54 protein-coding genes (2 of these 54 cut by a window edge) are annotated in these 56,759 nt (G+C 72.3%); 31 read left to right on the forward strand and 23 right to left on the reverse strand.

From position 1 onward, the window contains the following. On the reverse strand, positions 1-1,766 hold the 5' portion of the coding sequence (locus GA0070621_RS27175) for a serine/threonine-protein kinase (protein WP_091201074.1). 334 nt of this gene lie to the left of the window's left edge; only the first 1,766 of its 2,100 coding nucleotides appear in the window; its start codon is at positions 1,764-1,766; the stop codon falls past the left edge of the window. 209 nt (positions 1,767-1,975) lie between these two features. Between GA0070621_RS27175 and GA0070621_RS27180 the strand changes: the two genes are divergently transcribed. Together GA0070621_RS27180 and GA0070621_RS27185 are read left to right on the forward strand one after the other, a co-directional pair. Then, positions 1,976-3,559, forward strand: coding sequence for an acyl-CoA mutase large subunit family protein (locus GA0070621_RS27180; protein ID WP_091201077.1), 1,584 nt, complete (start codon positions 1,976-1,978; stop codon positions 3,557-3,559). Between the two features lie 682 nt (positions 3,560-4,241). Further along, on the forward strand, positions 4,242-5,501 hold the full coding sequence (locus GA0070621_RS27185; protein WP_091201079.1) for an amidohydrolase: 1,260 nt from the start codon (positions 4,242-4,244) through the stop codon (positions 5,499-5,501). Here the strand turns inward: GA0070621_RS27185 and GA0070621_RS27190 are convergent. Further along, positions 5,458-6,459, reverse strand: coding sequence for a DUF4349 domain-containing protein (locus GA0070621_RS27190; protein ID WP_167667482.1), 1,002 nt, complete (start codon positions 6,457-6,459; stop codon positions 5,458-5,460). The two genes, GA0070621_RS27185 and GA0070621_RS27190, sit on opposite strands and share 44 nt — an antisense overlap. A gap of 200 nt (positions 6,460-6,659) precedes the next feature. On the opposite strand from GA0070621_RS27190, the gene GA0070621_RS27195 reads away from it, so the two are divergent. Genes GA0070621_RS27195 through GA0070621_RS27210 form a run of 4 tightly spaced genes read left to right on the forward strand, consistent with a single transcriptional unit; the run spans position 6,660 to position 10,011 of the window. After that, positions 6,660-7,289, forward strand: coding sequence for an MBL fold metallo-hydrolase (locus GA0070621_RS27195; RefSeq protein ID WP_091201081.1), 630 nt, complete (start codon positions 6,660-6,662; stop codon positions 7,287-7,289). 6 nt (positions 7,290-7,295) lie between these two features. Continuing rightward, positions 7,296-8,222: a coiled-coil domain-containing protein gene (locus tag GA0070621_RS27200; RefSeq protein WP_091201083.1), complete on the forward strand. Its 927-nt coding sequence runs from the start codon at positions 7,296-7,298 to the stop codon at positions 8,220-8,222. A gap of 43 nt (positions 8,223-8,265) precedes the next feature. Further along, positions 8,266-9,006, forward strand: a complete 741-nt coding sequence (locus GA0070621_RS27205) for an SCO6745 family protein (protein ID WP_091202901.1) — start codon at positions 8,266-8,268, stop codon at positions 9,004-9,006. A gap of 42 nt (positions 9,007-9,048) precedes the next feature. Continuing rightward, on the forward strand, positions 9,049-10,011 hold the full coding sequence (locus GA0070621_RS27210; RefSeq protein ID WP_091202903.1) for a GNAT family N-acetyltransferase: 963 nt from the start codon (positions 9,049-9,051) through the stop codon (positions 10,009-10,011). Between the two features lie 72 nt (positions 10,012-10,083). Here GA0070621_RS27210 and GA0070621_RS27215 read toward each other — a convergent pair whose 3' ends face one another. Continuing rightward, entirely contained in the window at positions 10,084-10,539 is a 456-nt protein-coding gene (locus tag GA0070621_RS27215; RefSeq protein ID WP_091201085.1) for a gamma-glutamylcyclotransferase, read from the reverse strand. A 106-nt stretch (positions 10,540-10,645) separates the two neighbouring features. Between GA0070621_RS27215 and GA0070621_RS27220 the strand changes: the two genes are divergently transcribed. Next, complete coding sequence (locus tag GA0070621_RS27220; protein ID WP_091201087.1) at positions 10,646-12,049, forward strand: NAD(P)H-quinone dehydrogenase; 1,404 nt, start codon at positions 10,646-10,648, stop codon at positions 12,047-12,049. A 48-nt stretch (positions 12,050-12,097) separates the two neighbouring features. Here the strand turns inward: GA0070621_RS27220 and GA0070621_RS27225 are convergent, their stop codons facing one another. The 3 genes from GA0070621_RS27225 to GA0070621_RS27235 all read right to left on the reverse strand — a co-directional run bounded on the left by GA0070621_RS27225 (position 12,098) and on the right by GA0070621_RS27235 (position 14,420). Further along, positions 12,098-12,931: an SDR family oxidoreductase gene (locus tag GA0070621_RS27225; protein WP_091202904.1), complete on the reverse strand. Its 834-nt coding sequence runs from the start codon at positions 12,929-12,931 to the stop codon at positions 12,098-12,100. Between the two features lie 67 nt (positions 12,932-12,998). Beyond that, complete coding sequence (locus GA0070621_RS27230; RefSeq protein WP_091201090.1) at positions 12,999-13,679, reverse strand: DUF998 domain-containing protein; 681 nt, start codon at positions 13,677-13,679, stop codon at positions 12,999-13,001. Positions 13,680-13,793: 114 nt separating this feature from the next. After that, complete coding sequence (locus GA0070621_RS27235) at positions 13,794-14,420, reverse strand: DedA family protein (protein WP_091202905.1); 627 nt, start codon at positions 14,418-14,420, stop codon at positions 13,794-13,796. A 400-nt stretch (positions 14,421-14,820) separates the two neighbouring features. On the opposite strand from GA0070621_RS27235, the gene GA0070621_RS27240 reads away from it, so the two are divergent. Both GA0070621_RS27240 and thrS read left to right on the forward strand, forming a co-directional pair. Next, on the forward strand, positions 14,821-15,099 hold the full coding sequence (locus GA0070621_RS27240; RefSeq protein ID WP_091201093.1) for an excalibur calcium-binding domain-containing protein: 279 nt from the start codon (positions 14,821-14,823) through the stop codon (positions 15,097-15,099). A 219-nt stretch (positions 15,100-15,318) separates the two neighbouring features. Further along, a complete protein-coding gene (gene thrS / locus GA0070621_RS27245) occupies positions 15,319-16,536 on the forward strand; it encodes a threonine--tRNA ligase (protein ID WP_091201095.1) in 1,218 nt (405 codons plus the stop codon). Positions 16,537-16,651: 115 nt separating this feature from the next. Here thrS and GA0070621_RS27250 read toward each other — a convergent pair whose 3' ends face one another. From GA0070621_RS27250 to GA0070621_RS27270, 5 genes are all read right to left on the reverse strand, one after another. Next, positions 16,652-18,694 (reverse strand): ABC transporter ATP-binding protein, encoded by a 2,043-nt coding sequence (locus tag GA0070621_RS27250; protein ID WP_091201097.1) that lies wholly within the window; start codon positions 18,692-18,694, stop codon positions 16,652-16,654. Further along, positions 18,691-20,424: an ABC transporter ATP-binding protein gene (locus tag GA0070621_RS27255; RefSeq protein WP_091201099.1), complete on the reverse strand. Its 1,734-nt coding sequence runs from the start codon at positions 20,422-20,424 to the stop codon at positions 18,691-18,693. The genes GA0070621_RS27250 and GA0070621_RS27255 overlap by 4 nt, the downstream gene beginning before the upstream one ends. Next, entirely contained in the window at positions 20,418-20,939 is a 522-nt protein-coding gene (locus GA0070621_RS27260; protein WP_091202907.1) for a MarR family winged helix-turn-helix transcriptional regulator, read from the reverse strand. Before GA0070621_RS27260 ends, GA0070621_RS27255 begins: the two co-directional genes overlap by 7 nt. 139 nt (positions 20,940-21,078) lie before the next feature. Then, entirely contained in the window at positions 21,079-22,518 is a 1,440-nt protein-coding gene (locus tag GA0070621_RS27265) for a GuaB1 family IMP dehydrogenase-related protein (RefSeq protein WP_091201101.1), read from the reverse strand. A gap of 73 nt (positions 22,519-22,591) precedes the next feature. Next, the gene (locus GA0070621_RS27270) at positions 22,592-23,197 is read right to left on the reverse strand and encodes a LysE/ArgO family amino acid transporter (RefSeq protein WP_091201103.1); all 606 of its coding nucleotides are present in this window, start codon (positions 23,195-23,197) and stop codon (positions 22,592-22,594) included. Between the two features lie 70 nt (positions 23,198-23,267). Between GA0070621_RS27270 and GA0070621_RS27275 the strand changes: the two genes are divergently transcribed. After that, entirely contained in the window at positions 23,268-24,164 is an 897-nt protein-coding gene (locus GA0070621_RS27275; RefSeq protein WP_091201105.1) for a LysR family transcriptional regulator ArgP, read from the forward strand. A 37-nt stretch (positions 24,165-24,201) separates the two neighbouring features. Here GA0070621_RS27275 and GA0070621_RS27280 read toward each other — a convergent pair whose 3' ends face one another. Next, positions 24,202-25,953, reverse strand: coding sequence for an acetyl/propionyl/methylcrotonyl-CoA carboxylase subunit alpha (locus tag GA0070621_RS27280; RefSeq protein WP_091201106.1), 1,752 nt, complete (start codon positions 25,951-25,953; stop codon positions 24,202-24,204). Between the two features lie 145 nt (positions 25,954-26,098). On the opposite strand from GA0070621_RS27280, the gene GA0070621_RS27285 reads away from it, so the two are divergent. The 4 genes from GA0070621_RS27285 to GA0070621_RS27300 all read left to right on the forward strand — a co-directional run bounded on the left by GA0070621_RS27285 (position 26,099) and on the right by GA0070621_RS27300 (position 29,988). Next, entirely contained in the window at positions 26,099-26,707 is a 609-nt protein-coding gene (locus GA0070621_RS27285; RefSeq protein ID WP_091201107.1) for a PadR family transcriptional regulator, read from the forward strand. 121 nt (positions 26,708-26,828) lie between these two features. Then, a complete protein-coding gene (locus tag GA0070621_RS27290) occupies positions 26,829-27,788 on the forward strand; it encodes an ATP-binding cassette domain-containing protein (protein WP_091201108.1) in 960 nt (319 codons plus the stop codon). Between the two features lie 17 nt (positions 27,789-27,805). Beyond that, positions 27,806-28,561 carry an ABC transporter permease gene (locus GA0070621_RS27295; protein WP_091201110.1) on the forward strand — a complete coding sequence of 252 codons (756 nt, stop codon included), beginning with the start codon at positions 27,806-27,808 and terminating at the stop codon, positions 28,559-28,561. A gap of 62 nt (positions 28,562-28,623) precedes the next feature. Further along, entirely contained in the window at positions 28,624-29,988 is a 1,365-nt protein-coding gene (locus tag GA0070621_RS27300) for an MFS transporter (RefSeq protein WP_091201112.1), read from the forward strand. 94 nt (positions 29,989-30,082) lie between these two features. On the opposite strand, the gene GA0070621_RS27305 is transcribed toward GA0070621_RS27300, so the two are convergent. The 5 genes from GA0070621_RS27305 to GA0070621_RS27330 form a co-directional block, all read right to left on the reverse strand. Continuing rightward, a complete protein-coding gene (locus GA0070621_RS27305; protein ID WP_091201114.1) occupies positions 30,083-30,736 on the reverse strand; it encodes an O-methyltransferase in 654 nt (217 codons plus the stop codon). 9 nt (positions 30,737-30,745) lie between these two features. Then, on the reverse strand, positions 30,746-31,402 hold the full coding sequence (locus tag GA0070621_RS27310; RefSeq protein ID WP_091201116.1) for a Maf family protein: 657 nt from the start codon (positions 31,400-31,402) through the stop codon (positions 30,746-30,748). Between the two features lie 10 nt (positions 31,403-31,412). Further along, positions 31,413-32,510, reverse strand: coding sequence for a S8 family serine peptidase (locus GA0070621_RS27315; protein ID WP_091202908.1), 1,098 nt, complete (start codon positions 32,508-32,510; stop codon positions 31,413-31,415). A 1,465-nt stretch (positions 32,511-33,975) separates the two neighbouring features. Next, positions 33,976-34,428 carry a hypothetical protein gene (locus GA0070621_RS27325; protein WP_091201120.1) on the reverse strand — a complete coding sequence of 151 codons (453 nt, stop codon included), beginning with the start codon at positions 34,426-34,428 and terminating at the stop codon, positions 33,976-33,978. 114 nt (positions 34,429-34,542) lie between these two features. After that, positions 34,543-34,755: an acyl-CoA carboxylase subunit epsilon gene (locus GA0070621_RS27330; RefSeq protein WP_091201122.1), complete on the reverse strand. Its 213-nt coding sequence runs from the start codon at positions 34,753-34,755 to the stop codon at positions 34,543-34,545. Between the two features lie 91 nt (positions 34,756-34,846). Between GA0070621_RS27330 and GA0070621_RS27335 the strand changes: the two genes are divergently transcribed. The 6 genes from GA0070621_RS27335 to GA0070621_RS27360 all read left to right on the forward strand — a co-directional run bounded on the left by GA0070621_RS27335 (position 34,847) and on the right by GA0070621_RS27360 (position 40,657). Then, positions 34,847-36,880, forward strand: a complete 2,034-nt coding sequence (locus GA0070621_RS27335) for a serine/threonine-protein kinase (RefSeq protein WP_091201124.1) — start codon at positions 34,847-34,849, stop codon at positions 36,878-36,880. An 89-nt stretch (positions 36,881-36,969) separates the two neighbouring features. Continuing rightward, entirely contained in the window at positions 36,970-37,200 is a 231-nt protein-coding gene (locus tag GA0070621_RS27340; protein WP_091201126.1) for a hypothetical protein, read from the forward strand. 229 nt (positions 37,201-37,429) lie between these two features. Next, positions 37,430-38,173, forward strand: coding sequence for a M50 family metallopeptidase (locus GA0070621_RS27345; protein ID WP_091201128.1), 744 nt, complete (start codon positions 37,430-37,432; stop codon positions 38,171-38,173). Positions 38,174-38,241: 68 nt separating this feature from the next. Next, on the forward strand, positions 38,242-39,225 hold the full coding sequence (locus GA0070621_RS27350) for a ketopantoate reductase family protein (RefSeq protein ID WP_091201130.1): 984 nt from the start codon (positions 38,242-38,244) through the stop codon (positions 39,223-39,225). Between the two features lie 63 nt (positions 39,226-39,288). Then, the gene (locus tag GA0070621_RS27355; RefSeq protein WP_091201132.1) at positions 39,289-39,789 is read left to right on the forward strand and encodes a SigE family RNA polymerase sigma factor; all 501 of its coding nucleotides are present in this window, start codon (positions 39,289-39,291) and stop codon (positions 39,787-39,789) included. Beyond that, the gene (locus GA0070621_RS27360) at positions 39,782-40,657 is read left to right on the forward strand and encodes a hypothetical protein (protein ID WP_091201134.1); all 876 of its coding nucleotides are present in this window, start codon (positions 39,782-39,784) and stop codon (positions 40,655-40,657) included. Before GA0070621_RS27355 ends, GA0070621_RS27360 begins: the two co-directional genes overlap by 8 nt. Before the next feature lie 97 nt (positions 40,658-40,754). On the opposite strand, the gene GA0070621_RS27365 is transcribed toward GA0070621_RS27360, so the two are convergent. Next, positions 40,755-42,338: an acyl-CoA carboxylase subunit beta gene (locus GA0070621_RS27365; protein ID WP_091201136.1), complete on the reverse strand. Its 1,584-nt coding sequence runs from the start codon at positions 42,336-42,338 to the stop codon at positions 40,755-40,757. A gap of 96 nt (positions 42,339-42,434) precedes the next feature. Here GA0070621_RS27365 and GA0070621_RS27370 point away from each other — a divergent pair, with 96 nt between their 5' ends. Together GA0070621_RS27370 and GA0070621_RS27375 are read left to right on the forward strand one after the other, a co-directional pair. Next, the gene (locus GA0070621_RS27370) at positions 42,435-43,310 is read left to right on the forward strand and encodes a biotin--[acetyl-CoA-carboxylase] ligase (RefSeq protein WP_091201138.1); all 876 of its coding nucleotides are present in this window, start codon (positions 42,435-42,437) and stop codon (positions 43,308-43,310) included. A 115-nt stretch (positions 43,311-43,425) separates the two neighbouring features. Further along, on the forward strand, positions 43,426-43,998 hold the full coding sequence (locus GA0070621_RS27375) for a PH domain-containing protein (protein WP_091201139.1): 573 nt from the start codon (positions 43,426-43,428) through the stop codon (positions 43,996-43,998). 112 nt (positions 43,999-44,110) lie between these two features. On the opposite strand, the gene GA0070621_RS27380 is transcribed toward GA0070621_RS27375, so the two are convergent. Both GA0070621_RS27380 and GA0070621_RS27385 read right to left on the reverse strand, forming a co-directional pair. Further along, positions 44,111-44,812, reverse strand: a complete 702-nt coding sequence (locus GA0070621_RS27380; protein ID WP_091201141.1) for a GtrA family protein — start codon at positions 44,810-44,812, stop codon at positions 44,111-44,113. Between the two features lie 63 nt (positions 44,813-44,875). Further along, positions 44,876-45,412 carry a GtrA family protein gene (locus GA0070621_RS27385; protein ID WP_091202910.1) on the reverse strand — a complete coding sequence of 179 codons (537 nt, stop codon included), beginning with the start codon at positions 45,410-45,412 and terminating at the stop codon, positions 44,876-44,878. A gap of 536 nt (positions 45,413-45,948) precedes the next feature. On the opposite strand from GA0070621_RS27385, the gene GA0070621_RS27390 reads away from it, so the two are divergent. The 3 genes from GA0070621_RS27390 (at position 45,949) to GA0070621_RS27400 (ending at position 49,946) form a co-directional block, all read left to right on the forward strand. Continuing rightward, positions 45,949-47,790, forward strand: coding sequence for a phosphoenolpyruvate carboxykinase (GTP) (locus tag GA0070621_RS27390; RefSeq protein ID WP_091201142.1), 1,842 nt, complete (start codon positions 45,949-45,951; stop codon positions 47,788-47,790). A 156-nt stretch (positions 47,791-47,946) separates the two neighbouring features. Then, positions 47,947-49,113 carry a geranylgeranyl reductase family protein gene (locus GA0070621_RS27395; protein WP_091201143.1) on the forward strand — a complete coding sequence of 389 codons (1,167 nt, stop codon included), beginning with the start codon at positions 47,947-47,949 and terminating at the stop codon, positions 49,111-49,113. Between the two features lie 62 nt (positions 49,114-49,175). After that, the gene (locus tag GA0070621_RS27400) at positions 49,176-49,946 is read left to right on the forward strand and encodes an isoprenyl transferase (RefSeq protein ID WP_091201144.1); all 771 of its coding nucleotides are present in this window, start codon (positions 49,176-49,178) and stop codon (positions 49,944-49,946) included. Between the two features lie 107 nt (positions 49,947-50,053). On the opposite strand, the gene otsB is transcribed toward GA0070621_RS27400, so the two are convergent. From otsB to GA0070621_RS27415, 3 genes are all read right to left on the reverse strand, one after another. After that, complete coding sequence (gene otsB, locus GA0070621_RS27405) at positions 50,054-50,878, reverse strand: trehalose-phosphatase (RefSeq protein ID WP_091201145.1); 825 nt, start codon at positions 50,876-50,878, stop codon at positions 50,054-50,056. A 71-nt stretch (positions 50,879-50,949) separates the two neighbouring features. Continuing rightward, positions 50,950-51,303: a hypothetical protein gene (locus GA0070621_RS27410; protein ID WP_091201147.1), complete on the reverse strand. Its 354-nt coding sequence runs from the start codon at positions 51,301-51,303 to the stop codon at positions 50,950-50,952. Between the two features lie 162 nt (positions 51,304-51,465). Further along, positions 51,466-51,906, reverse strand: a complete 441-nt coding sequence (locus GA0070621_RS27415; protein ID WP_091202912.1) for a helix-turn-helix domain-containing protein — start codon at positions 51,904-51,906, stop codon at positions 51,466-51,468. 264 nt (positions 51,907-52,170) lie between these two features. Between GA0070621_RS27415 and GA0070621_RS27420 the strand changes: the two genes are divergently transcribed. The 6 genes from GA0070621_RS27420 to GA0070621_RS27445 all read left to right on the forward strand — a co-directional run. Further along, positions 52,171-52,512 carry a hypothetical protein gene (locus GA0070621_RS27420; RefSeq protein ID WP_091201149.1) on the forward strand — a complete coding sequence of 114 codons (342 nt, stop codon included), beginning with the start codon at positions 52,171-52,173 and terminating at the stop codon, positions 52,510-52,512. Positions 52,513-52,546: 34 nt separating this feature from the next. After that, complete coding sequence (locus tag GA0070621_RS27425) at positions 52,547-52,981, forward strand: hypothetical protein (RefSeq protein WP_091201151.1); 435 nt, start codon at positions 52,547-52,549, stop codon at positions 52,979-52,981. A gap of 344 nt (positions 52,982-53,325) precedes the next feature. Next, entirely contained in the window at positions 53,326-54,741 is a 1,416-nt protein-coding gene (locus GA0070621_RS27430; RefSeq protein ID WP_091201153.1) for a PhoH family protein, read from the forward strand. 390 nt (positions 54,742-55,131) lie between these two features. After that, positions 55,132-55,818 carry an aggregation-promoting factor C-terminal-like domain-containing protein gene (locus GA0070621_RS27435; protein WP_091201155.1) on the forward strand — a complete coding sequence of 229 codons (687 nt, stop codon included), beginning with the start codon at positions 55,132-55,134 and terminating at the stop codon, positions 55,816-55,818. A gap of 99 nt (positions 55,819-55,917) precedes the next feature. After that, positions 55,918-56,577: a rhomboid family intramembrane serine protease gene (locus tag GA0070621_RS27440; RefSeq protein WP_091201158.1), complete on the forward strand. Its 660-nt coding sequence runs from the start codon at positions 55,918-55,920 to the stop codon at positions 56,575-56,577. 108 nt (positions 56,578-56,685) lie between these two features. Then, on the forward strand, positions 56,686-56,759 hold the 5' end (the start) of the coding sequence (locus tag GA0070621_RS27445; RefSeq protein ID WP_091201160.1) for an NAD(P)/FAD-dependent oxidoreductase. It continues 895 nt past the right edge of the window; the window shows 74 of its 969 coding nt (coding positions 1-74); it begins with the start codon at positions 56,686-56,688; the stop codon falls past the right edge of the window.

A 56,759-nucleotide genomic window follows, 5' to 3' on the forward strand; every position in this document is an offset into this window, starting at 1 on the left:
ACCTTGCGTCCGTTGTCCTCGGGGTCGATGAAGTCGACGTACACGCCGCCGGTCTGCCGCTGCCAGCCCTTGGGCACCTGGACGCTGACGCCCTTGCCCGAGAAAGCCTGCGTCTCCACCGACGGAGCCGCGGCGCTGGCGGTGGGCGCCGGGCCCCCGACCGGCGGTTGGGCCTCGTCGCCGCCGCTGTTGAGAGCGATCACGGTGATCAGCAGCAGCACGGCGACGCCGCCGGCCACCCCGAGCTGCACCTTGCGCGGCCAGCCCTTGACGGTGCCGACGATCTGGTTGCCCACGCCGCGAGCCTTGCCGAGCGCGCCACCGTCGGCCGCCGGGGCCGGGGCGGTGGGCCACGGCTGGCCGCTGCCGGGCACCGACCACTGGGCGCCCGCGTAGACCGGTTGGGTGGCGTCCGCGCCGCGGCCGTAGACCGGCTGCGTCGCGTCGACCCCGTGACCGTAGACGGGCTGCGTCGCGTCGACCCCGCGGCCGTAGACGGGCTGCGTCGCGTCGGCACCGCGGCCGTAGACCGGCTGCGTCGCGTCCGGGTGGCCGCCGAGGCGCTGCGTGGCGTCGGGCGAGATGTGCTGGGTGGCATCCGGGGCGGCGGGCATCGCGCCGGTTGGCGTGTGCAGCGGGCCGGCCAGCGCGTCCGCGCTGGTCTCGTCGAGCGCGGCGGCGGCCGAGCCGGCGCTCGGCTCGGGGCGCTCGCCGCGACGCAGGGACGCGAGCCGGTCGGTCAGCGACTCGCCGGGGGCGATCATCGCCCGGCCGCCGATCTGGCCGGTGGGCTTCGGCTCGGGCGCGATGATCGCGGGCGGCGTGGACGGCCGCTGCACCGGCACCACCGCGTACGGGTCGGTGACCGAGTGGACCGCGGTGGCGTTGCTGGTCAGCGGGCCGGCGAGCAGCTCGCGCAGCATGCCCCGGGCGGTGTGCACGTCCAGCCGTCGGGCCGGGTCCTTCTCCAGCAGGCCCATCAGCACCCGGGTCAGCGGGCCGCTGCGCTGCGGGGGAGCCGGCGGGTCCTCGACCACCGCGTGCATGGTCTCGATCGGGTCGCCCTTGTCGAACGGGGGACGCCCCTCGACGGCGGTGTAGAGCGTCACGCCGAGCGAGAACAGGTCGCTCGGCGGGCCGAAATCCTGGCCCATCGCCCGCTCGGGCGAGATGAAGTGCGGCGACCCGAGGACCATGCCGGGCGTGGTGAGCTGCACGTCGGTGGGCATCCGGGCGACGCCGAAGTCGGTCAGCACGCAGCGACCGTCGGTGCAGATGAGCACGTTGGCCGGCTTGACGTCGCGGTGCAGCACGCCGATCGCGTGCGCCACCTCCAGGGCGCCGAGCAGGGCGATGCCGATCTTGGCGACCGCGCGGGGCGCGACGGGCCCGTCCTCGATCACCATGTCGGCCAGGCTGCGCGCGTCCAGCAGTTCCATCACGATCCACGGGCGGCCACCCTCGGTGACCACGTCGTACACCTGGACCACGGCGGGGTGTTGGATCGCGGCGGCGGCACGGGCCTCGCGGAGGGTCCGCTCGTACATCGCGTCACGGTCGCTGGGCGCCAGTCCCGGGGGGAGGACTACCTCCTTGACCGCCACGTCGCGGCGCAGCAGTGTGTCCGCGGCGCGCCACACCGTCCCCATGCCGCCGTTGCCCACCGGAGAGCGCAGCGAGTAGCGACCGCCAATGGTCGTGCCGGGCGCCGCGCGTCCAGTGGGGGGACTGACTGGTCCGCCGCTCCACGTCGGGATCTGAGTCACAGAAAAGCCACCGGGGGGATATCGAGGGGGCTGGGACACAACCCCCCTATCTTGCTGGTTCCGACGCCCGATGCGAAACCCGACGCGGCGGACGTTTACCTACTCGACGGTACGCGGTCAGCTACTCAGCCCCTGCCGGGGCTCGCCGAACCCCTGGGTGTGCCCTATCCCTCAGCCATCGACGGCCCGTCGCGTCCTACCATCCGGGGATGAGCGAACGGCGGTCGAGCGAGTCCGGTTTCCCGATCAAGGGCGTCTACACGGCGGACGACCTCCCCGGGGAACTGGCCGAGCGGCTGGGCGCCCCGGGCGGGTACCCGTACACCCGCGGGGTCTACCCGACGATGTACACCTCGCGTCCGTGGACCATGCGGCAGTACGCCGGCTTCGGCACCGCCACCGAGTCCAACGCGCGCTACCACCAGCTCCTGCGCGCCGGCACCATGGGCCTCTCGGTCGCCTTCGACCTGCCCACCCAGATGGGGTACGACTCCGACGACCCGATCGCGCACGGCGAGGTGGGCAAGGTCGGCGTCGCCATCGACTCGATCGAGGACATGCGGCTGCTCTTCGACGGCATCCCGCTGGACAAGGTCTCCACCTCGATGACCATCAACGCGCCCGGCTCGGTGCTGCTGCTGCTCTACCAGCTCGTGGCCGAGGAGTCCGGGGTGCCGGGGGCGGCGCTCAACGGCACCATCCAGAACGACATCCTCAAGGAGTACATCGCCCGGGGGACGTACATCTTCCCGCCGAAGCCCTCGCTGCGGCTGGTGGCCGACACCTTCGCGTACTGCCGGGCCGAGGTGCCGAAGTGGAACACCATCTCCATCTCCGGCTACCACATGGCCGAGGCCGGCGCGACGCCCGCGCAGGAGATCGCGTTCACCCTGGCCAACGGCGTGGAGTACGTCCGGGCGGCGCTCGCCGCCGGGCTGGCCGTGGACGACTTCGCGCCCCGGCTGTCGTTCTTCTTCGTCGCCCGGACCACCCTGCTGGAGGAGGTCGCCAAGTTCCGGGCGGCCCGGCGGATCTGGGCCCGGCTGATGCGCGACGAGTTCGGGGCGAAGAACCCGAAGTCGATGATGCTGCGGTTCCACACCCAGACCGCGGGCGTGCAGCTCACCGCCCAGCAACCGGAGGTCAACCTGGTCCGGGTGGCGATCCAGGGGCTCGGCGCGGTGCTCGGCGGCACGCAGTCGCTGCACACCAACAGCTTCGACGAGGCGATCGCGCTGCCCACCGAGAAGGCGGCCCGGCTGGCGCTGCGTACCCAGCAGGTGCTGGCGTACGAGACGGACCTGACCGCGACCGTGGACCCGTTCGCCGGGTCGTACGTGGTGGAGGCGATGACCGCCGAGATCGAGACGGCCGCGGACGAGCTGATGCAGCGGGTCTTCGACCACGGGTCGGCGGTGGACGCGATCGAGGCGGGCTTCCAGAAGCGGGAGATCGAGCAGTCCGCGTACCGGATCGCCCAGGAGATCGACTCGGGTGACCGGGTGGTGGTCGGGCTCAACCGGTTCCAGATCGACGCGGAGGAGCCGTACGAGCCGCTGCGGGTGGACCCGGCGATCGAGGTCGCGCAGGCGGAGCGGCTGGCGAAGCTGCGTGTCGAGCGGGACTCGGGTGCGGTCGAGCGGGCCCTCGCGGAGCTGCGCGCCGCGGCCGAGGGCACCGGGAACGTGCTCTACCCGATGAGGGAGGCGCTGCGTGCCAGGGCCACCGTCGGCGAGGTGTGCGGGACGCTGCGGAAGGTGTGGGGGACGTACCGGCCGAGCGACCGGTTCTGACCCGGTGCGGCCCGCCGGTGCCCGCCCGGGCGCCCGGCCTGGCCGTCGTGCTGTCCGAACCCGGTCTGAGCTGGGCGGACGTACTCGTCGCGGCGTACAGTCGATGTTCTCCCGCACGTCGGCGGAAGCGGTGTCGGCTCTGCGAAGGTGTCGGCGGGCTCGGGCCTGCCGGCCCGCCCGCGGCATCCTCGGTGCGGACCTCCCGGGCGACGTCGCCCGGCCCGTCCGTCGGAGCCGTGGGGCAGTGGGGCCCCGGCCGTGACGCGCGTGTGCGGATCGGGAATGCGGGTAACCCGATCGGGTGAACGGGACGGACAAGCTGTGCGGTCGCACTTCCGGTCGTCATGTCACTGTCGGGAGTCGTCCGGCAGCCGACCGTTGTCGCGCAATTGTCGGAGTGGCAGTTAATTGCCGCGACTAATGCGACAATTCGGAACGGCGGCCCGGGATTTGGTGACCGCTGAATCGGTTACGCGTTGTAGGAGGTGTGGGGCAGATGACGGCGTACGACCGCGATCTACCTGCTGTCCCGCAGATACTCGAGCCTTCCCACCAGGGCATTCGTGACGCTGCGCGGTCCGATCGCTACGCGAAAGATGTTGCCCAGCGTCACCGTCGGAGGTCTAGGCTGTCTGCTGTTCTGCCCGATGATCCATCCACTTCTAGTGATCGAGAATTCGACGTGACGAGTGCGTTGACGCTGCCTTCCGGCAGCCCGCTGGCGTCGTCCTGGCCGGAGGCGCCATCCGGGTCCCAGCCCCTGCCTTTCGAGCTCGACCATCTGTTGGCGCTCCGGGTACCCGGCCTCATCGCCACCCGACGTCATATCCACTCCCATCCGGAGCTTTCCGGTGAGGAGTTCGAGACGGCCGCGCTGATCCACCGGGAGCTCTCCCTCGCCGGGCTGAAACCGCGCCTGCTACCCAAGGGCAACGGCGTCATCTGCGACATCGACGGCCGCCCCGACGGCCCGGTGATCGCCCTCCGCGCCGACATCGACGCCCTCCCGCTGACCGACCCGAAGGACGTGCCGTACCGGTCCACCGTGGACGGCGTCTGCCACGCCTGCGGGCACGACGTGCACACCACCGTGATGCTCGGCGTGGGCATGCTGCTCGCCCAGCTCGCCGACCTCGGCCAGCTCGACGGCCGGGTCCGGCTCATCTTCCAGCCGGCCGAGGAGATCCTGCCCTGCGGCTCGCTGGAGGTCATCGAGGCCGGCGGCCTGGACGACGTGGTGCAGATCTTCGCCGTGCACTGCGACCCGAACCTGCCGGTCGGCCGGGTCGGCCTGCGGGTCGGCCCGATCACCGCCGCCGCCGACAACGTCACCGTCCGGCTCACCGGCCCGGGCGGGCACACCGCCCGCCCGCACCTCACGGTCGACCTGGTCGACGCGCTCGGTCGGCTGGTCACCGAGGTGCCGACGCTCGTCAGCCGCCGGGTGCCGGCCAACAGCGGGCTGCTGCTGGTGTTCGGCCACGCCTCGGCCGGCACCCGCTACAACGTCATCCCCTCCGAGGCCTGCGCCGCCGGCACGCTACGGGTGATGGACCGCGACACCTGGGACCAGGCCCCGAAGATCGTGGCCCAGGTGGTCCGCGACGTGATCGCGCCCACCGGCGCCACCGTCGACCTGGAGTACCTGCGCGGCCGGCCGCCGGTCACCAACGACGCCCGGGCCATCGGCGTGCTCACCGCCGCCACGGCCGCGGCCCTCGGCCCCGAGGGGATCGCGGAGACCCCGCAGAGCATGGGCGGCGAGGACTTCTCCTGGTACCTGGAGCACGTGCCGGGCGCGCTCGCCCGCCTCGGGGTCGGCCGGAACGGGCCCAATGTGGACCTGCACCGGGCCTCGTTCGACGTGGACGAGCGCGCCATCCCGGTCGGCGTACGCCTTATGGTCCAGACCGCGCTGCGGGCACTGGCGGCGGCGCGCTAGGCGCCGGACCACCCACCGGCCCGGCCGGGCCCGGCACCATCGGCGCCGGGCCGGCCGGCGGTGCCCGCCGCGGCCGCCGACGCCGCGCCAACCAGATCACCACCCCCACCGGTACGCCGATCACCAGCGCGAACGGCAGCACCGCGCCCAGCACGGTGAGGGCCACGGTCAGCGAGCTCAGGAACGCCGACCAGCCGCCCCGCAGCCCGACCAGGAAGCCCAGCTCGTCGTCCTTCTCGACGGTCACGGCGTGCGGACCGACGAAGGTCACGGTGATCGTGGAGAGCGCGGTCAGGTCGGCGAGCCGGCGCTTCTTCGCCTCCAGCGACGCGAGGTCGGCCTCCCGCCGGCCCACCTCGTTCTCCAGGGTGACCAGGTCGTTGATCGAGGTGGCCCGGGCCAGCAGCTTCCGGGCGCTGTCCACCCGGGCCCGCTGGGTGGCGATCCGGGCATCCAGGTCGACGGTCTCCTCGGTGACGTCCTCGGTGCGGATCTCGCGGCGTTCCTGCTTGCCGAGCCCCGCGAGTCCGTCGATGACCGCGGTGAACCGGTCGGCCGGCACCCGCAGGGTCAGCTCGGCCCGGGCGTCCGCCGACTCGCTGGACCGCTGGTCGCCACCGACGAATCCACCCGCCGCGCGGACCCGGGCGATCGCCTCCCGAGCCGCCCGTTCCACGTCGTCCACCCGGACCTGCATCGTTCCGGTGTAGATGATCGATCGCTGGTCCACCCGCAGGTCGGCCGCGCCCGATCCGCCCGCCGCGGCCTTGTCCTGGTCGGCGCCGCCTGCCACCTTGGCCGCCCCGGCCTCGTCGGCGGCGCTGCCCATGGCGGGCCCTGCCCCGGAATCACTGGCGCTGTTGCCGCCGTCGGCGGAGCAGGCCCCCACGGCCAGCACCGCCACCAGTCCCACCGCCGCCAGCGCCACGGCCCGGAGACGTCTTCCTCCCACGCTCATGCCGTCACCTCGCTGCGCTCGGCGCCGGCCTGAGACAACACGGCGCCGCACCGATGATTCGTCCGCTGACACTCGCTCATTCCCCGCTCCGATCCTCGACGACCCCGCCCCGGGGTCGATACCTCGGACGCGGCGCGCCAGCGCGCCGGTTCCGGCAGACTGCGCTCAGGACGTCACGATTCGATAATCGAGGAGTCACGATGCAGCTCACCAAGTACGGCCACTCCTGTGTCCGGCTGGAGCACGACGGGGGAGTGCTCGTGGTGGACCCCGGGGTCTACAGCGAACCGGAGGCGCTGGACGGGGCGGACGCGGTGCTGATCACCCACGAGCACCCGGACCACGTGAACATCGAGGCGCTGACCCGGGCGCTGGAGCGCCGCCCGTTCACCGTCAACGGTCCGGCCTCGCTCGCCGGCGTCCTCGGTGACGCCGCCGAGGCGCTGGTCGTGGTCGCGCCCGGTGAGTCGTTCACCGCCGCCGGCGTCCCGGTCCGGGCGTACGGCGGGCAGCACGCCGTCATCCACCCCGACATCCCGGTGATCCAGAACGTGGGCTACGTGTTCAACGACGTCGTCTACCACCCGGGCGACTCGCTGTTCGTACCCGACGACATCCAGGTGGACACCCTCTTCGCCCCGATCCACGCGCCCTGGTCGAAGTTCTCCGAGGTGGTGGAGTTCATGCGGGCGGTGGCCCCGCGCCGCGCGTACGCGCTGCACGACGGGCTGCTCAACGGCAACGGCTTCGGCATCTACGACCGGCAGTACACCGCGCTGTCGAAGACCGACTACCGCCGTCTCGAACCGGGCACCCGGATCGACGCCTGACCGGCGATGGCCGGTCCACCCCCGGAACTGGTCCAGCGGCTCTACGCGACGCCGCCGGACCGGTTCGTCGCGGCCCGGGACGCGGCGGTCGCCGAGGCGCGCCAGGCCGGCGACCCGAAGGCGGCCCGGGAGATCGGCCGGCTGCGCCGGCCCACCGTCGCCGCGTGGCTGGTCAACCTGCTGGCCATCCGGCGGCCGGAGCTGGTCGCCGACCTGGCCCAGCTCGCCGAGTCGCTGCGCGTCGCCCAACGCGAACTGCGCGGTGGCAAGCTGCGCGAACTCTCCGCGCAGCGCCGGGCCGTCGTCGGCGCGCTGGTCGGCGAGGTACGCAAGCTGGCCACCGCCGAACCGGACGCCCCGCCGGCCGGCAAGCTGCCGCTCGCCGAGGTGGAGGCGACGCTCAACGCCGCCCTGTCCGACACCGGGGTGGCCGAGCAGATCCGGGCCGGCCGGCTGCTCCGGGCCACCCACTACGCCGGGTTCGGCGAGGTGCCCCGGCCGCAGTTGCGGCTGGTCACCGGTGGCGCGGAGGAGCCGCCCGTACCCGAGCCGGCCGGGACCCGGCGGGCCCGCGACGAGCAGGCCGCCGAGCGGGCGGCCCGGGCCGAACGGGCGAGACGCCGTCGCGCGCTGGACCGCGAGCTGGCGAAGGCCCGCGGCGACCAGGACCGGGCCGAGCAGGAGCTGGCCGAGGCTGTCCGGTCCGAACGGGACGGCACCGCGACGCTGGACCGGATCGAGACCGAACTGGCCGAGCTGGAACGCCGCCGGGCCGTCGCCGAGCAGGAGCTGAGCCGAGCCAAGCTGGCCCGACGGGGCGCCGAACGTTCGGTCACCGCCGCCCGTCGGCGGACCGGTGAGGTGGAGGCGGCGATGGAGGCGCTGGACGCCGAAGAGGGGGATGCCGACGCGGCCGACGACCGGGCAGACTGATCGGGATGGATGACCACGGTGGATGGACGGCGGTGCCCCGTCGATGACTCCGGTGCAGGTCGCCGCCGCCAGCAAGCCGCTGGTGCTGGCGCTCGGGGAGACCTTCTCCCGCCGTCCGGCGACGCTGCGCCGCGCCCGGCTGCTCGGCATCTCCGGCTGGGCGTTCTACATCACCGGCCGGGCCGGCGCGCTCGGTGACGTCCGGGCCGAGACGGTCGCCGCCGCGCTCGGCTTCATCGCCCCGGAGGCGGTCGCCGACGGCTGGGACGCCGCCGCCCGTACGGTCCGGCCGTTGGAGGTGGCCGGCGCGAACCTGGCCGAGTGCTGCCGGTGGGGCGCCGAGCAACTGGGCGACGCGCCCCAGGCGCCCCGACTGGCCGGCCTGCTGGCGCGGGCGACCGCGGCGGCCGACAGCAGCGGGATGCCGCTCTTCGCCGCCTGGCGGTCCATGCCGGTGCCGGACCGCTCGGCGGGCGCACGGGTGGCCGTCGCGCTGCTGCTGCTCCGCGAGCACTTCGCCGGGGCGTACCTGCTGGCCGTCCGGGCGGCCGGGATGACCCCGCTGGAGGCGGTGCTGGCCGGGCCGGAGGGGGAGGCGGGGGCCGCCGCCTGCGGCTGGTCGCCCCCGTACCCGCCGGTCGGGCCGCTGGTGCGGCGGCGGCTGTGGGCCGAGGCGGTGACCGACCGGCTGGCCTCGACGGCGTTCCGGGCGCTCGCCCCGGGCGAGGGGGCGGAGCTGCTCAACCTGCTCACCGCCGCCAAGCTGCACCTGCGCGGCGGATAAATGGGAGGCGTGGTCGCCGGGCGGGCTGCCAGGATCGGCGGCGTGACGCTCCCCGCCGGCTGGACCGCCCGCCGCCCCACCCTCGACGACGTGCCCGGGATCCTGAAGGTGGTGCACGCCGCCGACACCTTCGCGGTCGGCCACCCCGACTTCGACGAAGAGGACGTCAGATCCGCGCTGACCGCACCCTTCTTCGACCCGGCCCGGGACTCGTGGCTGGTCACCGACCCGGACGGCGTCGCGGTCGCCTGGTCGATCATCGACAACCCGACCGGGGTGGGCCGGGAGTTCGTCGACGTCCTGGTCGACCCCGACCGCGGCGCGGACCTGCGCGCCCCGCTGCTGGCCCGGGTGCTCGACCGGGTCGCCGAGCGGGCCGCCGAGCGCGACCTGCCCGCCCTGACCGTACGCAGCGGTGTCTTCGCCCCGGAGACGCGCTGGGCGGCCGAACTGGTCGAGGCGGGGTTCACCCGGATCAAGCGGTACGTCCGGATGACCCGCTCGCTGGCCGACCTGCCCGCCGAGCCGGTCCCGCCGGCCGGGGTGACCATCCGGCCGCTGCGCCCCGACGACGAGGCCGACCTGCGGGAGTTCCATCGGATCTTCGACACCGCGTTCCGGGACACCCCGGACTACGAGCCGCTCGGCTTCGCGGGGTGGCGGGAGCAGCTCCCGTCGTACGGCAAGGTGTGGCACGAGTGGTTCGTCGCCGAGGTCGACGGGGAGCCGGCCGGTGCCCTCCAGTCCTCCGACCAGGCGGTGGAGCACGACATGGGCTGGGTACGCACGCTGTCGGTGCTGCCCGCGTACCGGCGGCGCGGGGTGGGGGCGGCGCTGTTGCGCCGGGCCTTCGCCACGTACGCGGCGAAGGGCCGGGCCGCCGCCGGGCTGGGCGTCGACTTGGCCAACCCGACCGTCCCGGTGACCCTCTACCGCTCGGTCGGGCTGCGCGAGGCGCGCTGGACCGACATGTACGAGCGGACGGTCACCGCCACGGGTGTGTGATAGGCGACCCGGACCCGGGGTCGCCGCCCGGCCGGGGGACCGGCCGGGGAGACTGGACGCGTGCGATACGCGCTACGCGGAGGCGGTGCCGGTGGGGCGGGAGCGCAGCTCGGTGACGTAGTCGTCCGGCGCGCCCGCCTTCTCCGCCGCGTTCGCGATCTCGGACAGGTACCACGACGTCGGCAGGCCGCCCTCGTACCCGTCGAAGACGTAGACCCACGCGGTCACGTCCCCGTCGAGCGTGGAGATACGGACGGTGAGCTTCCGGTACGTCTCGGCGGTCACGCCCTCGATCTCGTCGAGCTGCGCGGCGTCGTACGGGTGGATGTCGTAGAGCGCCACGAAGACCCGGTCGCCCGGGGACTCGACCACGGTGCTGACGGAGCCCTCCCAGCCGATGACGCCCTCGCCCGCGAAGGTGAGCCGCCACCCTTCCAGCCAGCCGGTGTCCACCATCGGCGAATGCGGGCAGTAGGCGCGCATGCGAGCGGGGTCCAGGTTTGAGCCATAAGCGGCGTACAGACGCACGGCGATGACGATAGCCCGGCTGGCGGGTGGGGGAGAATACGACGGTGCGTGTCGAGCGCGACGGGGAGAAGAAAGTCACTGTGAGCACTGACGAGGGGCGAGCGTGGTGAGCCAGATCGTGATCATCGGCGGGGGGCCGGCCGGGTACGAGGCGGCGCTGGTCGCCGCCCAGCTGGACGCTGATGTCACCGTGGTCGAGGCGGACGGTGCCGGTGGCGCGTGCGTACTCTCCGACTGCGTCCCGTCGAAGACCTTCATCGCCAGCTCGGAGGTGGTGACCGGCTACCGGGACACCGAGGAGTTCGGCGTGCACTCGGACGGGCTGGAGGCGGTGACCGTCGACGCCCGGGCGGTGCACGAGCGGGTCAAGCGGCTCGCCCTGGCCCAGTCCGCCGACATCCACGCCAAGCTGGTCAAGGCCGGGGTGGAGTTCGTCGCCGGCACCGCCCGGCTGGGCGAGGACACGCTCGGTCACACCCACCGGGTGGTGGTCACCCCGGCCGGCGGTGGCGCGGAGTATTCGATCGACGCGTCCACCGTCCTGATCGCCACCGGCGCGACGCCGCGTCAGCTCCCCACCGCACTGCCGGACGGCGACCGCATCCTCACCTGGCGTCAGGTGTACGACCTGCCGGAGCTGCCGGAGCACCTGATCGTGGTCGGGTCCGGCGTGACCGGCGCCGAGTTCGCCAGCGCCTACCTCGCGATGGGTGTCGAGGTCACCCTGGTCTCCAGCCGGGACCGGGTGATGCCGCACGAGGACGCCGACGCGGCGATGGCGATCGAGCGGGTGTTCCGCAACCGGGGCATGAGCATCCTGAACAACTCCCGCGCCGAGGCGGTCCGCCGGATCGGCGACGGTGTCGAGGTCGTGCTCGCCGACGGCCGGGTGGTGGTCGGCTCGCACGCGCTGATCGCGGTCGGCTCGATCCCCAACACCGCCAACCTGGGCCTCGCCGAGTACGGCGTCGAGCTGGCCCGGGGCGGTTACGTCACCGTCGACCGGGTGTCCCGGACCAACGTCCCCGGCGTCTACGCCGCCGGTGACTGCACCGGGGTGCTGCCGCTGGCCAGCGTCGCCGCCATGCAGGGCCGGATCGCGATGTGGCACGCGCTCGGCGAGGCGGTCCGGCCGCTGCGGCTGCGTACCGTCGCGGCGAACGTCTTCACCGACCCGGAGCTGGCCACGGTCGGCGTCTCGCAGAACGAGGTGGACGCCGGCAAGGTGCCGGCCCGCCAGGTGATGCTGCCGCTGTCGGGCAACGCCCGGGCCAAGATGGACGACCTGGCCGACGGCTTCGTCAAGCTGTTCTGCCGCCCGGCCAGCGGTCAGGTGATCGGCGGCGTGGTGGTGGCGCCGAAGGCCAGCGAGCTGATCCTGCCGATCACCATGGCGGTGGAGAACAACCTCACCGTCAACGAGCTGGCTCAGACGATCACCATCTATCCGAGCCTCTCCGGTTCCATCACCGAGGCCGCCCGCCAGCTCATGCTCCACGAACTGGAGTGACCCGCCCGCCCGGCCGGCCCGATCAGGCCGGGCCGGGCCGGGCACCGCTCAGCGGAAGGCGGCGGCGTGGTCGGCGACCCATTCGGCGTACGTCCGGGCGGGGTGCCCGGTCAGCCGCCGTACCGTGTCGGTGACCTGTTCGGGCTGGTCGACGAAGCCGGCCCAGCCGGCCAGGGCGGCGTCGGCGAAGGCCGGGTCGCCGAAGGCGGCGGCCAGCATCGCGCGGGCCTCCCCGACCGGCATCTCCGACCAGCGCAGTTCCCGGCCGATCACCTGGCCGATGGCGCGTACCTGGTCCTGCTGGGTCAGCGTCGCCGGACCGCTGAGCAGATAGCGGGCGCCGGTGTGGCCGTCCGAGGTCAGCGCGGCCACGGCCACCTCGGCGAGGTCCCGCTCGTGGACCAGTGACCGGGCGGCGTCCCCGTACGGCCAGCGCACCACGTCGCCGGCACGGATCTGGCCGGCCCACATCAGGGTGTTGCTGGCGAATCCGACCGGGCGGAGGAAGGTCCACTCTGCGCCGGACTCCTCGACCGCCCGCTCCACGAGCCCCCAGAACGACTCCGGCTGGTCGGCGCCGGGCGCGGAGAGGTACACGATCCGGGGCACCCGGGCGGCGATCACCCGGGCCACGGCCGGCGCTGTCGTCCGCGCCACGGCGGGGTCGGTGAACGGCCAGATCAGGAAGACCGCGTCCACGTCGGCCAAATGCGGCGCGAGCGTCGCCGGGTCGGCGAGGTCGGCGGCCACCACCTCGACCTCCGCCGGCAGCCCGGCGGTCGCCGGGTTCCGACTGACCGCGCGGACCTTGTCGCCGCGTCCCACCAGGATCGACACGACCTCCCGGCCCACCGTGCCGGTCGCCCCCGTCACCAGGATCATCCCCGCCTCCTCGCCGTACCGGGCCGCCACCGACCCCTGGTGCAGACGTTAGGAGTTGAAGCTTCCTTCAAGTCAACGGTCGGGCCGCCGTGGCGGATCGACGAGCCGCCCCGGCGAGGCGGCTGCCGGGCGGGTGGACCAGGGTCGCCGCGACCACGCAGAGCAGGGCCACCTCGGCGACGATGAGCAGGCGTTCGACCAGGCCGAGCAGCATCCGGTCGCCGGGGTAGGCGGACCAGACCATCGCCCCGGCCAGCAGCAGGCTGGCCAGGGTGAGCGCGCGTAGCCAGCCGGCCGCGCGACCGCCCAGCTGCCCGGCGAGCAGCCAACCGGCGACCGGCAGGGCGAGGAAGGCGATCACCGAGGCGTACCGGTGCAGGTAGGCCGCGGTGTCCATGGGCAGGCCGGGCTCGTTGGTCGGGACCACGGCGGCGGTCGCCAGGCCGGCGGTCCAGGCAGCGAGGAAAAACCCGGCCACCCGTAGCCGCCGTCCGTCGCCGCCGGGCCGTGCGGGGTTCGACCCCGATCCGGTACGCCGGAGGGCCGGGATCAGCACCGCCGTAGCGGCGGCGAGCAGCGCCATGGCCACGTCGATGACGCCGCCCCGGTCCGATACTGCGAAGTCGCTGACGGTCAGCGACCAGGGGTCGAGGTCGTCGTTCACGACGAGGTGACCGACCACGGCGAGTACCGCCGCCAGGGCGATCCCGCCGAGGGCCAACAGACCGTTTCTCCGGGTTCCGGGCATGTCTCAGCCTGTCGCCGAGGCCACCCGAAACGGATCCGGGACGGGCACCCACTTCGATCCCGGGAACTTCCCCTACCGGCGTCTCCGGGTCCGGCGATCCGTCCACACCCGCCGTCAGGACGCCGCCGTCGGTTCCTCCACCGGGGCCTCGACACGGGTGTTGCGGGCGCTGAGCAGGCTGACCGCCCAGCCGGCCGCCGCGAATCCGGCCGCCGCCGCCGCGCCGATGAGCGCGAGTCGCCACCCCGACTGGGTCAGCGCCGTGCCGCCCAGGTGGCCGACCAGCGTGCCGTACGCCGCCCAGCCGAGTGCCGCCGCGCCCTCGTACATCAGGAAAAGCCGGTAGGGGTAGCGGCTGCGCCCGGCCGAGAAGCAGGCGGCCATCCGTCCGCCGGGTACGAAGCGGCACAGCAGGATCACCAGCGGCCCCGGCTCGCGCAGCCCGCGGGTGACCCGGGCGGCGGCGCGGCGGGCCCGGCCGGGCATCGTGTGCCGCGCCGCCCGACGGTTCGGGGCGCTCCGGCCCAGCAGGTAGCAGGCGAGATCGCCGACGAAGACGCCGAGCGCGCCGACGACGATCGTGAGCGGCAGGCTCAGCCCGCCGTAGACGGTGAGCGCGCCGCTGGTGATCATGACGACCTGGGTCGGTACGACCGGCACGAAGGCGTCGGCGGCCAGCAACCCCAGCAGCACAAGGTAGGCCCACGTCGGCGACGCGACGCTAGAGATGAGTTCGGGCACGACCGCCACCTCGCCGGAATTCCCCGTTCGACCGCACCGAGCGTGACGGCGTGTCCCACGTCACTGCGGGCAGCCCCGCCCGGTCGTGACCACTGACACCAGCGGGCCACCCGTGGACAACGACCCAACGGTGTCCGGCGTGACGGCGCTTCGGAGTGGCGGCGCCCACCGGAGCGGGCGGCGGAAGAGCGCTCCCCGGCGTACCGTTGTCAGAACGCGGTCCCGCCGCCGTCGGGTCCCCCGTTCCCGACGACCGGGCCGCCGCGGGTCGCCGGCAGGTCCCGTGCCGGCGACCCGCCCGCAGCCCTGTTGTCAAATCGTCGACAGCACGCCCTCCGTCGAGGCGGTGGCCGGATACGATCCCGGGCTCCACCGACAACCCCAATCGGGAGGCACCTCGATGGTTTCCAGGCTGGCTCGGGGCGCGCTCGCCCTGACCCTGGCGTTTGGCGGCAGCACCTTCGTCGCCGTCGGCCCGGCCGAGGCGGCGGCAAAGCAATACAAGAACTGCACCGAACTGAGGAAGGTTTACAAGCACGGCGTGGGCAAGAAGGGCGCGAAGGACAAGGTCCGCGGCACGACCAAGCCGGTCACCAACTTCACGGTGAACAACGCGGTCTACGCCAAGAACACCCGCCTCGACCGGGACAAGGACGGCATCGCCTGCGAGAAGCGTTGATCTCGCGCGGGCGGCGGCGGCCGGAAAACCGCTCGCCCCGGGTGCCGTGCCGGTCGTACCGTCGCCGTATGCGCAGCGCGGTGGTGACCACGACGCCGGGAATCCCCGGCGCGCCGCACTGACGTATCCGTCGACGAGGCCCCGGGGCGAACCGCCCCGGGGCCTCGCGGCGTTCCGGGCCCGCTCGCCTCCGGGTCGTACCCGATCAAGGAGAGCGACATGATCGACCACCGCAGGCTCGGCCGGGAGCTGGAGCTGTTCGTCTCGGACCCGCTCGCGGGCGCCGGCCTGCCCATCTGGCTGCCGGCCGGCGCCGCCGCCCGGCACGCCGTCGAGGAGTACGTGCGGGAACTGGAGCGCCGGGCCGGCTACCGGCACGTCTACTCGCCACCGCTGGGCCGGCGGGAGCTGTTCGAGCTCTCCGGGCACCTGGGCTACTTCGCCGATGACATGTTCCCGCCGATGCGGCTCTCCGCCGACGACGAGTTCGTGCTCCGGCCGGCGCTCTGCCCGCACCACGCGCTCGTCTACCGGGCCCGGGGCCGGTCCTACCGTGAGCTGCCGCTGCGCGTCGGCGAACTGGGCGGGATGTACCGGGCGGAACGCTCCGGGGTGCTCGGCGGTCTCGCCCGGGTACGCGCCATCTCGCTCAACGACGCGCACAACTTCTGCGCGCTGGAGCAGGTCGGCGACGAGGTACGCGACATCCTCCGGCTGATCCGCGAGGCGCACGCCGCGCTCGGCGTACGGCCGGCCGGGTTCCGGCTGTCGCTGCGCGGGCCGGGCGAGAAGTACGTCGGGGACGACGCCCGGTGGGCGCGGGCCGAGGAACTGCTCCGCGCGGCGCTCGACGGCGTCGACTTCACCGAGGGGCCGGGCGAGGCCGCCTTCTACGGCCCGAAGATCGACATCCAGATCGTCGACGCGGCGGGCCGGGAGTCGACCATCTCCACCATCCAGCTCGACTTCGACAAACCGGAGAAGTTCGACCTGTCGTACACCGCTGCGGACGGGAGCCGAAAGCGGCCGGTGATGGTGCACCGGAGCCTCGTCGGCAGCATGGAACGGCTGTTCGCGTACCTGATCGAGGTGCACGCCGGTGCCTTTCCGGCCTGGTACGCCCCGGTGCAGCTGCTGCTCCTCCCGGTCGACGACGGCCAGGCGGACGCTGCCGTCGACCTGTGCCGCCGGGCCGAGGAGGCGGGGCTGCGGGCCGAGGTCGACCTGACCGGCTCGCTGGGCGCCCGGATCCGGGACGCGGCCCGCCGGAAGGTCCCGTACGTCGGGGTGGTCGGCCCCCGGGAGGCGGCCGACGGGTCGGTGTCCCTGCGCCTGCGCGACGGCCGCGGACTCGACCCGATGCCGGTGGCCGACGCGCTGGGGTTGATCGGGCGGGTGGTCGCCGCCCGGTCGGCCGGCCTGCTCCCGGCCGCCTGACGGCCGCCGGCCCGGGAGCGCACCGGCCGCCTGGTCGGCATCCCGGACGCCGGCCGGCACCGGCCTCCCGCCGTCGTGGCGGGGAGCCGGTGCCGGGCCGGTCGGCCGGTCCACGTCAGTTCTTGGCCGGCGCGACCGCCGGGAGTGTCCCGGCCGGCATGCCCCCGGTCGGTGCCGGGACCTCGTCCGTGATCACCGCGCCGGTGAACTGCGACCGGTACAGCCGGGCGTACGCCCCGTCGGCGGCGAGGAGCTGGTCGTGGGTGCCCTGCTCGACGATCCGGCCCTGCTCCATCATCAGGATCAGGTCGGCGTCGCGGATGGTGGAGAGCCGGTGCGCGATGACGAAGCTCGTCCGGTCCGAACGCAGCGCCGCCATCGCCCGCTGGAGCAGCACCTCGGTCCGGGTGTCCACCGAGCTGGTCGCCTCGTCGAGGATCAGCAGCGACGGCTCGGCGAGGAACGCCCGGGCGATGGTGATGAGCTGCTTCTCGCCCGCGCTGACGTTGCTGCCCTCCTCGTCGATCACGGTGTCGTAGCCGTCGGGCAGGCTGCGGACGAACCGGTCCACGAAGGTGGCCCGGGCCGCCGCCAGGATCTCCTCCTCGGTGGCGTCCGGCCGCCCGTACGCGATGTTGTCGCGGATGGTGCCGCCGAAGAGCCAGGTGTCCTGGAGCACCATGCCGATCCGGCCGCGCAGCTCGTCCCGGCGCATCGTGGTGATGTCCACCCCGTCGAGGGTGATCCGGCCGGCGTCCAGCTCGTAGAACCGCATGACCAGGTTGACCAGCGTGGTCTTGCCGGCGCCGGTCGGGCCGACGATCGCCACCGTGTGCCCCGGCTCGGCGACCAGGGACAGGTCGTCGATCAGCGGCTTGTCCGGGGCGTACCGGAAGGAGACGTGCTCGAACTCGACGCGGCCGTGCGGTTCGGCGATCCGGGCCGGTCGCGCCGGCTCCGGGCTCTGCTCCTCGGCGTCCAGGACGGCGAAGACCCGTTCGGCCGAGGCCACCCCGGACTGGAGCAGGTTCGCCATCGAGGCGACCTGGGTGAGCGGCTGGGTGAACTGCCGCGAGTACTGGATGAACGCCTGCACGTCGCCGAGGCTCATCGTGCCCGAGGCCACCCGCAGGCCGCCGACCACGGCGATCGCCACGTAGCTGAGGTTCCCGATGAAGAACATCGCCGGCATGATGATCCCGGAGACGAACTGCGCGCCGAAGCTCGCCTGGAACAGTTGCTCGTTCTTGGCGCGGAAGGCCGCCTCCACCTCCTTCTGCCGGCCGAAGACCTTGACCAGCTCGTGGCCGGTGTACGCCTCCTCGATCTGCCCGTTCAGCTCGCCGGTGTGCGTCCACTGGGCGATGAACTTGCGCTGTGAGCGCTTGGCGATCAGGCCGGTGACCAGCACCGACAGCGGTACCGCCACCAGGGCCACCAGCGCCAGCAGCGGCGAGATCCAGACCATCATGGCCAGTACGCCGACCACGGTGAGCAGCGAGGTGACCAGCTGGCTCAGCGTCTGCTGGAGGGTCTGCGAGATGTTGTCGATGTCGTTGGTGACCCGGCTCAGCAGCTCGCCGCGGGGCTGCCGGTCGAAGTAGGGCAGCGGCAGCCGGTTGAGTTTCTCCTCCACCTCGGCGCGCAGCCGCAGGATGGTCTGCTGCACCACGCCGTTGAGCAGCCAGCCCTGCGCCCACATCAGCACGCTGGCCCCGAGGTAGAGCGCCATCGCCAGGGCCAGCACCTGGCCCAGCCGGGTGAAGTCGATGCCGACGCCGGGCACCACGTCCATCCGGGCCAGCATGTCGGCGAAGTTGCCGTTGCCGGACGCCCGGGCCGCGGCCACCGCCTGCTCGGTGGTGGTGCCGGCGGGCAGCCGCCGGCCGATCACCCCACTGAAGATCAGGTCGGTGGCGTGGCCGAGCACCTTCGGCCCGATGACGCTGAGTCCGACGCTCGCGAGGGCCAGCGCGAGCACGGCGGTCAGTTGCGTCCGGTGCGGCCGGAGTCGCCCGAGCAGGCGCCGGGCGGACGGCCCGAAGTTCATCGCCTTCTCGGCGGGCATGCCCATGCCCATGTGCGGCGGGCCGCCGCCCCCGCGCCGCCCGGCCGGTGGCAGCCGCTTCGGCGTCTCCTTCTCCTGCACGGCGCTCATGCCGTCACCTCCGCGGTCTGCTGGGACGCCACGATCTCGGCGTACGTGGGGCAGGTCTGGAGCAGCTCCTCGTGTCGGCCCACCCCGACGACGCCTCCGTCCTCGACCACGATGATCTGATCGGCGTCGACGATCGTGGAGACCCGCTGGGCCACGATCACCACCGCCGCCTCCGCGGTGACCGGCTTCAGGGCCGCCCGCAGCCGGGCGTCCGTGCCGAGGTCGAGCGCGGAGAACGAGTCGTCGAAGAGGTAGATCTCCGGCTTGCGGACCAGCGCGCGGGCGATCGCCAGCCGCTGGCGCTGGCCGCCGGAGACGTTCGTGCCGCCCTGCGCGATCGGCGCGTCCAGCCCGCCCGGCATCTCGGCGACGAACTCCCGGGCCTGGGCGATCTCCAGCGCCGCCCAGAGGTCGGCGTCGGAGGCGTCCGGGTTGCCGTACCGCAGGTTGCTGGCGACCGTGCCGCTGAACAGGTACGGCCGCTGCGGCACCAGCCCGATCCGCCGCCACAGCTCGTCCGGGGCCAGCTCGCGGACATCCACCCCGTCGACGAGGACCGTCCCGGCGGTCGGGTCGACCAGCCGCGGGATCAGGGTGAGCAGGGTGGTCTTGCCGGCGCCGGTGGAGCCGATGATCGCCGTCGTCCGGCCCGGCTCGGCGCGGAACGAGATGTCGTGCAGCACCGGGGCGCTGGCCCCCGGGTACTGGAAGGCAACCCCGCGCAGTTCCAGCTCGCCCCGGCCGGACACCTCGGTCACCGGCCGGGCCGCCGGCGCCACCGAGGACTCGGTGTCCAGCACCTCCACGATGCGCTCGGCGCAGACCGCCGCGCGGGGCACCATCATCAGCATGAAGGTGGCCATCATGACCGCCATCAGGATCTGCATCAGGTACTGGAGGAACGCGGTCAGCGCGCCGATCTCGATCTGGCCGGAGTCCACCCGACCGGCGCCGAACCAGAGCACCGCGACGCTGGAGACGTTGAGCACCAGCATCACCAGCGGGAAGATCAGCGCCTGGAGCCGGCCGATCCGCAGCGCGGTCGCGGTCAGGTCACCGTTCGCGACCCCGAAGCGCTCCGTCTCGTACGGCTCGCGGACGAAGGCGCGGACCACCCGGATGCCGGTGATCTGCTCACGCAGCACCCGGTTCACCGTGTCGATCCGGGTCTGCATGAGCCGGAAGGTGGGCACCATCTTCCGGATGAGCAGGCCCAGGGCGATCGCCAGGACCGGTACGCAGACCAGCATCAGCCAGGAGAGCCCGACGTCCTCGCGGAGCGCCATCACCACGCCGCCGATGCTCATGATCGGCGCGGCCACCAGCATGGTGCAGGTCAGCAGGACGAGCATCTGCACCTGCTGTACGTCGTTGGTGTTCCGGGTGATCAGCGAGGGCGCCCCGAAGCGGGCCACCTCGCGGGCGGAGAAGCGGTTGACGTGGCCGAAGATGGCTCCCCGGACGTCCCGGCCGAAGCTCATCGCGGTCTTCGCGCCGAGGTAGACGGCGGCGATCGAGCAGGTGATCTGGAGCAGGCTGACGAGCAGCATCCAGCCGCCCGTACGCATGATCTGGCCGGTGTCGCCGACGGCGACACCACGGTCGATGATCTCGGCGTTGAGGCTCGGCAGATAGAGCGAGGCCATCGTGCCGACGAACTGGAGCGCCACCACGGCGGCCAGCAGCCGCCGGTACGGGCGTAAATGGGTACGGAGTAGGCGGATCAGCACGGCCGAGGCCCCCGTGTCGTCATGTCGGTGGATTCCTTGTCTGGGTTCAACCGGCCGACGTCTCCCTCGGACATCGTCGCGATGAGTTCGGCGAGGAACTCACGGATCACCGCCTGCTTCGCCGGGTCGGCATCGACGGAGGTGAGCGGCCGGTTGCTGTGCATCATCTCGATGAGGGCCTGTGCGTGCTCGCGGCCCTTGTCGGTCAGCGTGAGTTGGACGCTGCGTCGGTCGTTGACGTCCCGGCGGCGTTCGACGAACCCGTCCCGTTCGAGGGTGTCGACGATGCCGGTGAGGGTGGCCGGGCGGACGAAGGAGCGTTCGGCGACCTCCCGGTGGGTCGTGTCGCCGAGGCGGGCCAGGATGACCAGCACCCGCATGCCGGCCGAGGTGAGCCCGTGGTGCTCGGCCAGGTAACGCCCCCAGTGCTGCTCGACCACGTGCCCGGCGATCGCGATCAGCCGGCCGAGGGGCGCCTGGTGCAGGACCTCGGGGAAGCGGACGAGCGGTTCCATCTTCACGGGCATCAGATTAGCGACCAGATGGTCAGGGTCCAAACTATTTTCCGGAACTGGCTCCGGCGCCCCGCCCGGGACCCGTCATGACCGCACAACGCCGGGCCCCGGCACGGGGATTCCTGCCCGCCGGGGCAGGTCACCAACTGGTCGGCAGCGGCATGCCCTCGGTGTAGCCGGCGGCGCTCTGCACGCCGACCAGGGCGCGCTCGTGGAACTCCTCCAGGTTGCGGGCACCGGCGTAGGTGAAGGCGCTGCGTACCCCGGAGACGACCTCGTCGATCAGGTCCTCCACGCCCGGCCGGGTCGGGTCCAGGTACATCCGGGCCGAGGAGATCCCCTCCTCGAAGATCGCCTTCCGGGCCCGCTCGAACGCCGTGTCCTCGGCCGTACGCGCGCTGACCGCCCGGGACGACGCCATGCCGAAGCTCTCCTTGTAGCGCCGGCCGTCCGCGTCGGTGTACAGGTCCCCGGGGGACTCGTAGGTGCCGGCGAACCAGGAACCGATCATCACGTTCGACGCGCCCGCCGCGAGGGCCAGCGCCACGTCCCGGGGGTGGCGTACGCCGCCGTCGGCCCAGACGTGCCGACCCAGTGACCGGGCCGCCGCGGCGCAGTCGAGCACCGCCGAGAACTGCGGCCGGCCCACGCCGGTCATCATCCGGGTGGTGCACATCGCGCCCGGCCCGACGCCGACCTTGATGATGTCGGCGCCGGCCTCGACCAGGTCGCGTACGCCGTCGGCGGTGACCACGTTGCCGGCCGCGACCGGGACGGCCGGGTCGAGCCTGCGGACCGCCCGCAGCGCGGAGATCATCCGTTCCTGGTGGCCGTGCGCGGTGTCCACGACCAGCGTGTCCACCCCGGCCTCCAACAGCGCGGCGGCCTTGCCGGTCACGTCGCCGTTGATGCCCACCGCGGCGGCGATCCGCAGCCGGCCCCGGTCGTCCACCGCCGGCTTGTAGAGCGTGGCGCGCAGCGCGCCCTGCCGGGTCAGCACGCCGACCAGCCGCCCCTCGGCGTCCACCACCGGGGCGAGCCGCCGCCGCCCGGCGGAGAGCCGGTCGAAGCCGGTACGCGGGTCGGCGTCCGCCGGCACGGTGTGCAGCTCGGACGACATCACGTGCCGGAGCTGGGCGAAGCGGTCCACGCCCACGGTGTCCGCCTCGGTGACCACACCGACCGGGCGACCGGCCGCGTCGACCACGATCACCGCGCCGTGCGCGCGCTTCGGCAGCAGGTGGATCGCGTCGCCGACGGTGTCCGTCGGGCCGAGGGTGATCGCCGTGTCGTGCACCAGGTGGCGCTGCTTGACCCAGGCGACCACGTTGGCCACCACCTCGATCGGGATGTCCTGCGGGATCACCGCGACGGCGCCCCGGCGGGCCACGGTCTCGGCCATCCGCCGGCCGGCGACGGCCGTCATGTTCGCCACCACCAGCGGAATCGTCGTGCCGGTGCCGTCGCCGGAGGCCAGGTCGACGTCGAGCCGGGAGCCCACCTCGGAGCGGTTGGGCGCCATGAAGACGTCGTTGTAGGTCAGGTCGTGCGCGGGGACCGCGCCATGAAGGAACCGCACCGGAACATCATTCCCGGCCGTCACCCGTCCCGGCCCGCGATGGTCACGGAAAACACCCTCCGGCCGGGTGCGCTCAGCCGAGCAGCAGCGCCGCGGCGGTCCCGGTCATCACGACGGCGACCGCGCCGTCGAGCACGCGCCAGGCGGTGGTACGGGCGAGCAGCGGCGCCAGCCGGTGCGCCCCGGCGCCGAGCGCGGTGAACCAGGCGACGCTGGCCGACGTCGCGCCGACGCCGAACGCCCAGCGCTGCTCGTACTGCTGGGCCACGCCGCCGAGCAGCAACACGGTGTCGAGGTAGACGTGCGGGTTGAGGTAGGTGAAGGCCAGGCAGGCGAGCACGGTGGCCCGCAGGGTGGTCGGGGGCCGGTCGGTGGGGGTGAGGGCGCCCGGACGCAGCGCCCGGCGGGCGGCGAGCACGGCGTACCCGAGCAGGAACGCGGCCCCGCCCCAGCGGATGGCGGAGAGCAGCCCCGGTCGGTCCGCCACGGCGGTGCCGAGGCCGGCGATGCCCGCCGTGATGAGCAGGGCGTCCGAGGCGGCGCAGGCGACCACCACGGGGAGCATGTGCTCACGGCGGAGCCCCTGACGGAGTACGAAGGCGTTCTGCGCGCCGATGGCGACGATCAGCGCGAGCGATACGGAGAACCCGGCGACGGCCGAGGGAAGTGGGTCGGGCACGGGTCCGACGCTAGGGACCGGCACCAGGTGCAGTCCAACTAATCTTTCTGAAGCTTCGTAAGCTGGTCTTATGGAAGGACTCGACACCGCCCAACTCCGCACCCTGGCCGCCGTGGTCGGCGAGGGCAGCTTCGAGGGCGCGGCGCGCGTGCTGCACGTCACCCCGTCGGCGGTGAGCCAGCGGATCCGCGCGCTGGAGGAGGTCGTCGGGCAGGTGCTGGTCCGGCGCAGCCGCCCCTGCCAGGCGACCGGTGCGGGGCAGCCGCTCCTCCGCCTGGCCGTCCAGTTGACGCTGCTCGAACGGGAGGCGGTCGCCGAGGCGCGCGGGGTGGTGGACGGGGCGGCCGGGCCGACCCGGGTGCCCGTGGTGGTCAACGCCGACTCGTTGGCCACCTGGTTCGTGCCCGCGCTGGCCCGGGTCCCGGCCGAGCTGGCCGTCTGCTTCGACGTACGCCAGGACGACCAGGACCACACCGCGGAGCTGCTGCGCGACGGCGCGGTGCTGGCGGCGGTGACCGCCCAGCGGGAACCGGTGCAGGGCTGCCGGGTACGCCCGCTCGGGGCGATGCGTTACCGGGCGATCGCCGCCCCGGGGCTGGTCGACCGCTGGTTCCCCGACGGGCTGACGGCCGGGGCCCTGGCCGGGGCGCCGATGCTCGTCTTCGACCGCAAGGACCAGGTCCAGCACCGTTTCCTGCGGGCGGTGACCGGCCGGGAACTCGACCCGCCGGTGCACCACGTGCCGTCGGTGCCGGCGTTCAGCGAGGCGATCCGGCGCGGCCTCGCCTGGGGGCTGGTCCCGGAGCGGCTGGCCGAGGCCGACCTGGCCGGCGGCGGCTGCGTCGACCTCGACCCGGGGCGGCACGTCGACGTGCCCCTGTACTGGCAGCACTGGCGGCTGGAGTCACGGGTGCTCGCCGCGCTCACCGACGCCGTACGCGCCGAGGCGGCGGTCGCGCTCCGCTGAACCGGCCAGGCCCCGCCGCCCGGGGCCCGCGCGCGCCTCAGGCGATGGTGCAGATCGGGGCGCCGGCGGTGATGACCGCACCGACCTCGGCGGAGAGGCCGCTCACGGTGCCCGCCTTGTGGGCGTGCAGCGGCTGCTCCATCTTCATCGCCTCCAGGACGACGACCAGGTCACCCTCGGCGACGGTGTCCCCGTCCGCTACGGCGATCTTGACGATGGTGCCCTGCATGGGGGAGGCGAGCGTGTCGCCGCTGACCGCCGCGCCGGCCTTCGCCCCGCCGCCCCGGCGGGCCGGCTTCCGCGCGGTGGGCGCGGCGGCGGCCGTACCCGTGCCGAGGCCGGCGGGCAGAACCACCTCCAGCCGCTTGCCGCCGACCTCGACCACGACGGTCTCGCGCTCGGCCGGGCCGTCGGCCGCGCCGACCGGGGCGGTGAACGCCGGGACGGTGTTGTCGAACTCGGTCTCGATCCACCGGGTGTGCACGGTGAACGGCTCGGCGGTGAACGCCTCGTCCCGGACCACCAGGCGGTGGAACGGCAGCGCGGTGGCCATGCCCTCGACGACCATCTCGTCCAGCGCCCGGCGGGCCCGCTCCAGCGCCTCGGTACGCGTCTCGCCGGTGATGATCACCTTGGCCAGCAGCGAGTCGAAGTTGCCGCCGATCACGTCGCCGGCCGAGATGCCGGTGTCCACCCGGACGCCCGGCCCGCTCGGCAGCCGCAGCGCGGTGATGGTGCCCGGGGCGGGCAGGAAGTTGCGGCCCGGGTCCTCGCCGTTGATCCGGAACTCGATGGCGTGCCCGCGCGGGGTCGGGTCCTCGGTGAGGCGCAGCTTCTCGCCGTCGGCGATCCGGAACTGCTCGCGGACCAGGTCGATGCCGGCGGTCTCCTCCGTGACCGGGTGCTCCACCTGGAGCCGGGTGTTGACCTCCAGGAAGGAGATGGTGCCGTCGACGCCGACCAGGTATTCCACCGTGCCGGCGCCGTGGTAGCCGGCCTCCCGGCAGATCGCCTTGGCGCTGTCGTGGATCTGGGCGCGCTGCGCGTCGGTGAGGAACGGCGCCGGGGCCTCCTCGACCAGCTTCTGGTGCCGCCGCTGGAGCGAGCAGTCCCGGGTGCCGACCACGATCACGTTGCCGTGCTGGTCGGCGAGGACCTGCGCCTCGACGTGCCGGGGCTGGTCCAGGTAACGCTCGACGAAACACTCGCCCCGGCCGAACGCGGCGACCGCCTCGCGGGTGGCCGACTCGAACAGCTGCGGGATCTCCTCCATGGTGCGGGCCACCTTGAGGCCGCGCCCGCCGCCGCCGAAGGCCGCCTTGATGGCGACCGGCAGGCCGTGGTCGACCGCGAAGGCCATCACCTCGTCGGCGTTGCCGACCGGGTCCGGGGTGCCGGGGACCAGGGGCGCGCCGGCGCGCTGGGCGATGTGCCGGGCGGTCACCTTGTCGCCGAGGTCACGGATCGCCTGCGGGGTCGGGCCGATCCAGGTCAACCCGGCGTCGATGACGGCCTGGGCGAAGTCGGCGTTCTCGGAGAGGAAGCCGTAGCCGGGGTGCACGGCGTCGGCACCGGACCGGGCGGCGATGTCGATCAGCTTGTCGATCCGCAGGTAGCTGTCGGCGGCGGTGTCGCCGCCCAGGGCGTACGCCTCGTCGGCGAGGGTGGCGTGCAGGGCGTCCCGGTCCGAGTCCGCGTAGACGGCGACGCTCGCCAGGCCGGCGTCGCGGCAGGCGCGGACGACGCGGACGGCGATCTCGCCGCGGTTGGCGATGAGTACCTTGCGCACCTTGGTGGCTCCTCCCCGGAGGTCGATGCCGGGAGTTTATCGGCCGGCCTCCCGGCCCTAACGATCGCTCAGTGTGGGATGCGGCACTGCCCACCGAGCTTTAGTCAAATTTGCTTAATACGCTTGCCCGGTGTCGGCAACGCGGATGATGATTCTCGGCCTGGTCAGGTGGATGCAGCCGGTGCACGGCTACGACGTGCGCCGTGAGCTGCTGAGTTGGAGTGCGGACAAGTGGGCCAACGTGCAGCCCGGGTCGATCTACCACGCGCTGCGCAAGCTCACCGACGAGGGGCTGCTGCGGGCGGTGTCGACGGAACAGGTCGGCGCCCGTCCCGCCCGCACCACGTACGAGGTGACCGCCAAGGGGGAGGGCGAGTTCGAGACCCTGCTGCGCGCGCAGTGGTGGCAGCTCCACGAGCCGCCGGACCCGTTCGTGGCGGCGTTCTCCTTCCTGCCCGCGATGCCGCGCGACGAGGCGGCGGCGGCCCTGCGCAACCGGGCCAACCTGCTCCGGGCCGGGGTCGAGTCGATGCGCGCCTCGCTCGACTCGGACTGGGTGCGCGACCGGAAGCCGGTGCACGTCGGGTGGATGTTCGAGCTGTGGCTGGCCCGGGCCGAGGCGGAGATGGCCTGGTGCGGCCGGATCGCCGAGCGGATCGAGTCGGGAGTGTCGTACCTGCCCGCTGCAATGGAGGGGGCCGAGGGCTGGTCCGGTTGGACGGACGGGGCGCTCGGTGGCAGCAACGCGCAATAATCAACGTTGACCACAAGAGCTATATCGCGTTACGGTCAGCGCCAGCCGTAGGGGAGCCGTGTGCGCTCGTCGCGGACGATCGGCGGCCGGTCACGTCCGGCCCGGACGACCAGGAGCAGACATGATCGAGACCAGGGGGCTGCGGAAGTCGTTCCGCTCCCGCGCGGGTCGCGAGACGAAGACCGTGGACGCGGTCCGGGGCGTCAACCTCGACGTCGCCGAGGGGGAGATCTTCGGCTTCCTCGGCCCCAACGGGGCCGGCAAGACCACCACCCTGCGGATGCTCGCCACCCTCATCGAGCCCGACGGCGGCGAGGCCACCATCGCCGGTGCCGACCTGCGCAAGGACCCGGCCGAGGTGCGCCGCCGGATCGGGTACGTGGCCCAGGGCGGCAGCACCTGGGACGAGTCCACCGCCCGCGAGGAACTGGTGCTCCACGCCCGGCTCTACGGCATCAGCAAGGCCGAGGCCCGCCGGCGTGCCACCCGCGCCCTGGACGCCTTCCAGCTCAGCGAATACGCCGACCGCAAGTGCAAGACGTACTCCGGCGGTCAGCGCCGCCGGGTGGAGATCGCGCTCGGCATCATCCACGAGCCGAAGATCGTCTTCCTGGACGAGCCGACCACCGGCCTCGACCCGCAGAGCCGGGCGCACATGTGGGACGAGATCCGTCGGCTGCGTGCCGAGGGGATGACCGTCTTCATCACCACGCACTACCTCGACGAGGCGGACGCGCTCTGCGACCGGATCGCGATCATGGACCATGGCGAGGTGGTCGCCGAGGGCACCCCGGCCGAGCTGAAGCGGGAGATCTCCGGCGAGGTGGTGCAGGTCGGTCTCGACGCCGCCGTCACCCCGCGCGCCGCCGAGCTGCTCGACACCGAGGCGTACGTCAACAAGCTGGAGACCGTCGACGAGGGCGGCCTGCGCCTCTACGTCGACGAAGGCGCCACCGCCATCCCCCAGGTGCTGCGCCGTCTCGACGGCGCCGGGCTGGACCTGCGCTCCATCGAGCTGCACCGTCCCAGCCTCGACGACGTCTTCCTCACCAAGACCGGCCGCTCGCTGCGCGAGTCCTGACCCCCGGAGAAGCTGTCATGAAATTCGCCCGCGACACCTGGCTGATCTTCCAACGCCAGTTCCAGCTGCTGCTGCGCAACCCGGTCTGGCTCTTCGTCGGCGTCTTCCAGCCGGTGATGTACCTGCTGCTCTTCGCCCCGCTGCTCAAGGCGGCGCTGAACGCGCCGACCCAGGCCGCTGCGTACAAGATCTTCGTACCCGGCCTGCTCGTGCTGCTGGCCATCTTCGGTGGCCTGTTCCAGGGCTTCGGCCTGATCGCCGAGCTGCGCGCCGGGGTCATCGAACGGTCCCGGGTCACCCCGGTCAGCCGGCTCGCCCTGCTGCTCGGCCGCTCGCTGCGGGACGTGGTCTCGCTGATCGCACAGGCGATCATCATCACCCTGCTGGCGCTCCTGTTCGACCTGCGCGTCTTCATCGGCTACCTGCTCCTGGCGTACCTGATGCTGGCGCTGATCGCGCTGATGACCTCGGCCGTCTCGTACGGCGTCGCACTCAAGGTCAAGAGCGAGGACGCGCTCGCCCCGCTGATGAACACCGTCGCCCAGCCGGTGCTGCTGCTCTCCGGCATCCTGCTGCCGCTCGCCCTGGCCCCCGGCTGGCTCCAGGGCATCGCCAACTGGAACCCGTTCTCCTGGGCGGTCGAGGGCACCCGGGCGCTCTTCGCCGGCGACCTCGGCAACGACAGGGTCTGGCAGGGTTTGACGATCATCGCGGTGCTCGCCGTCGCCGGGGTGGTGTGGGCCGCGCGGCAGTTCGCCCGCAGCGTCCGCTGACCCGACGAGAGCTGTCTCTCAACCGGGGCGGGGCACCGACCCGACGCGCGTAGCGTGGGCCGGTGCCCCGCCTCACCCGTGACAAGACCACCTGGTTCGCCTACGCCCAGCTGGGGCTGTGGGGCTTCTTCCTCTACGGGTTCGGTCCGGTCGTACCGCTGCTCCGCGACGAACAGGGCACCAGCGCCGCCGTCGCCGGCCTGCACAGCACGGGCATCGCGGTCGGTGCGTTGCTCGGCGGGGCACTCTTCGCGCCGGCCGCCCGCCGCCTCGGCCGCGGCCCGGCCATCTGGCTCGGCCTCGCCGGGGTGGCGGCCGGCGTCGCCGCCCTCGGGCTGCTGCGTCCGCTGCCCGCCACCCTCGCTGCGGTCGCGGTGATCGCCGCCTTCGGCATGATGGTGATCAGCGGGGTCAACGTGGTGCTCACCGCCCAGCACGGGCCCGCCGCGCCCGCCGCGCTCACCGAGGCCAACGCCGCCTGCGCCGGCATGGGCATCCTCGCGCCGCTGGTCATCGGCGCCGCCGTGGACGCCGGCCACGGCTGGCGGCCGGCGATGGCCGTCGAGGTCGGGCTGATCGCGCTGGTCGCCCTCGCCGCCCTGACCTTCCGGGTACGCCTGCCGAAGGCCGCCTCCGCTGCCGCGGCTGCCGCCGACCCGGCCGTGCTGACCGCCTCGGCTGCCGTCGACCCTGTCGGAATGGCTGCCCCGGCCGTCGCTGACCCGGCCCGGCCGACCGCCCCGGCGGGGGCGGAGCCCAGCGGCGAGAGTCTGGCCGCCCCGGCCAGCGCCGTCCGGGGCGGGCGGGCCGGTACCCGCGTGGCGGGCCGGCTGCCGGCGGCGTACTGGATCGCCTGGGTGCTGATGTCGGCCACCGGCTCGATCGAGGTTTGCCTGTCGCTCTGGACCGCCGACGTGCTCCGTACCCACGCCGGGCTCGACGCCGGCAGCGCCTCGGCGGCCGTCGCCGCGATCGTCTGCGGCATGTTCGCTGGCCGGCTCGCCGGCGGCCGGTTCGCGCTGCGCTGGCCGCCGGTGCCGCTGCTGCTCGGCGCGCTGACCGTCTCCCTGGCCGGGTTCGCCCTGTTCTGGTCCGCCCCGGTCGGCTGGCTCGCGATCACCGGCCTGGTCGTGCTCGGCCTGGGCAACGCGCTGCACTACCCCCTCGCGATCTCCATCGCGCTCGCCGTCGCCGGGCCGGCCGCCGACAAGGCGGCCGGCTGGTCGTCGTACTCGATGGGGGTGGGTTTCGGAATCGCGCCGGTCGCGCTCGGCTGGGTGGCCGACGGCGTCGGACCGCACCTGGCCTTCCTGCTGCTGCCCGGCTTCATCGCGGCGTCCGTGCTGCTCACCGTGCGGCTCGGCCGCGTCCTACGCGCCGCGCACCCCGCCACCGGCCGCGATCCGGTCGCCGCTGGCGCCTCCTGACCGACCCTGCGTGGGCCCATCCAGGTCGGCGATGTGGCGGTGTCGCGGTGCCTCGGACACCGCCACATCGGCGATCTCGTCGGCGGCTCGGCCGTCAGCGCACCCTGGCCAGGGAGACCCCGTCGGCGATGGGGAGCATGACCACGTCGACGCGGACGTCGGAGAGGATCTCGTCGTTGAACGCGGCGATGGCCCGATCGTCGGCGTTCTGCGGGGCGAGCACCCGGCCGCCACGCAGCGTGTTGTCCACCGCGATGACCGCGCCCGGCCGCATCCGGGGCACCAGCTCGTCCCAGTAGACCGGGTACCCGACCTTGTCGGCGTCGATGAACGCGAGGTCCAGGTACCGCTCGCGGGGCAACTCCCGCAGCCGGTCGGCGGCCGGACCGATCCGCAGGTCGATCCGGTCCTGCACGCCGGCGCGGGTCCAGTAGCGGCGCGCGATCCCGGTGTACTCCTCGGAGATGTCGAAGCAGGTCAGCCGGCCACCGTCGGCGAGGCCCCGGGCGATCGCCAGCGAGGAGAGCCCGGTGAACGTGCCCACCTCCACCGCCTGCCGCACCCCGAGCAGCCGGGTGAGGAAGGTCAGGAACGCGGCCTGCTCCGGCGCGACCTGCATGTCAGCCTGCGCGGGAAGGGCGGCCCGGGTCTCCTCGGCCAACTCCTGGACGATCTCGTCGGGCGCGGAACCGTGCGCCACGAGATAGGCATACAGTTCCGGGGTCAGCGGCAGCGGTTTCGTGCTCATGATCGGACGTTAGCCGAGATGTTCGATCTCCTGGCCCCCGGGCGCGACCTTCGTCCACAGGTCGGTGACGCGTAGCCCCAACTCGCCGAGGAGAGTACGCAGCAGCGGCAGGCTCAGTCCCACCACCGTGCCCGGGTCGCCCTCGATGCCGGTCAGGAACGCCCCGCCCAGCCCGTCGATGGTGAACGCCCCGGCCACCGCCAACGGCTCGCCCGTCGCCACGTACGCGGCGATCTCCTCGTCGCTGATGTCCGCGAAGTGCACCGTCGTCGAGGCGACCCCCTCCGCCCGCGACTCGTGCACCACGTCGACCAGGCAGTGCCCGGTGTGCAGCACCCCGCTACGCCCGCGCATCCGCTGCCACCGTCGCGTGGCGTCCGCCGCGTCCGCCGGCTTGCCCAGGATCTCGCCGTCGAAGGCCAGCACCGAGTCGCAGCCGAGCACCAACGTCCGCTCGTCCGGCGTCGCGCGCAGCCGGCCCAACACAGCCTGCGCCTTCAGCCGGGCCAACTCCAGGCACAACTCCTCGGCCTGGTCGCTGACCACCTGCGACTCGTCGACGCCGCTCACCAGCACATCCGGTTCGATCCCGGCGGCCTGGAGCAGCTTGCGGCGGGCGGGACTCTGGGAGGCGAGCACAAGGCGCAGCGGTACGGAACTCAACACCCCACCGACGCTACCGGCTGATCCGGGGCGGCGGATCGTCGGCACGGCGACGACGACGCCACACCAGATAGCCGCCACCCGCCGCCACCAGTACGCCCAGCGTCGCCAGTCCGCGCGCCGTCGCGCCGTCACCTGTGCTGTCGTCCGGTGCCGTCGCCTGCGCTGAGGTGGGCGCGGTCGCTGCCACCGACTCGAAGCCCAGTGGAGGCACGTCCGCGGTGAGCGCGGCGACCAGATCGATGACGCCGTAGCCGTACTCGTCGTCCCGGCCGGGCGGTCCCTTGTCGATAGCGGTGGCAGTCAGGCGGTGCACGACCTCCTGAGCAGGAAGGTTGGGGTACTTGGACCGGATCAGCGCGACCGCCCCGGCAACGATCGCCGTAGCTGCCGATGTTCCGGTGCCTTTGGAGTAGTTACCGCCATAGCTTGTGCTGTAGATGTCGACGGCGGGCGCGGCAACATCGATCTCGGGACCGCTCGCTGAGACTGGGGCGTGTCTTCCGAGGCGATCAGTGCCCGCGACGGCGATAACGCCGGCATGAGAAGCGGGATAACCCACATTTACGTCGTCCGGGCGATTCCCAGCTGCGGCGACGACGACAACATCCGCGCGGAGAGCCATTTCCACTGTGCGTTCGAGGCGAGCACTTCTCGGGGTAACGGCAGAGATGCAAATGACGTCGACGCCTTGTCGTACTGCATATTCGATGCTTGCTGCAAGTTTCTCGGCTTCGCCTCCATCGCTGATTCGCTTCCCGCGAACAGGCAATATTTTCGCCTCTGGAGCTATGCCCAGTGCTCCTGTCCCATCGCGTTGACCATGAGCCGCAATAAGGCCGGCCATTGCAGTGCCGTGACCATCCTGGTCCTGTAAACCGTCGCCGCTCCCAGTCATATCGATGCCGGCAAGTAGATTGCCGGCTAGGTCGGGGTGTGGATCCACGCCGGTGTCCGGCAGGCCGACGATAACGCCGACGCCGCGGCTAATTCGGTGTGCGTTAGTCACCTTTAGAAAACTGAGGTGCCATTCATCGGTCCGCACCTGTTCGGCCCCAGGAGGGTGAGGGGCGGTCGAGGATGACGCCGCCGGTGGCAGCACTTGCGTCATGGCGATCAGAGCGGCGCTGAAGGCCGTTAGAACGTGATATTGCTTCACCGGTCAATGCCGATGGCCGGCCCGGGATCGATGGGGCCTTGTTCGTTTGGTGGATGAACAACCGGGTTGACCCCGGTGTCTATTTTCCACGGATTGTCCGGGTCCCAGCGATGGGCCTTGTCCTCGCCTTGTCCGCACCTCCCTGATCGATCGGGTGGCACCTGAGTGTCCGGTGTCCGTGGGCCGACCCCCGGGGTGCCTCCCATTGGGGATATTCCATGCATTCCATTAAGAGGGAAGGCGCGGCCCGTACCTGGGCGCGAACCGGCGGCACCGGTTGGTGCTGTCCCTGCACCGCCGCCACCAATTACGCCGCCCACTGGATTGACCCTGCGAGGCGGGATTGCGCCCCCTCCGGGTTGGCGGAGTCCCATGCCTGGTGTACCTCCGATTAGGCCACCTGGCGGCATCGGCCGGGATGCGGTGGTGTGAGGTAGATGAGCCTCGCCTCCGGCAGTTGAGCGGCCGATCGTGCCCGGTTGGCCGTGCGGGGAACTTAAGTTGGGGGCGCGACCTGTGGCACCGGAAATCGGCGGCAGGTTTGGTGGAGCTCCTACGCTGCCGCCGTTCGATGCCGGAGGTGGTGAGGTGCTCGGCAAGTTCGGAGCGGCCTGTGTAGGCGCGAGATCGGTGCCGACGCCGCCGAGAACTGGACCCGCTCCAGATGCCGCCCCAGGCCGGAGTGCCGCCGGCGGCGAAACCAGCTCAGTCGTCGTCGATGTGCGGCTTGCTCCTGGCGCATGGCCAGTGGGTGCCACTGGTACCGGCACGATTGGCGGGAGCGCTGGAGTCGCGGAGTTGCCGTAGACGTCGGGGTCGAGGTGTTCTCGTCCAGGCCATGTCTTTGGGGTGGGTGGTGGTTGGCGGAGCATTGCTTGGGCTTGTTGGAGTTCGCCGCTCAGCCCCGTCATGAGGCTCCGCGCTCGGATGTTCAGTTGCTCCAGGTCCGCGTCCGTCACCGGTGGCCGTTCGGGTAGGCGGCTGCCGGCCACCGCCTTCGGGTCCGCGAGCGTCGCCTCGTACGCCCGCTTCTGCTGGAGTTTGGCGGCGTACTCGTCGTAGATCGGCTTGAGGTCGGTACGGGTGCTGGTGATGGCGCGTGTGGCGGCGGCGAGCGCGTCGTAGTTGGCGGCGGCGGCGTCGTGGGTGCGTTGCACCTTGTCGATGAGCTGGTCCAGTTCGGCGACGTACGCCCGCGCGGCGGCGTTGCTCTCCGGCGGCCAGGCTTCGGCGAGCCCTCGGCGGTATTCCTTCAGCCGGCCCAGGTGGGCCAGGGCGAGGTCGCAGACCTTGCGCCACCCGGCGACCTGCTTCCACTGCCCGGTGGTCTCCTGATCCTGGAGGCACGCCCACATGCTGAGCACGTTCATCAGCCGCCAGTCGGTGAGGCCCGAGGTGCGGCCGTGGCCCCGCTCGATCATGGCAGCACCACCGGCCCGCCCGCCGCCGACGTCGGATCGGGCAGTACGGGGAGCGGCCGTGCCCCGGTCGCGCCGGTGTGGCCCAGGGCCCGTTCGACGTCGGCGACCCGGGCGGAGGAGAACGCGTCGGTGTGGACGTACTGGTCGGCGATCCGGCCGGCGGCGTCGGCGAGGTGGCCGGTCGCGGGGCCGAGGTCCCAGACCATGTGGACGGTGGCCTGCTGGGTCTCGTGGTGTGCCTGGAGGAACTGGACCAGCTCGATGAACGCGTCGGCCGGGTTGGGGATCGCCGCCTTCATGTCATCGGCGATGTACGACAGATGCGGGGCGTAGTTGCGGGTGACCTCGTCCTGGAGTCGATCGGCGAACTCGCGCATCTGTCGGATGTCGGCCTCGATGCCGCCGTGGTCTCGCAGCCAGCCCGCCGGCCGGTCCTCCTCCGGGATCATCGGCCCTCCCCGTCTGTCACCGTACCGCTTCCCAGAGTGAGGCTATCGGCTTGGCGAGGATCCCGGCAGTCCCGGTGGCCCCGCCGAGCGCAGGCTGGTCGTACCCGGAAATTGTCAGCGGGGGAGGCCGGAGGCGCGCCACGCGCCGGGACCGGCGACGAGCGCCGCGCCCGCCGGGCGGGCACCGCGCGTCCACTGCGACACGGCGGCCGGCGCGGCGGCGGTGGCCGGTCGGGTCCGCGTCACGATCGCGCCGACCAGGGCGGCCAGTTCCTCGGGGGTGGGCACCCCGCGGACGATCCGGAACAGCGGCTCTTCGGCAGACATGAGTTCAGGGTACGCGTCGAGAACTTGACCTTCCTCGCACAGTGGCGTGCCGGCGATGTGCCCGTTGGAGCTGCCGGGTACGGTTTCAGCGATGTCGAACGCGCTTCCCCAACTCGTCGCTGACCGGTACCGGCTCATCTCGCCGCTCGGCCAGGGTGGCATGGGCAGGGTGTGGAAGGCGCGCGACGAGGTGCTGCACCGGGACGTGGCCATCAAGGAGTTGGTCCCGCCGCCCAGCCTCACCCCTGAGGAGCGCCGCGAGATGCGGGAACGCTCGTTGCGGGAAGCGCGGGCGATCGCCCGGCTGAACAACATCAACGTGGTCCGCATCTTCGACGTGCTGCGTACGGACGGCGATCCGTGGATCGTCATGGAGTACGTGCCGTCCAAGTCGTTGCAGGACATCCTCGCCGAGGACGGGCCGGTGCCGTCGGCCAAGGCGGTCCAGATCGGTCTCGGGGTGCTGGGCGCGTTGAAGGCCGCCCACAAGGCCGGCATCATGCACCGCGACGTGAAGCCGGGCAACGTGCTGATCGGCAACGACGATCGGGTGGTGCTCACCGACTTCGGTCTGGCCACCATTCCCGGCGACCCGAACGTCACCCGCACCGGCATGGTGCTCGGCTCGCCCGCGTACATCGCGCCGGAGCGGGCCCGGGACGGCACGGCGGGGCCCGAGGCCGACCTCTGGTCGCTGGGCGCGACGCTCTACGCCGCCGTGGAAGGCAAGTCGCCGTACGCCCGGCCGTCGGCGATCGCCACCCTGGCCGCGCTCGCCGTCGAGCCGTTGCCGCCGCCGAAGAACGCCGGGCCGCTCAAGCCGGTCCTGCAGGGTTTGCTGCGCAAGGACCCGGCCGAGCGGATCACGGCCGAGGTGGCCGAGCGCATGCTCCGTAAGGCCGCCGGGCGGCGTGCGCGGGGCATCTCGCTGCTGGACGGCGTACGCCGGCCGGGGCCGAACGGTCCGCGCGAGCCGCGCCCACCGCTGGTGCCGGCGCCGCGCCCGGCCGACGGCCACGTCGAGCGTTCCCCGGCCACCCCGGCTCCGCGCAAGCCCGACCAGAGTCCGGCCGTCGCGGCGGACGACGCGACCGCCAAGGTTCCCGACGGCCTGGACGCGGCCCCCACCGCGAAGGTGGCCCCGCCGCCGGCCGAGCCGACCACGAAGCTTGCCCCGCCGGCCGCCGAGCCGCCGACCGCGAAGCTCGATGCCGCACCGGTGCTCGACGCCCCAGAGCCCGGCGACGTCGAGGCGCTGGTGGACGGACCGGACCCGGCCCTCGACGAGACGCGGATCGACAGCACTCCGGCCGTCGTGGCCCCGGCGCAGCCGCCGTCTCCGCCGAGAAGCCCCACCTCCGTGCTGGCGGAGCCGGTGAGTCCGGCGCCGTCGACCGGCCGGGCCGAGGTCATCGAGGGTACGAAGCCGGAGCGCAACCGGCGCAATCTGCTGATTGTCGCGCTCGCCGCGGTGCTGGTGCTCGGCCTCGCGGTGGCCGTACCGCTGCTCATCAGCGGCGACGACAAGGGCGACGGCGGGCAGCCGAGCGGGGCGGGTGCCACCTCGGCTGCCTCCGCGCCGCCGCCCCCGACCACCGCCGCACCGACGTCGGCCGCCCCGACCAGCACCGCACCCAGCCCCACGCCGTCGGCGACCCCCTCCGCCTCCGCTGACGCGTTGCCCACCGGCTGGCACTACTACACCGGGCGCAACGGCTTCCAGGTGCCGATCCCGGACGGGTGGCGGGCCAGCACCGAGCGCTCCGATCAGGTCACCCTCTACGACCCCAACAGTCCGCGACGGCTCTTCATGCAGTGGACCAACACGCCTGGGACCGATGCGTACGCCGACTGGAAGAGCAAGGAAAAAGATCGCAAGAGGTTCGTCAAGGACTACAAGTACCTGGACATCAGGCCCTGTGACCCCTACTACCGCACCTGTGCGGACTGGGACTGGCTGGAGACGCGGGACGGCGTCCGGATCCACACCCGCAACCGGGGCGTGGTCACCGCCAGCAACCGGGGCTACGCGCTGCGCTGGGAGGTGCCGGTGACCGACTGGGACGCCAACCTCGCCAACTTCGACATCATCACCAAGGGCTTCAAGCCGGACCGGAGGAACTGAGACCAGGCTCTCCGGCCGCCGCGAACGTGATTCGCATGGCCTTCCGTCGTACGGGGTATGGAAGTTGCGACGACGGAAGGAGGTACGACATGGGTCACCGACTCAAGGACACCGGGGCCCGGCTGGCACTGTGGATGCTGGTCGCGCTCGGGAACATCGTCCTGCTGCTGACCGGGGCCGGCCTCTCCGCGCCGGCCGCGGCGTTCACTGTCGCGGCCCTCGTCGTCGCGGGGACGGCGGCCTGGCGACTGGCCCGGCGGCCCACCCTGACCGGACGGAGCGCCCTGCCCGTACCGGTCGGCGCGCGACGCAGGGCCTGACCGGGCGACGGACACGACGGTGGCGGCAGCCGGACCAGCATTCCCAGCCGGTCCCGCTGCCGCCGACTTGTTGGCGACCATGCCGGTCAATGGAACGTGGCCGGGGCCGCTGCCCAGCGGAACGGCTCGGTGAGCGCGAGGCTCTCGCCGGCCTTGGCCACCCGGTCCTCCAACGACACGAGGCCGCGCCTGCGAGGCGACACAGCTCGGGCCGGTAGGCTGCCCGCCCATGCCCCTCATCGACGGCCTCACCACCCTCTGGGACAAGCTGCTGAGCGCGCAGCCCGCCCCGCCGCCGCTGCTGGTCCTGGTCACCGCCGTCGTCGCGCTGACCGTGGTCGTCACCCGGGTGCCCTGGCGGGTCGCCCGCAACGCGGTCACCATCGCCCACGAGGGCGGTCACGCGCTGGCGGCGTTGCTGACCGGCCGGAAGCTGCGCGGCGTCCGGCTGCACTCGGACACCTCCGGGCTCACCCTCTCCGCCGGGCGGCCCACCGGGCCGGGGATGATCGTCACCCTGCTCGCCGGGTACGTCGCCCCGTCGCTGATCGGTCTCGCCGGGGGGTGGCTGCTCGCCGGCAACCGGATCACCCTGCTGCTCTGGATCGCGGTGGCGCTGCTGCTGGCCATGCTGGTGTTGATCCGCAACGTGTTCGGCGTGCTGTCGGTGCTGGTCACCGGCGGTGTGGTGCTCGCCGTCTCCTGGTACGCGTCCCCCGACGTGCAGGCGGCCTTCGCCTGGACGTCGGTCTGGTTCCTGCTCTTCGGCGGCGTACGCCCGGTGGTCGAGCTGCAAAGGGTACGCAGCCGGGGCCGGATGCCCGAGTCCGACGCGGACCAGCTCGCCCGGCTCACCCCGTTCCCGGCGCTGTTCTGGGTGACGGTCTTCGCCCTGATCAACCTGGCCGTTCTGGTCGGCGGTGCGCTGCTGCTCGCCGGCCCGATCCTCACCGACGCGGGCCTCGCCCTCTGACGCCGGGTCACCGAGGATTTCGCCGCCCGTAACCGCGAACTGACCGGGCTGGGGGCAGAATCGGACGAATGCGATACGTGATCATCGGGGCGGGCGCGGTCGGCGGCACCATCGGCGTACGCCTGGGGGAGGCCGGCCGCGACGTGACGCTGGTGGCCCGCGGCGCGCACCTGGACACGATCCGGCAGCGGGGGCTGACCCTGCGTACCCCGGAGGGCTCGGTGACCAGCCGGCTGCCCGCCCTGGCCGGCCCGGGCGACCGGCCGCTGCCGGCCGACACCGCCCTGGTGTTGACGGTGAAGTCGCAGGACACCGACGCGGCCCTGGCGACCTGGGTGGACGCGCCCGTCGAGGGCGGCGGCACGGCGGGCGAGCGGCTGCCGATCCTGCTGGCCCAGAACGGCGTCGCCAACGAGCGGGCCGCGTTGCGGCTCTTCGCCCGGGTGCACCCGGTCTGTGTCTGGCTCCCCGCCACCCACCTGGACCCGGGCGTGGTCGTCGCCAACGGGCACCCGCACCCGGGGATGCTGCACATCGGCCGCTACCCGGCCGGATCGGACGACACCAGCCGGTCGGTGGCCGCCGACCTGACCGCCGCCGGTTTCGCCGCCCCGGTCCGCGACGACGTGATGCGCTGGAAGTACGGCAAGCTGCTCAGCAACCTCGGTAACGGCCTCCAGGCGCTGCTCGGCGCGGACATCCCCGAGCCCCTGGCCGCCCGGGTACGCGCCGAGGGGGAGGCCGTGCTGGCCGCCGCCGGGATCCCGCACACCACCCGACAGGAGGAGGCCGCCGAGCGGGGCGACCAGGTGCGGCACCGTCCCGTCGGCGGCGAGGCGCGGGCCGGCGGTTCCACCTGGCAGAGCCTGGCCCGTGGCGCCGGCTCCGCCGAGGCCGACCACCTCAACGGCGAGATCGTGCTGCTCGGCCGGCTGCACGGGGTACCGGCCCCGGCGAACGCGGCGGTCCAGGTCGCCGTCCGTCGGGCGGTACGCGAGCGGATCCCGGCCGGCGGCTTCCCCCTCGCCGAGTTGGCGAAAATGGTCGGCTGACCGGGCAACCGCACGCCCGGCGCCAGGCGTCTCCCCTGCGACCGCCGCCGGGGAGGTAGCAGAGTGACGGACGTCGACGGGTTCGACGAGTTCTACCGGGGCAGCCGACAGCGGCTGCTCGGCTTCGTCTACGTGCTCACCGGCAACCTCGCCGAGGCCCAGGACGCCGTGCAGGAGGCGTACATCCGGGCCTGGCAGCGGTGGTCGACGGTGCAGGGGTACGACGACCCGGAGGCGTGGGTGCGGGTGGTGGCGAGCCGGATCGCGGTGAGCCGGTGGCGCAGCCTGCGCAGCCGGGCCCGGGCTTACCTGCGGCACGGCGCGGAGGAAACGGTCCCCGCACCCAACAGCGACACCGTCGAGGTGGTGGCCGCGCTGCGCCGGCTCCCCGAGGAGCAGCGCACCGCCATCGCGCTCTACTACCTGCTCGGCATGCCGGTCGCCGAGGTCGCCCGGGAGACCGCGGCCCCGGTCGGCACGGTGAAGGCGCGACTCTCCCGGGGGCGTGCCGCGCTCGCCGGACTGCTCGCGGTCGTGGATCTGGAGGAGGCCACCGATGCGTGACGACGACCTGGCATTCGTCGAACTGGTGCAGCGGGAACTGGGCGTTGTCCGCTGGCCCGACGCCGCCGAACTGCGTGCCCGGGCCCGGCGTCGCAGCCGGCGCCGGGTGGTGGGTGCAGCGGCCGTCGTCTTCGTCCTCCTGTCCTCCTCGGCGGTGGCCACCGCCGGGCTGCCCGGGCTGTCGGGCCCGCCTACGGCGACCGGGCCGGCCGCGTCCCCGACGGGCCGGGCCGAGATTCCACTCGACGCGCTGTTGCAGCCCGAGGACCTGCCGGTGAAGGCCGGATCGGCGCTCACCGGGGCCGGTCTCGGTGAGCCGATCGTCATCGAACCGGTCTGGGCCCAGTGCCTGGCGGAGCGAAACGTCTCGCCCATCTGGGAGATGTCCCGCTACTCCCGCTCCCAGTCGTTCGTGCGGGACCCGCGGACGGACCAGGACATGCAGCTCAGCCAGGACGTCTACCGCATCGGTCCGGAGCTGGCGGCGAGCTTCTCCGCCGACATCGACCGTCGGATCCGTCCCTGCCTGGACTGGCTGGACGTCCAAACGGGTCAGAACGTCGGGCTCGGGCCGGTCATCGGGGAGTTGACCACGTCGTTCGCGCGTCACAGCTGGGAGGTGGTGGCCCGAGGGTTCGCCGGCGACGACGCGGTGCTGATCCGGCACACGACCAGCGAGACCCGACGCGACGACGCCCCCGAGGAGGTGCTCGCCGAGGCGCCGGATCCGCAGACCGTCGCGGTGGTGCGCGTCGGGGATCTGGTTACCGTCCTCCGGCTGGGCGTCTGGGCGAGCGAGTCCGACTACCTTCGCCTGGCGGTGGTCGCCACCCGCCGCATGTGTCTCGCCGCCAACCCCCGCTGCTGACCGTCCTCGGCGCAGCAGGAGCCGCGCAACTTCAGGGAAGCTGCTGCCTCCCGGCCTCGGGATGGGCCAACCTCCCCGAAGTTGCGCGGATTGAGAATCAGAGTGGGATGTTGCCGTGCTTCTTCGGGGGCAGGGTCTCGCGCTTCGTACGCAGCACCCGCAGCGCCCGGACGATCTGGGTACGGGTCTCGTGCGGCGGGATCACGCCGTCGACGTACCCGCGTTCGGCGGCGATGTACGGGTTGGCCAGGGTGTCCTCGTACTCGGCGATCTTCTCGGCGCGGACGGCCGCCGGGTCCTCGGCGTTCGCGAGTTCCTGCCGGTAGAGGATGTTCACCGCGCCCTGCGCACCCATCACCGCGATCTGCGCGGTCGGCCAGGCGAAGTTCAGGTCCGCGCCGAGGTGCTTGGAGCCCATCACGTCGTACGCGCCGCCGTACGCCTTGCGGGTGATCACGGTGACCTTCGGGACGGTGGCCTCGGCGTACGCGTAGATGAGCTTCGCGCCCCGGCGGATGATGCCGTCCCACTCCTGGCCGGTGCCGGGGAGGAAGCCGGGCACGTCCACGAAGGTGAGCACGGGGATGTTGAACGCGTCGCAGGTACGCACGAAGCGGGCCGCCTTCTCCGACGCGGCGATGTCCAGGGTGCCGGCGAACTGCATCGGCTGGTTGGCGACCACGCCCACCGGGCGCCCCTCGACCCGGCCGAAACCGACCACGATGTTCTGCGCGTAGAGCGGCTGGACCTCCAGGAACTCGCCGTCGTCGAGGACGTGCTCGATGACCCGGTGCATGTCGTACGGCTGGTTCGCCGAGTCCGGGATCAGCGTGTCCAGGGCACGGTCGTCGTCGGTCACCTCCAGCACGGCGGGCGCGTCGAAGACCGGCGGCTCGTCCAGGTTGTTCGACGGCAGGTACGACAGCAGCGCCTTCACGTACTCGATCGCGTCCTCCTCGTCGGAGCCGAGGTAGTGCGCGTTGCCGCTGCGGGCGTTGTGGGTCCGGGCGCCGCCCAGCTCCTCCATGCCGACGTCCTCGCCGGTGACCGTCTTGATCACGTCGGGGCCGGTGATGAACATGTGCGAGGTCTGGTCGACCATCACGGTGAAGTCGGTGACCGCCGGGGAGTAGACCGCGCCGCCCGCGCACGGGCCCATGATCAGCGAGATCTGCGGGATGACGCCGCTGGCCCGGACGTTGCGGAAGAAGATTTCGCCGTAGAGGCCGAGTGAGGCGACGCCCTCCTGGATCCGCGCGCCACCGGAGTCGTTGATGCCGACGACCGGGCAGCCGATCTTCATGGCCAGGTCCATCACCTTGACGATCTTCTCGCCGAAGACCTCGCCGAGGGAGCCGCCGAAGACCGTGAAGTCCTGCGCGAAGACGCAGACCTGGCGGCCGTCCACCGTGCCGTAGCCGGTCACCACACCGTCGCCGTACGGCCGGGTCTTCGCCAGCCCGAAGTTGGTGGACCGGTGCCGGGCGAACTCGTCCAGCTCGACGAAGGAGCCCTCGTCGAGCAGCATCTCGATCCGCTCCCGGGCGGTCTTCTTGCCCCGGGCGTGCTGCTTCTCGACCGCGCGCGCCGACCCGGCGTGCACCGCCTCGTCGACCCGGCGTTCCAGGTCCGCCAGCTTCCCGGCGGTGGTGTGGATGTTGATCCCGGTCTCGGTAGTCACCCAGGGAATATAACGATGGTTCAGCTGGGGCCCGTTGTGCAGTGCGCCTCACCGGCTTACCGGGGACCGTGCGCCGCCGGGCCGTAGGCTGGCGGGATGCCCGGCTCGCCGTACACCGATCTGGACCGCCCGCCGCTGTCGGCGGCCCGGCTGCGGCGCGCGCTGGTCGCGCCGCACGGGCCGTGGCGCCGCCTGGAACTGCGCGCGGAGACCGGCTCGACCAACGCCGACGTGGTCGAGGCCGCCGCGGCCGGCGAGCCGGAGGGTCTGGTGGTGGTCGCCGAGCGGCAGAGCGCCGGCCGGGGCCGGCGCGGCCGGGTCTGGCAGTCGCCGCCCCGGGCCGGCATCGCGACCAGCGTCCTGCTCCGGCCCGGCGAGGCCGTTCCGGAGCGCGGCTGGTCGCCCGTGCCACCCGCGGGGTACGGCTGGCTGCCGCTGCTCGCCGGGGTCGCGTTGGTCGACGCGGTGGCCCGGCTGGCCGAGCTGGACGCCCGCCTGAAGTGGCCCAACGACCTGCTGATCGAGGGCGCCAAGTGCGCCGGGGTGCTGGCCGAGGCGGTGCCGGGTGGCAGCGCGGCCCGGCCGCCCGCGATCGTGGTCGGCATCGGCCTCAACGTCACCCTGCGCGCCGACGAGCTGCCGGCGAACCCGACCGGGCTGCCCGCCACCTCGCTCCAGCTCGCCGGGGCCGCCGCCACCGACCGGGACCCGCTGCTGCGCGCTCTGCTGCGCTCGCTCGCCGACTGGTACGACCGCTGGCGCGCGGCCGGCGGCGACGCGGTCGCCAGCGGCCTGCGGGACGCGTACGTGGCCGCCTGTGCCACCGTCGGCCGTGACGTCCGGGTCCTGCTCCCCGACGGCCGCGAGGTACGCGGCACCGCCACCGGCGTCGACCCGGACGGTCAGCTCCTGGTCGACGGGCCGGCCGGCGAACTCCGCCTCGCGGCCGGCGACGTCCTCCACCTGCGCTGACCGGACCGGCTCCGGCGCGGGACGGCGTCCCGCCCAACGCCCGCCGCGCGGCCGATTCTGCGGGGATGCGTCGACCGGTTACGGTCAGCGCGTCCAGTTCTGCGAGGAGGTTCCCGTGGCGTTCCCTGAAGACGTGCTCACCGAGGACGAGCACGTCGTGCTGCACCTGCACCCGCACTGGAAGGCGCTGATCCGGCCGATCCTGGTGCTGGTGCTCGCCGTCGCGGCGGTGGTCGCGGGTTGGATCCTGCTGCCCGAGGGCGGCGGCGGCACGATCGCGCTCTACGTGATCGCCGCACTCTGCCTGGCGCTGGTGCTCTGGCTGGCCTTCTGGCCGTACCTGGTCTGGCGTACCACGCACTATCTCTTCACCAACGAGCGGGTGCTGCTCCAGCAGGGCGTCTTCTCCCGTGACCGGCGGGACCTGCCGCTGACCCGGATCAACGACCACTCCATGCACCAGCGTTTCATCGAGCGACTGCTCGGTTGCGGGACGCTCACCATCGAGTCGGCCGGTGAGCGTGGGCAGTCGGTGCTCCACGACGTCCCGCACGTCGACCGGGTGCAGACCAGGCTCTACGAGCTGGTCGAGGCCCACCACGACAAGCACAGCCTGGGCGACGGCGAGATGCGGGAGATCCTCGCCGACATGCGCGAGGGCAAGCCGCTGCGCGATCCCTCGGCCTGATTCCTCGGGCGCCGTCGTCGATCATGAGGTTTGTCGCCACCACCCGCCGTGCGGGCGGCGACAACTTCATGATCGCCGGTGGTGGGCGGGCCGGGCCGCCGTGGGCACGCGGTCAGTGGCGGGGGAGGCGGCGGGTGCCGCCCTGGAACTCGGTGGCCAGCTCCGGGTTCAGGCCCCCGCCGAGGGTACGGCCCAGGCCGGCGTCCGCCGGGGCGGGACGCCCCTGCTGGTGCGGGGCGTAGTCGGGCCGTACGCCCGGGTGGGGCTCGGTCTCCTCCAGCTCGCTGACCGACTCGGCCAGCTCCGCCACCGGGTCCATCTCCGCCACGTTGTCCCATTCGTCACGCGGGATGGCGTGCCAGTTCTCCTCGGCGTGCTGCGGCGGCGGCTGGAAGACGAACGTCCGGTACGACCAGAAGCGGAACACGGTGGCCAGCAGGACGCCGCCGGTCTTCGCCCCGTTCAGCGCGAGCAGGCTGGTGATGCCGAGGCCGTACTTCGCCGCCGCCAGCACGCCCAGTTCGATGATCAGGCCAGTGGCGTTGAACAGGAAGAACAGGGTGTATTCCCGGCGAAGAGCCGCCTTGGGTCGATCCCGGTACGTCCAGTGACGATTCATGAGATACGACGTGATGGTGGCCACGATGGTCGCGACCACGGTCGCCTTGAGCTGGCCGTCTCGGAAAACCGTGAGTGCCAGCGCATTGAACACCGCGTAATTGATGACGGTGTTGATGCCGCCGACGATGCCGAATTTCAGCGCCTCATGGATGAACTTCTGCCAGCGCTCGGGCAGCAGACGGACTCCAGGCATGCGAAACACCTTAGGGCAGCAGGCAGGGCCGGCTCGGCCCGGCGGGACGGGATGGGTGGAGGGTCACGCCTCGGACTCTCGGTCGTGGCTCGTTCCCGGAACAGGGGGAGTTCCCCCCTCCACGAAAACGAACCGCCGGTACGACCAGAATCGGAACAGCGTCCCGAGGCCGGTGCCGACGACGAAGCTGGCCACGTTGTCGGCCAGGGCGGTCTGGAAGACGCGGGGCCAGATGGCGCCCAGCCCGTAGCGGCTCAGCGCGAGGCAGCCGACGGCGATGCCCAGGCCGACCCCGTTGAAGAAGAAGAACAGCGCGTACTCGCGGGCCGGGTTCGAGCGCGGGCGGTGCCGCCAGGTCCAGAACCGGTTGCCGAGGAAGGCGAGGGTCGCCGCGACCACCGTGGAGATGGTCTTCGCCCCCACGGACGGCACGTGCTGCACGCTGGCCAGGTAGTTGAAGAGCGCGAGGTCGACGAGGAACGCGAACCCGCCCACCGTGGCGAACTTGCTCAGCTCGCGGACGAGGTGACCGAAACGGTCCAGCAGGGCCCTGAGCAGACCCCGGCGGGTCTTCGGAGCCCCCGGTTGGTCTCCGGTCATCGTCGCGGCCACCCGCAGAGAGTACCGGTTGGAGGTACCCCGGGGCGGTAGCAACCGCAAGCGGGGCCGGGCCCGGGTCACCGGTCGGCCCCTCGGTCGGCCGGCCCGCGGCGAATCGACGACGGTGCGTCCTCCGGCGCGCACCGTCCGTTCCGGACTCCGTTGCGGCCGTTCCGGAGTCGGTGAGCGCAGCGTAACCGGCTGTGGCGTAATCGTGGACGGGATCACGGAATCGTGGTTCACGACATCCGGGTGCCCTTCCGCACATCGCGTATCCGAGCGGGACCACCGACGCCGGCGAGGGCCGAAGGTTTTCCGCAGGATTTGCGTGAAACTGCGCGCGAAAGCGGGTATCAGATCGCGATGCCGCAGCGTGGCCGTACCTTGTGCAGTTCTTCACAACCAGTCCCACTGACTCGCGAGGCAGCCCGGTTTACGCTGAGCCCAATCCCAGGTTTCCACGAAGGCGATGCCATGGCTCGCCAGAACTCGTGCATCCCATACATCGGTCAGCGTCGACCACAAGGAGATGTGACATGGTTGCTCCGGCTACTGTTCGGGGTATCGATCAGGCCCCGACGTCCCACCCCAAACTGCTCGCCTGGGTACGTGAGGTCGCGGCACTGACCACCCCCGACCGCGTGGTCTGGGTGGACGGGTCCGATGAGGAGTGGCGCCGCCTCACCGACGAACTCGTCGAGAGCGGCACTCTGATCCGGCTGAACCCCGAGAAGAAGCCCAACTCGTTCTACTCGCGGACGGACCCGTCGGACGTCGCCCGGGTCGAGGAGCGCACCTTCATCTGTTCCGTCGACGAGGCGGACGCCGGCCCCACCAACAACTGGATGGCCCCGGCCGAGATGAAGCGCGTCATGACGGACCTCTACCGGGGTTCGATGCGGGGCCGCACCATGTACGTCATTCCGTTCTGCATGGGCCCGGTCGAGGCGAAGAGTCCCATGTTCGGTGTCGAGATCACCGACAGCCCGTACGTGGTCGCCTCGATGCGGATCATGACCCGGATGGGGTCGAAGATCCTGGAGGCGATGGGTGACGACGCCGACTTCGTGCACGCGCTGCACTCCATCGGCGCCCCGCTCGCCCCAGGCCAGCAGGACGTGGCCTGGCCGTGCAACGAGACGAAGTACATCTCGCACTTCCCGGAGACCCGGGAGATCTGGTCCTACGGCTCCGGCTACGGCGGCAACTCGCTGCTCGGCAAGAAGTGCTACTCGCTGCGGATCGCCAGCGTGATGGGGCGCGACGAGGGCTGGCTCGCCGAGCACATGCTGATCCTCAAGATCACCTCGCCGGAGGGCCGGGTCTACCACATCGCCGGCGCGTTCCCGTCGGCCTGCGGCAAGACCAACCTCGCCATGCTGGAGCCGACCATCCCGGGCTGGAAGGTCGAGACCATCGGTGACGACATCGCCTGGATGCGGTTCGGCCCGGACGGCCGCCTCTACGCGATCAACCCCGAGTACGGCCTCTTCGGCGTCGCGCCGGGCACCGACTGGAAGACCAACGCGAACGCGATGCGGACGCTGGACCGCGGCAACTCCATCTTCACCAACGTGGCCCTCACCGACGACGGCGACATCTGGTGGGAGGGCATGGGCGAGCCGCCGGCCCACCTGATCGACTGGAAGGGCAACGACTGGACGCCGGAGAGCGACAGCCTCTCCTCGCACGCGAACAGCCGGTTCTGCACCCCGATCACGCAGTGCCCGATCCTGGCCGACGACTACTACGACCCGAACGGGGTCCCGATCGACGCGATCCTGTTCGGCGGCCGGCGCCGGGACACCGTCCCGCTGGTCACCGAGGCCCGCGACTGGGTGCACGGCGTCTACCTGGGCGCCACGCTCTCCTCGGAGACCACCGCCGCCGCCTCCGGCGCGGTCGGCGTGGTCCGCCGCGACCCGATGGCCATGCTGCCGTTCATCGGCTACAACGGTGGCGACTACTTCCGGCACTGGATCGAGATGGGCAAGGGCGCCGACGGCGACGAGGCCAAGCTGCCGAAGATCTACTACGTCAACTGGTTCCGCAAGGACCCGGACGGCAGCTTCCTCTGGCCGGGCTTCGGCGAGAACTCCCGGGTGCTCAAGTGGGTCATCGAGCGGATCGAGGGCCGCGCCGAGGCCGTCGAGACCCCGATCGGCATGGTGCCGGCCCAGGACGCGCTGGACACCGAGGGCCTGGACATGACCCCGGAGGACGTCCGCATCGCCCTCAAGGTCGACCCGGAGGAGTGGCGCCGCGAGCTGCCGCTGGTCAGCGAGTGGTTCGACAAGTTCGGGGACAAGCTCCCCGGCGTCCTCTGGGCCGAGCTGGACGCCCTGCGCGCCCGGCTCGACGTGGAGCCGCAGAAGTAGGCCCGTACCGGATGCCGAGCTGACGGCCGCCGAACCCGTCGAGGTTCGGCGGCCGTCAGCCGTCCGGGTGCCGCCCATCCCGCTCGCCGTGCCGGCGGCCACCGTCGTGTCCGCACACCGCGCCTGACCGCCTCGCCGCCATGCTCACGATCACCGATGCCGACCGGGTGGGTGGGGCAGGATGGGAGCGTGGCGGACGAGTGGGACGTGATCGTGGTGGGGGCCGGGCCGGCGGGGTCGGCCGCGGCGCTGGCCGCGCGACGCGGCGGGGCCCGGGTGCTGCTGCTGGACCGGTACGACTTCCCCCGGGACAAGCCCTGCGGCGACGGGATCGCCGCACACGCGCTGGACGTCCTCGCCGAGCTGGGCGTGACGGGCGCCGTCGACGGGTACGCTCCGCTGCCCGCGCTGCGCCTCTCCGGCCCGGGTGGCGGCACGGTGGCGCGGGCGCTGCCCCGGCCCGCGTACACGGTGCCCCGGAGGGTGTTCGACGCCCGGCTGGTGACGGCGGCCGTGGCGGCCGGTGCGGAGCTGCGCCGGCACACCGTACGTCGGGTGGAGGTGCGCGCCGACCGGGTGGTGCTCGACGGGGAACTGGCCGCCCGGGCGGTGGTGGGGGCGGACGGTGCGGGCTCGGTGCTCCGCCGGGCGCTCGGCCACCCGGTCAACCCGGACCGTCACCTCGCGCTCGCCATCCGCGGCTACGCCCCGGCCCGGTCCGGCCCGCCCGAACAGCTCATCGTCACCTCGTCGCCGCGCTGGCCGGCGTACGCCTGGTCGTTCCCGATCGGCGACGGCCGGGCGAACGTCGGGTACGGGGAGGTGCTGCGAGGCGAGCCGCTGACCCGGGCGCACCTGCTGGACCGGCTGGCGGCCCTCCTGCCCGGCACCGACCCGGCCGTGGTCACCGACCTGCGGGCCCACCACCTGCCGCTGTCCACGCACCGGCCGGCGCCGGGGCGGGGGCGGGTGGTGCTGGCCGGAGACGCCCTCTCGTTGATCAATCCGTTCACCGGCGAGGGCATCTTCTACGCCCTGCGTTCGGGGGCCCTGGCCGGCGCGGCGGCGGCCGGTACCCCGGGCCAGGCGGCCCGCCGGTACGCCGACACCCTCCGCCGGCGGCTCGGCACACACCTGCGACACAGCTCCGCCGCCGCGTGGCTGGCCCGTCGGCGGGCGGTGGTGGACGCGGCGGTCCGCGCGGCCCGTCGGGACGACCGCGTCTACCGGAGCGTGGTGGAGCTGGGCCTGGGCGACGGACACCTCGACGCCCGCACCCTCGGCATGATCGGCATCGGTCTCGCCCGCCGCGCCGTGACCTGAGGTGTCGCGGGTTCAGCCACCGCAACACTGATCTTCAAGGCGGGTCGCTACCCTGCAAGGTGATGACTCTGCGGAAAATCCTCTACTCCGTGTACGAGCGCCGGCTGACGGCGAAGCTCGCAGGCAAGCCGGTGCCCCGGCACGTCGGCGTGATGTGTGACGGCAACCGCAGATGGGCCCGGGACATGGGCTTCGTCGACCCCAATGACGGCCACCGGATGGGCGCCGAGCGGATCAAGGAGCTGCTGCGCTGGTGCGACGCGGCCGGTGTCGGGCACGTCACCCTCTGGCTGCTCTCCACCGACAACCTCTCCCGGCCGGCCGCCGAGCTGGATCCGCTGCTCCAGATCATCGAGGACCTCACCACCGAGTTGGCCGAGGCGGGCAACCCCTGGCGGCTGCGCATGGTCGGTGCCCTCGACGTGCTGCCCGCGCACCACGCCGTCGCGCTCAAGGCCGCCGAGGAGCGCACCCGGGACCGCAGCGGCGGCGCCCAGGTCAACATCGCCGTCGGGTACGGGGGCCGGCGTGAGATCGCCGACGCGGTCCGGTCGTTGCTGCTGGAGCATGCCGCGAACGGCGGCACCATCGAGGAACTGGCCAACACGATCGATGTCGACCACATCTCCGAGCACCTCTACACCAAGGGCCTGCCCGATCCGGATCTGATCATCCGGACCAGCGGCGAGCAGCGCCTCTCCGGCTTCATGCTCTGGCAGAGCGCCCACTCCGAGTTCTACTTCTGCGAGCTCAACTGGCCCGACTTCCGCCGCGTCGACTTCCTCCGTGCTCTCCGCTCCTACGCCACCCGCCAACGCCGCTTCGGCACCTGATCGCCGCTTTCCGCGCTGATCTTGCACTTACGGCCGCACCGACACGGCTTTTGTCCCCTTGTGCCCCGTCACCAACTGCAAGATCGGCGAGACAACGGGGGCGGGGGTTAGCGGAGGTGGGGGAGGGCGGTGGTTAGGAAGTCGGCCAGGGCGGCGGGGGAGTCCAGGGTGAGGTCGGCGGCGTCGGCGACCTCGTGACCGGTCTCCGGGTTGGCGACGGCGACACAGACGCCCACGAAGTCCGGGTCGGCGGCCCCCCGGGCGCGCACCGCGGCGAAGGCCTTGATGTCGGAGACGTCGTCGCCGAAGTACCAGGCGCCGCCGGCGTCCCGCACCACCTCGCCGATGACCATGCCCTTGTCCCGGTCGACCGGGGGCTTCAGCTCCAGCACCATCCGTCCGGCCTGGCAGCGCAGGCCCAGCCGCTCGGCCCGGGCCCGGCCCCACTCCTGGATCAGGTCGCCGAGCTGCGGGGCCGTCCGCCAGTGCAGGGCGACGGAGAGCCGCTTGTACTCCACCAGCGCGCCGGGCGGCAGTTCGGCCCGGGCCTGCTCGGCCAGCTCGGACATGGTGGGCACCCAGGGCAGCGCGGCCGGCTCGGTGACGGTCTCGCCGCCGGAGTGGCTGTGCTCCAGGCCGTACAGCCCGTACAGGTCGATGCCGGCGAGGCCGCCGAGGTGGTCGCGGAGGAACTCCACCGGGCGCGCGGAGACGATGGCGATCCGGCGTACGTGCGGGGCCAGCGCCTCCAGCGCGGCGAGCACGTTCGGGGCGGGCCGGACCGCGGTGGGGTCGTCGCCGACCGGCGCGAGGGTGCCGTCGAAGTCGAAGAAGAGCACCACGTCGTTCGCGCGGGCTGCGGTGGCACGCCACGCGTGCTCGGCGTCCAACGGGGTGTTCGGCTGCTGGTTGCCCAGATTCAACGGCGGCACGCGCGTCAGCGTACCCCGGACACGAGGGCGTATTCGTGGCCGAGATGTGACGTGCGAACGTCGCGACGGGTTCAGCGTTCGGCGGCTCCCCGACCCCGCCGCCCGAACGGCACCACGGCCGCCTCCGGGCCGTGGTTGAGCAGGTAACCCTCCACGAAGCCGGCGTTCCGGTCCCCGGTGTGCGCCTCGATCTCGTTGAGCCGCGCCACCAGGAACTCGGTGAGCGCGCTGACCCGGTCGTTGAGCCGGTCGTGCAGTTCGGCGACGACGGCGAGGACCACCGCGGTGCCGGCCGTGGTGAGGGTGCAGAGGTTGACGACCAGGGGAAGCTCCCCGCCGTTCAGCACGCCGACCACCACGTTGCCGGTCACGCACGATGTCACCGACACCACCGCGACCACGACTGCCCACCATTTCAGGGTCATGGACAGACCCCTCCTTCTGTCCCGCAGGGCTGGGTTCGGCCTTGTCCCGTCCCCCCGCCGACGACGAGCCCAAGCAGTACGAATAGGGACGCTAGCGTGCCCGTTCCGGCCCCGGAGCGAAACGATCGGACCTGCCCTTCCGTTCTTTCGCCATCTGAGGAACTACCCGGCCTCTTTAGTGTTATTTCGGATATCGACCGGAAAGGTCGGGCGATAAGCGAGATACCTAATGGTTTCCCGGATGTGGAACTTCTCCGCGTCCGATACGTTCGGGTCCACCAGTCGGCGCAGCAACGCCTCGACGTCGGGGTCCATCGGCGGCGGGGTGGTGGCGGCCGGCGGGGTGGTGGCGCGATCCCAGCCCAGGGCGGTGAACGCCGCCGCCGGGTTGAGGCCCAGGCCCTCGCAGAAGGCGACCACCCGCTCCGCCTCGGGGTCGCTGGCCCAGTCGCCGCGTACCCAGCGGTTGATGGTCTGGCGGGAGACGCCGGTACGCCGGGAAACCTCGGTGCCGCTCCAGGCCCGCATCGTGCGGGCGTCGGCCAGCGCGCGGCGGACGAAGGTGGCAAAGGCGATCTTCCGGGCGTTGGCGGTCTCGGTCACCCCGTGACCGTACGACCAGCCGGCCGTACCGGCGCGTCCCGGCACGCTGCTGTCACGCTGACGTGACGGCTTCCTCGGATTTCCGGTAAACGATTCAGTGCTGCTCCTGAGGGGTGTCACTCGGGCAGGATAGATGGACGCCAGGACGGCGGTAAACGGACGAAAAGCTGATACTGTCACGCTCATGAGACAACTTACGGTGTGTCACGTGCATGAGACGACTAGTGCTCACATGCGTCACTCCGCGGGTGACGAGGGGGGCTCGTGACCGAGCTCGCGACCCGCGCCCAGGCATTCGGCCTGATCGCGGACGGGGTGGCCGCCGGGTTGACCGCCCCGTGGCGCCTCTACCTGGCCCGGGGCTGCCGGTACCTCTCGCTGAGCGTCGGCGACCGGGACGAGTGGAACGCCTGGCGTACCCACCTCGGCTGCCCGGAGCTGAGCGTGCGGGTCTACGACGTCGGCGGCGAGATCCGGCGCTCCTCGGTCGCCGAGGTGATCCTGGACGGCTGCCGGATCAGCGTCGAACTGGTCGAGGAGGTCAGCACCGCCGACCTGGACCAGTTGCTGGTCGTCGACCCGCTGGTCGAGCCGGAGGAGCGATGACCCGGCGGGCCCTGACGCCGGCGGGGGTGACCGGATGAGCCCGTTCCTCGCCGTCGTGCTCGTACTGGTGCTCGGCTCCACCTGCTACGCGGCGGGCCGGCTGCACGGTCAACTCAGCTACCGGATCGGCTACCGGTTCGGCTACCGGCAGGGCTACTTCGACGGCGACCGGGGCGCCTGGAACCGGCGGCGGCGCGACGCGCAGGCCGCCATCGCCTCGGCGCTGGCCCGCCCCGTACCGATGCCCGCCGCGGCGACGCGCGCCACGGTGCCGGTCGCCGGCACGGCAGCCCCGGCCGCGGTCACCGCCCGGCCGGTGTCCGGCCCCCCGTCACGGGCCACCGCGACGGCACAGCTCGGCGGGCTCGCCACCCGGCCGGGCACCACGTACACCGGGTCCTCGTTCAGCGCCTCCGCCGGCACGGCGGGCGGCCGGCAGACCGGGACCCTGGTCCGGCGACAGGGCTGAGGCCCACCCAGGACACGGTGTGCCGTCCGCGGCGGACGCGCACCGTCGGAGCCACGTCAGACCGGTGACGGCGGCTCCGCCGGCCGGGATGCGCGCAGGGGGCATGCATCCCGGCCGGTACCGCCGCGCGCCGTTCATCTCCCGGTCGGGTGGGATCAACTTCACCCACTAGCCGAAGGGCCTTCGGGACACTAGCGTCTAGGCATGGCACGGGGTTTTCCCGAGCCAGCCGGAGAGCCCGGACCTGCGACCTCGCGCACGGGGCCCGCATCCGACCCCGTGTCCACCGGGCACCGGACGAGGCGGAACACGGGTGGCCGGGTGCCCGCCCGCGGAGCAGGCCTGTGACCACTCGCCGTACCCGAGCCGGTGCCGACCAGACCCCGGCCGCGACTGCCACCACCCGCCGGACCACCCGCAGCCGCCGCGCCGCTTCGGCCGCGTCCGCGGGCACCGAGGAGCCCCGACCAGCCGGCCCGGCCTACGTGCTGGACACCTCGGTCCTCCTCTCCGACCCGGCGGCGTTCCACCGCTTCGCCGAGCACGAGGTGGTGCTGCCGTTGGTGGTCATCACCGAGCTGGAGGGGAAGCGGCACCACCCCGAGCTGGGCTGGTTCGCCCGCCAGTCGCTGCGCATCCTCGACGAGTTGCGGGTGAAGCACGGCCGGCTGGATCGGCCGGTGCCCGCCAATGACCAGGGCGGCACCCTGCGGGTGGAGCTGAACCACACCGACGACGGGGTGCTGCCGCCCGGCTTCCGCACCGACTCGAACGACGCCCGGATCCTCTCCGTGGCGCTCAACCTGGCCGCCGACGGGCGGGAGGTCACCCTGGTCAGCAAGGACATGCCGCTGCGGGTGAAGGCGGCGTCGGTCGGCCTGCGGGCCGACGAGTACCGGCACGGCCAGGCCAGCGACCCGACCTGGACCGGCATGGCCGAGCTGCAACTGGCCGAGGAGGAGATCGCCCGGCTGTACGCGGGGGAGACGCTGGACCTCGACGTCGCCGCCGGCCTGCCCTGCCACACCGGGCTGGTGCTGCACTCGACGCGTGGCTCGGCGCTCGGCCGGGTGCTGCCCGACAAGACCGTACGGCTGGTCCGCGGCGACCGGGAGGCGTTCGGCGTGCACGGCCGCTCGGCGGAGCAGCGGGTCGCGCTGGACCTGTTGCTGGACGAGTCGATCGGCATCGTCTCGCTGGGTGGCCGGGCCGGCACCGGCAAGTCCGCGCTGGCGCTCTGCGCCGGCCTGGAGGCGGTGATGGAGCGCCGCCGGCACAAGAAGGTGATCGTCTTCCGTCCGCTCTACGCCGTCGGCGGCCAGGAACTCGGCTACCTGCCCGGTTCGGAGTCGGAGAAGATGTCGCCGTGGGCCCAGGCGGTCTTCGACACCCTCGGCGCGGTGGTGCACGAGAACGTGCTGGAGGAGGTCACCTCCCGCGGCCTGCTGGAGGTCCTGCCGCTGACGCACATCCGCGGTCGCAGCCTGCACGACGCCTTTGTCATCGTCGACGAGGCGCAGTCGCTGGAGCGGGGCGTCCTGCTCACCGTGCTGTCCCGGATCGGTCAGGGGTCGCGGGTGGTGCTCACCCACGACGTCGCCCAGCGGGACAACCTGCGGGTGGGCCGGCACGACGGCGTGACCGCGGTGATCGAGGCGTTGAAGGGTCATCCCCTCTTCGCGCACGTCACCCTCACCCGTTCGGAGCGTTCTCCGATCGCCGCTATGGTCACTGATCTGTTGGAGGACTCTCCGCTCTGAGGCCGATTCGCCCCTGATTTTGTCCTTGTTCGAGGGCCTTTTTCCTGTGGTGCAAATCACAATTGGCTCTCTTGGTTTCCCATCCGCCTCACTGTGCGCAATGGTGTCCATCGAGCGCCTCCGACAACTCCAGTTCGGCGCGGCTGACGCCGCGCAGCTACGACGGCTTCAGTTCGGCGCGTATGACGTCGCGCCGTGACCTGAAGCCGTCGCTGGAGCCGTCGTACGCACCAGGAAGATCGTCGAGCGTCGTCCGCCACGGAGGGCGGAAGGCCACCGACGCCGGTGCGGCGGCTGCGACCGCGAGGGTCGGGGCGCTCACGGCGCCGGCACGGCCACGGACGGCCACCCGTCGCGTCGTGTCCTTGCCCCCGACGAAGGGACCACTTCGTGAGTCGGCTGTGGAGCCGGTTCGGCGCCCGTACGGCCGCTGTCGCGCTGCTCTCCGTGGGCGTTGCCGGCGGCTACTACCTGGGCGAAGACCGACAGACCCAGCAACAGGGCCTGACCGCGCAGGTCGGCCTGCAGGTCGACCGGGCGGAGTACGCGTACCAGCGTGACCGGCAGGCCGGCCAGCGCGTGGACTCGGCCCGGCAGCGGGCCGCCGAGTACCAGGCGAAGCTGCGCGCCGCGGCGGCGGCCAAGGATGCCGCCGAGCGGGCCCGCAAGGCCGAGGCGGCGGCCGCCACACGCAAGAAGGAGCGGCTGGCGGCCGAGGCCGCGGCGAAGGCGGCCAAGCCGTACGACGGGCCGATCCCGACCTCCTGCGCCCAGTACAGCGGCAACCGGCAGGTCGGCTGCGCGATCATGCTGGCCGAGGGCTTCGGCATCGACCAGTTCCCGTGCCTGGACCGGCTCTGGACCAAGGAGAGCGGCTGGAACCACAAGGCCTACAACGAGGGCTCCGGGGCGTACGGGATTCCGCAGGCCCTGCCCGGCAGCAAGATGGCCTCCGTCGCGGACGACTGGAAGACCAACCCGGCCACCCAGATCAAGTGGGGCCTCGGTTACATCGAGGGCCGGTACGACAACCCGTGCTCTGCCTACCAGCACTCCCAGAACAAGGGCTGGTACTGATCGGACACTGGCGACGGCGGGTGTGCGGATCCGCACACCCGCCGTCGCGGTACGGGACGCGAGTGGCGGCCGGCCCCATTTGCTGATAGCTGTTGACAGGTGACCTGGCGCGACAACCCGACGGGCGGCAACCCCCACCGGTTCGGCACCGAGGCGTTCTACGCCTCGCTGGGCCGGGCCTTCGTCGCGATGTGCGCGGTCGTGCCGGTGCTGTTTCTCATCGAGGCGCTCGACGTCGGCCTGCGCCTCAACCTGGACGTGACCGCCGGGATCATTCCGCATCGGATCCAGGGGCTCGACGGGGTGTTCTTCTCGCCCTTCCTGCACGCCGACTTCAACCACCTCTACAGCAACAGCATCCCGCTGATCCTGCTCGGCACCTTCGTCCTGGCCGCCGGCACCCGCCGCTTCCTCTGGTCGACCATGGTGATCATTCTGGTCAGCGGGCTGGGGGTGTGGTTCACCGGCTCGCCGAACTCGGTGGTGGTCGGCGCCAGCGGGGTCATCTTCGGCTACCTCGGCATCCTGCTCACCCGGGGCATCGTCGAGCGGAGCTGGTGGAACTTCGGCGTGGTACTGCTGGTCGGCCTGCTCTACGGCTGGCAGCTGATCGGCATCCTGCCGACCGACGAGCGCATCTCCTGGCAGGGACACCTCTTCGGGCTGCTCGGCGGGATCGTCGCGGCGATCCTGTTCCGCCGCCGCGCGGACCTGTCGGCGTCGGAGCGGCCCGGGTCACCGACCGCCACCCTGGGCTGACTGACCGGGTGTCGGCGCGTCCGCGGGACGTGCTTGCCCCAGGGGCCTCGGCCCGCCTACCGTCGGCATCAGCACGCGTAGATCCGTGACCGAAAGTGACGGTACGCCATGCGCGAGGTCGATGTCGCGGTGATCGGGGCCGGTCCGGCCGGGCTCTTCGCCGCCTACTACGCCGGGTTTCG

The sequence above is a fragment of the Micromonospora narathiwatensis genome, assembly GCF_900089605.1.
Classification (GTDB): Bacteria; Actinomycetota; Actinomycetes; order Mycobacteriales; family Micromonosporaceae; genus Micromonospora; species Micromonospora narathiwatensis.

Bases quoted from the DNA above. Each gene is read 5' to 3' on its own strand.
- GA0070621_RS27400 (WP_091201144.1), top strand. From the start codon at position 49,176: ATGACTCTGCGGAAAATCCTCTACTCCGTGTACGAGCGCCGGCTGACG.
- GA0070621_RS27275 (WP_091201105.1), top strand. From the start codon at position 23,268: ATGGAAGGACTCGACACCGCCCAACTCCGCACCCTGGCCGCCGTGGTC.
- GA0070621_RS27225 (WP_091202904.1), bottom strand. From the start codon at position 12,931: ATGATCCTGGTGACGGGGGCGACCGGCACGGTGGGCCGGGAGGTCGTG.
- GA0070621_RS27260 (WP_091202907.1), bottom strand. From the start codon at position 20,939: ATGGAACCGCTCGTCCGCTTCCCCGAGGTCCTGCACCAGGCGCCCCTC.
- GA0070621_RS27330 (WP_091201122.1), bottom strand. From the start codon at position 34,755: ATGTCTGCCGAAGAGCCGCTGTTCCGGATCGTCCGCGGGGTGCCCACC.
- GA0070621_RS27240 (WP_091201093.1), top strand. From the start codon at position 14,821: ATGGTTTCCAGGCTGGCTCGGGGCGCGCTCGCCCTGACCCTGGCGTTT.
- GA0070621_RS27190 (WP_167667482.1), bottom strand. From the start codon at position 6,459: ATGAGCGTGGGAGGAAGACGTCTCCGGGCCGTGGCGCTGGCGGCGGTG.
- GA0070621_RS27425 (WP_091201151.1), top strand. From the start codon at position 52,547: ATGAGCCCGTTCCTCGCCGTCGTGCTCGTACTGGTGCTCGGCTCCACC.
- GA0070621_RS27345 (WP_091201128.1), top strand. From the start codon at position 37,430: ATGCCCCTCATCGACGGCCTCACCACCCTCTGGGACAAGCTGCTGAGC.
- GA0070621_RS27180 (WP_091201077.1), top strand. From the start codon at position 1,976: ATGAGCGAACGGCGGTCGAGCGAGTCCGGTTTCCCGATCAAGGGCGTC.
- GA0070621_RS27380 (WP_091201141.1), bottom strand. From the start codon at position 44,812: ATGCCTGGAGTCCGTCTGCTGCCCGAGCGCTGGCAGAAGTTCATCCAT.
- GA0070621_RS27370 (WP_091201138.1), top strand. From the start codon at position 42,435: ATGCCCGGCTCGCCGTACACCGATCTGGACCGCCCGCCGCTGTCGGCG.
- GA0070621_RS27390 (WP_091201142.1), top strand. From the start codon at position 45,949: ATGGTTGCTCCGGCTACTGTTCGGGGTATCGATCAGGCCCCGACGTCC.
- GA0070621_RS27195 (WP_091201081.1), top strand. From the start codon at position 6,660: ATGCAGCTCACCAAGTACGGCCACTCCTGTGTCCGGCTGGAGCACGAC.
- GA0070621_RS27295 (WP_091201110.1), top strand. From the start codon at position 27,806: ATGAAATTCGCCCGCGACACCTGGCTGATCTTCCAACGCCAGTTCCAG.
- GA0070621_RS27350 (WP_091201130.1), top strand. From the start codon at position 38,242: ATGCGATACGTGATCATCGGGGCGGGCGCGGTCGGCGGCACCATCGGC.
- GA0070621_RS27385 (WP_091202910.1), bottom strand. From the start codon at position 45,412: ATGACCGGAGACCAACCGGGGGCTCCGAAGACCCGCCGGGGTCTGCTC.
- GA0070621_RS27200 (WP_091201083.1), top strand. From the start codon at position 7,296: ATGGCCGGTCCACCCCCGGAACTGGTCCAGCGGCTCTACGCGACGCCG.
- GA0070621_RS27285 (WP_091201107.1), top strand. From the start codon at position 26,099: ATGATGATTCTCGGCCTGGTCAGGTGGATGCAGCCGGTGCACGGCTAC.
- GA0070621_RS27340 (WP_091201126.1), top strand. From the start codon at position 36,970: ATGGGTCACCGACTCAAGGACACCGGGGCCCGGCTGGCACTGTGGATG.
- thrS (WP_091201095.1), top strand. From the start codon at position 15,319: ATGATCGACCACCGCAGGCTCGGCCGGGAGCTGGAGCTGTTCGTCTCG.
- GA0070621_RS27250 (WP_091201097.1), bottom strand. From the start codon at position 18,694: ATGAGCGCCGTGCAGGAGAAGGAGACGCCGAAGCGGCTGCCACCGGCC.
- GA0070621_RS27360 (WP_091201134.1), top strand. From the start codon at position 39,782: ATGCGTGACGACGACCTGGCATTCGTCGAACTGGTGCAGCGGGAACTG.
- GA0070621_RS27315 (WP_091202908.1), bottom strand. From the start codon at position 32,510: ATGACGCAAGTGCTGCCACCGGCGGCGTCATCCTCGACCGCCCCTCAC.
- GA0070621_RS27325 (WP_091201120.1), bottom strand. From the start codon at position 34,428: ATGATCCCGGAGGAGGACCGGCCGGCGGGCTGGCTGCGAGACCACGGC.
- GA0070621_RS27305 (WP_091201114.1), bottom strand. From the start codon at position 30,736: ATGAGCACGAAACCGCTGCCGCTGACCCCGGAACTGTATGCCTATCTC.
- GA0070621_RS27410 (WP_091201147.1), bottom strand. From the start codon at position 51,303: ATGACCCTGAAATGGTGGGCAGTCGTGGTCGCGGTGGTGTCGGTGACA.
- GA0070621_RS27205 (WP_091202901.1), top strand. From the start codon at position 8,266: ATGACTCCGGTGCAGGTCGCCGCCGCCAGCAAGCCGCTGGTGCTGGCG.
- GA0070621_RS27335 (WP_091201124.1), top strand. From the start codon at position 34,847: ATGTCGAACGCGCTTCCCCAACTCGTCGCTGACCGGTACCGGCTCATC.
- GA0070621_RS27395 (WP_091201143.1), top strand. From the start codon at position 47,947: ATGCCGACCGGGTGGGTGGGGCAGGATGGGAGCGTGGCGGACGAGTGG.
- GA0070621_RS27290 (WP_091201108.1), top strand. From the start codon at position 26,829: ATGATCGAGACCAGGGGGCTGCGGAAGTCGTTCCGCTCCCGCGCGGGT.
- GA0070621_RS27230 (WP_091201090.1), bottom strand. From the start codon at position 13,679: ATGCCCGGAACCCGGAGAAACGGTCTGTTGGCCCTCGGCGGGATCGCC.